The sequence below is a fragment of the Paenibacillus sp. FSL H7-0326 genome (assembly GCF_001955535.1).
GTDB classification, from domain to species: Bacteria; Bacillota; Bacilli; order Paenibacillales; family Paenibacillaceae; genus Paenibacillus; species Paenibacillus shunpengii.
This window is the reverse complement of sequence record NZ_MPVN01000003.1, coordinates 576,528-634,198: the sequence shown is the minus strand read 5'-3', so window position 1 is coordinate 634,198 and position 57,671 is coordinate 576,528. Positions and strand designations below refer to the sequence as shown.

Genomic DNA, 57,671 nt, shown 5'->3' with positions numbered 1-57,671 from the left:
TGAACCCCAGTGAAACCAGCTTTTTTAGCAATTCTTGCTGTATTAACAAAACGTTGAATCAAACCTTTAACTTCTTCTGTAGTCAGTGTTCTGGGTGGATAAAATGCACTACCATAACTGCCTCCTACGGGTATAGCGCTAGGTGCTACGGGATGCTTGGAAATTGATTTTGGGGATTGCTTCCCTGGATGATTAATCTGCATCCACAAATGTGTATTATTAGCTGTTCCCGCCTTCGCCCATTGCTTTAACATATCCATGTCACGTTCATCTTCAACTACAACATTACCAGGTTCACCAAGAGCTGTCCGGTCTACCATCACGTTTCCAGTCAGAACGATTCCTGCACCGCCTTTTGCCCACTGACTGTATAAGTTAACATGCATTATGTTGGGGCTGTTATCGCGCTTAGCCATGGTTTCGCTCATCGCTGATTTAAAGAAGCGATTTTTAATTATTTTGCCATTGGGCAGGACAAGTTTTTCTGATACGAATAAATTACTCATTTATTTTTTTATTTAATCTCCTTCTATAACCTGTTGTTAGTTGAGTAGTGCAAATGCAAAATATTAGACACTTATAAATCTATGTTTAGTACGATAAACTACAATCCAATCTCCATCAAGAATCAAAACCTGTGATTCGTCTAGGTTTAGACATAAATTGAAATGTGTCAAAGGAGGCATATCTGTTATGAAGTATGACCTTACTAAAAAGGTGACTAAAGGTGCACAACGCACGTTAGATGCATTTACCTCTACAACGCTTGAACTTCTCACTGAGAAACCTTTTCATGAAATAACGGTGAATGAATTATGCGAACGAAGTAATTATCCTCGAGCAACATTCTATAATTATTTTGATGACAAGTTTGATTTGCTGAGTTACATTTGGCTCTGTCTGTATAACATGATACAACTTGATGATTATGGTAACTTGGATTCAGAAGAACGTTTGTATATCCTATTTGACCGCGCTTTTGATTTGGCTTCAGCCAATCAGAACATATTAAAAAGCATACTGCGACACCACAGCGAGAGAGATTTCTTATACCATCATTTTAAGATGCATTTGAACGCTAAAATTCGTGATTTCTTTGTTATGGAGAGCTGCAGATATCAATACGATATTCCCTATGAAATTGTAGTTGATCACTACTGCAATACAGCACTTCTTATATTGGAATGGTATTTTTTTAAGCAAAAGGGGGGCACCAAAGTCCAAGCACTTCAATATTTAAAATTCCTTCTAGGGTCGATTAAAACAGAAGCTTAGACGTTTGCGTCTCTTTCTTTAAGCTAAATACTTATCTTTTCCGTGACATTTTTATTATGTATTTTGATACTATAATGCCTTGCGCCTGCAATCCGAACTGAGTCCAGCTTTTTAGGATTGGCTCCACCTCGCGGCTTCGCTTCCCGTTGTACTGGCCATTGTAACGTTTTATCAATTTTTAATAAAAGGATTTTTCTTATCAGATAAACATTGTTTCAATGAGTTATTCTAAGGAAACTCTCCAAAAGATTCTGCAGCTATAATGCATCAAGTGAATCCTGCCCGTTAGCTTAATGAAATAATGCCGTAAAACTCCAGTTAGATGTCTATCTAATTCGACTTCGGTTGTACACTTGCTTTGGAATACGATCTTTAATCGTTCATCAAATCCTAGTGTTTAATTCGGAGAAACGTGGACTTATTAGGGCACTTATCATCTGCATTACTGCACAGAGAGACTATAAATTTAGTTATTCCAACGCGGTTTTTTCTACTTTTAATTTGGAATCCGCACGCATCGCCTTGACGTAAATCATCGTTGTGTTTAGATTGTCGTGTCCCATAATTTGTGCCAAACGGTGCAACGGTGTATTTTCTACCATCACATAACCAAACCGGTGCCTTAAATCATGGGCGCTTATTCCTTCAAGCAACGATGCTTTTACATATTTCTGAATTAAATGCCTTAAAGCGCGTTCAGTCAAGCGGTCACCGGTTTTCTCTGAAGGAAACAAATATTGACTGTCTGGAGGGAGTGACTCTAAATATTTTTCTAAAGCAAATCTACACGTATCGTTCAAAGGTACTTCACGCTGTTTATTCCGTTTTCCCGATCTAACGATAAGCTGAGCGCTATGTGTTCCGATTTGTATATCTCCGGGGGCCAAATTGCATAACTCCATTGTTCGTAGGCCGGTGTTAAGCATCACGATTAGAATAGTATGATCTCGATAAGAACCTCCGCTCTTAGCTGCAGAGAGTAATGCAGCTTCTTCTTTATCTGTCATCTGCCGTGGGCTTACCCTTTCTTCAGGAATCAATTTGATGGGCTTGGAAGGGTCATGGAGAATCCTGGACTCCGACATGGCCCATTCAAAAAAACGTTTCAGGGTTATAAGCCTTCGGTTAATGGTTGCTGGTTTCAATTTCATCACTTTTTGCGCGTAATCTCGATATCGTATGAGTGTTGAAACAGCAACTTCTTCTACTCGGAATATAACCTCTACCTCTTCCTCTGGATGGTCGGCTTTCTCAAACCAACTGATAAAATGTTTCAAGTCGCTTGCGTATTCTTTTAATGTTTTGGGATTCAAATTCCCAAGGGTGTTGAGGACATAAATAAAATCCTGAATCGTCTGCTCTCCCTGTTCTGAAATCCCCGTCGACTCTCTCATTAGCAAAGCCTCCAAATCTTGACTTACATTAGCGGACATGGTATTATTATTTTAACCTAAACATTAGCGGACATCAACTTGTATGCATTGATAACACCTAATGACCGCTAATATATATTAGCAGTCAAAACAAATGGTTATGGTTAAATTTATTTTAGGAGGAATTCTATGCAAACAGGTACAGTTAAATGGTTTAATGCTGATAAAGGCTTTGGCTTTATCGAAATCGAAGACGGAAATGATGTATTCGTTCATTTCAGTGCGATTGTTGGTGATGGTTTCAAATCATTAGATGAAGGTCAACGCGTTCAGTTCAATGTGGGTCAAGGCAATCGCGGACCTCAGGCTGAGAACGTTTCTAAAATAGATTGAAATTTTTCAAGCTTTCCTAATCGTGGGAGAGCTTTTTGTTTATTTTTACTAGCATCCATACATGAGTCCTTTCATTTTCATAATCTATAATCATAGAAGTGAGGTAGTGTGAATGAATAAAGAACAATTAATAGAAGAAGTGTATAAGTCTAGTGGTTTTTCAAAAAAGAACTCCGAAAAAGCTGTTACACAAGTGCTGGACTCCATATTTGAAGCCTTAAAGCAAGGAAAAGAAGTTGAACTAGTCGGCTTTGGAAAATTTAATGTACGCTATCGTAAAGCACGCACGGGAAAAAGCAGCAAAACCGGCGAAAAGGTGTCACTTCCGGCAGGTAACATTCCAGTATTCACGGCAGGAATTGCTTTAAAAGAAGCATTAAACTAAAAAGTCACCCCATGCTAAAATTAAAGATGTAAATACATCAGAAAAGTGGTTTTATATCAAGATAATTACAAGTGATTCAAATATAAATGTCCCATTTGCTACTATTGATGACATTATTAATTATTATTCGAAACAGGACTTGCAGCCAAAAGCAGCCGATCCGAGTAATTTAAGGAATGACACAAGTAAGTAAGTTACCTAATAGGATCCCGCCATAGAATACGGGTATGGTGTTGAACTATAACTTGCAGCAGATACTTTAAGAGCAACGCCCCCATGGATGATGCTCTTGCCATCGAAATTTTATTAGATCTACGGGTGCTTCAATAGCGACTGTGGGATGATAGCAGCAAACGATTGGTCGAGTTTCGGGACTAAAAGAATAAACAAGTAGCAGATCGTAAGTTTTTGCGATCTGCCTTATTTTATTTGGTCACTCTTCAAGGGGAAACTTGGTGATTATCCCTCCCAAGCTCCTAAACGGTGAATTCCACCAAAAAACTCCCCCCTCTAGCTCACGACGTCGGTAATCGCCAACTATTTATCCTTTCTAACCTGATTGCTGCAGCAATTAAGGAATTTTGGGTATGTTAAATTTTATTAATGACTTTAACACGCTTAATTGACCATACTGATATATCAATCATGTTGGCATCTTCTGTTTCTATTACTATTACATTAGGATCGGGTGTCCAATTGGGTTTACCCGTATAAAATTCCCCGCTAACTAGATGTATATTTAATAACAAGTGAAGTTCAATTGCATTTTCTAAAAGGGATATGACCACCCATTTGTCCCCCTTCTCTAGGCTTTATGTTATCCTGAAAAGTAAAGAACCTTTCCGCACTGCCTAACCACTTATGTTGGTATAATTTTCCAAAACTAGGAAATTGGAGGGTGATTTGTCATGCTTATTTTTACTATTCCACATGACTTAAGTTCATTTTGCTGGTAATCTTGACAAGCTATTAGCTGGTATAGCTTAATGAAATAGCCGTAAATTCCAGTTAGATATTTATCTAATCGGTTATAGGCCCATGTTCTTGTCCCTCGACAACTAACCTGCCCGTTACCTCAAGGAGCAGCTGCTATCCAGCCAACTGCTCCTTGCTGTTATCAATTAACATTTCTTAAGATACTGTTTGTTCTGTTTCTCTCTTTCACATAAGACTACTTAATTATTTTAACCTCTGCGTATGATGATGTAGATGACTCTAGCAAGGGCTGCGAGATAGACTTTAAGTGATAATCAAAAAACGCGGATACATATTCCCTCTGGGCATCAAGTGCTCGCTGAGGATCAACGGGGCCTATGCTTTGATGGATCACCTGCCTGGAGAGACTCAGCTTCATCGCAATCTGAGGTAACAGGTACTGATAATCAGTGAAGGTAAAATGCGCTCCGTTCGGTATACTTAAATCGAATTTCCATCCGCTTGTTCGGCTCCAGAACATACCCCGGTCCTCAGCAGTCAAATGCGAGTCCACTTTCCCCTCATCATTGATACCGGAGTTAAGCAGCATAAAGGGACGATCTAGACCATGTTGAGCCACGGGAAGTGGATGGTTAGGCATATGCCCTAAAGTTCCGTCCATATCAATTCCCGCATCGAACCGATCATCTTCATACATCGTTTGAGCTGCTGTCGCACCTCCTGCGGAGTGCCCATAGATGCCTACCTTTGACAAATCAAGCGTTTCAGGCAACCCTTGAGGCAATCCCTTCTGCTCTGCATCGATATTACTCCCGGTCCTCATCTCCTCCAATTGATCCAATGCAAATCGCACATCATCAACTCGTACATCTATCATCTTTAGCACCGTTTCAGCATTAATCTCCGGTAATGTTCCCTTTACGATCCGCCCGTCGGGAAATTCGACTACAGAAGATTCATGTGTGTGATCTATTGTGATAACAACATACCCCTGGCTAGCCAGCTCCTGAACTAGAATAGTGCCAAAACTTCGTGGTACAGTGCCTCCTGGTGAGAAGAAAATCACTGGCCATCCTCCTTTTTTAGCAACGGCAGGTGCATCCAGCCATGCATGCGTATCGATGCCCGATAAATCAATCGTCCCAGGATCCAGACCAATCGATGGGATTTCTTCTTCATCGTAATGCATAGCCGCACCCTCATGCATATATGCTGCCCGCTGTCCGCTTTCTTTTTCAGCCGGATACCAAATACTGATCATAAGTTCCCTCTGGAGTTGGTTCACCCATGGATCTATTCTTTCCGTGTCCACCAAGTGAAGCTCTGTAACGCCGATTACGTAATCCCCTTTCGGTTTAGGTAAATCAAAGTGAACATCGCTTATACCTCGATCATCAGCTTCTTTCAGTGGTTCCGGAGCCAACCAGACGAGGAACCCAACGAGTATTAGGATACCTGCTACTATACCAAGTAAAGCGAGACGGCTGGAATGTAATGCTTCCCCGATGAGGAGTTTGCTGACCGAACCTATGGTCAATATAAAATAGAACATATAAATCACCAAAAAGATGCTTATACAGATCAGTATCGGCTCCAAAAGGCTGATGCCTCCCAATCCTCCGAACAACCTTCTCATCCAGGTGAAAATGACAACATAGTGGACTATTCCAACAAGCAGCGGGAGCATAAAAACTACAGCGTTTTGCTTGATGATGGACGTTCTGATTTCCTTTTTACTCACACCAATCTTCTTGAGAATATCATAGCGGGAAATATCACCTGTAGCTTCAGTCAATTGCTTAAAATAAAGGACACTACCCAATGCAAGGAGGAACACAAGCCCAAGAAAACCAAGAATAAATACATTCAACCCCGCATTTTCAATTCCTACACGATACTCGGCATAGTACGAGGACATCTTGGATTCCGGTGTTGCTATGTCGGCAAGCGTATCGGAGGTTTTTTTCGTCGTTTTTTGTTCTTCTACCGCATATCCAATATAATTTACAGGCGTACTTTGCCGTTCTACGGATTTGTATAATTCGTCAGCTACTACGATCATGTTATCCGGATAGCTCCAGTTCACGATTCGCTCAATCGTCATATCTGTATAAGCCAAGGTTAACTGCTGAGAGGACAGCTGCAGAGAGATGGTTTCACCATCATAATCTGCCCACTCATGTTCGGTAAACATCGGGCGAATTGCAATCGCTTGATCGCTTTCCGTTACATTAACTTGGGGAATGCCTAGTGCTTCTGCAGCTTGGTTATATCCGCTCATCGATATCACTTTGATGGGCTGCTCGTTATTGGCTAGCTGTTTGTTTGATATAATTTCGTTATTGGAAGAATAACCGTTAAGTTGAACGACTGAAATCTCCACCTGCGCAGTGACAGGATGTTCGGCATCTCTTTTAATGATATCGTCCACTTGCTTATTGAAAGCTTCGTCTTGACTGACAAACATGTAGCTGAATGGAGCAGCCAAACGCGCAGAATGTTCGTAGGTGTGGTAGGTGCTCAATCCAAAACTAAATGCACATAAAGCCAATGCCGACAAGATGGAAATGATGGTGAACGTACGGGCATTGCCCCTCATCCGGTATACAAGATTTGAGGTAATAACCAAATTCATACCTTTAAAGTAATGCTGCTTACGGCTTTTCATCAATCTCAGCATAAAAATGACAAATGATGAAAACATAAGTCCAGTGCCCAAAATGATTCCAACCGTCATCATTCCTAGGTTGGTTAGTATCTGTTCAGTATTTGTGAACTCCCTTAAACCAATCGCATAACTGATTGACAAGATAAGGACCGCAGCACACGCAGAAATGATGGAAGCTCGCGATTCACTCTCACCTTCCTGTTCTGCCCTAAACAACTCGATCAACCGGAATCGGTAAATCAGTCTGTAAGCTTGCAGTGACGTAATCAGAATAATGATCATGAACACAATGACTGTACTTGCTACTGCTGGAAATGAAATTGAAATGCTAATGTCGACATTAACGCCGAGCAACCTCGCCAACATCATGGAGAACAGCTTTGATAATAGGGTTCCAACCATAACTGCTAAGACCAGCACAATCGTACCAATCAATAGGTTTTCATAAAACAGTAGTTTCCCAATCGTTTGTTTAGGTAACCCCAGTAGCGCGTAAAGCCCCACCTCCTGCTTCCGTTTCCGGGTAAAGAATTGATTCGAATACAAGATAAACACTGAAACGAACAAGATCAGGACTATGGAGGCGATAAAAAAAATAGATTTCATACTTTCCGATGATTCAATTGATCTGATGATTTCTGTACTATTCTGAAGAGAAACGAAAATATAAAAAATGACCGTACTTACAAACATGGAAAAAAAATAAACGAAGTAACTTCGGAAATTACCCTGAATATTTTTCCTTGCCAGATCAAACAGCGTCATTTGCATCCCCTCCGAGCACGTTCAGCACATCAAGTATCTTTTTAAAAAACTCTTTTCTGGTCATGTTGCCTTTGACTAGCTCTGCGAAAATACCGCCATCTTTAATAAAGAGCACTCGGGTGCAATAGCTTGCTGCGTAAGCATCATGTGTAACCATAAGAATCGTGGCAAACTCCTGCCTGTTCAGATCATTCATGGTTTCCAGCAAATCTGTTGCTGCACGTGAATCTAGGGCTCCTGTCGGTTCATCCGCCAGGATTAGTCTCGGATTGGAAACGATTGCCCGTGATGCTGCGGTACGCTGCTTTTGCCCGCCAGAGATTTGATAAGGGTATTTATCCATCAATTTTTCTATGCCAAACCGATTCCCGATTGCCTCAACTCGGTGCTCTATTTCTTTCACGTCCATCTTGGCCAGAGCAAGAGGAAGCACTATATTTTCCTTGACAGTTAGCGTATCTAATAGATGATAGTCTTGAAAAATAAATCCTAGCTTCGATCGGCGAAACTCGGATAACTGAGCTTCATTCATTTGCAGCACACTTTCCCCATCTATTACAACGTCTCCTGAGGTCGGCTCGTCAATTGTGGAAACGATATTGAGCAGTGTCGTTTTCCCGGAACCGGAAGGCCCCATAATACCTACAAATTCCCCCTCATAAACGTTCATATCAATCCCATGCAGTACAGGCATGACATTTCCTTTGACGGCGAATGACTTTTGTAATTGATTAATTCTAACGATCTCTTTCATTTCTTGCATAGCACCTCCTTTGTTAATTACTTTGTAGCATAACACCTTCACTTACAAGGAACATTGGTTCTGACTTACGTTTTCCGTAAGCAGACTTACACTTTTGTCACCTTGTATAATAGAGATGTTTCCTTTATATAACAAAGGTATAATGAGATGGACTTAACCTAATTGGAGGTAACAAGTGTGAAGATTATGGTTATAGAAGACGATGTGACGATAAGAGAAATGCTTGGAGCGACCGTTCAGAGATGGGGATTCGAAGCTGTTCTTTGTAACGATTTTGATCAGGTCCAGCAGCAATATGTGAAAGAACAACCTCATCTGGTGCTTCTAGATATCAATCTGCCAGTATATGATGGATTCTATTGGTGCAGTAGGATCAGAGAAGTCTCCAAAGTCCCAATTATCTTCCTCTCTTCCCGAAACACTCCCATGGATATGGTAATGGCGATCAATATGGGTGGAGACGACTACATCACGAAGCCATTCTATGACGAGATCCTTATTTCTAAAATCAAAGCGCTGCTGCGTAGAACATACTCTTATACAGATTCTGTCCTAAATGTAATTGAGCATAACGGTGTGATATTGAACCTGAATGACGGAAAGCTGTTATGCGGGGAACAAACAGCCGAACTTACGAAAAATGAGTTTCGAATTTTAAATCTTTTGATGCAAAACAAAGGAAGAATTGTCAGTCGAGAGAAAATGATGCGACGTCTGTGGGAAGATGAAAGTTTTGTAGATGACAATACATTAACCGTGAATATGACCCGTATCAGAAAAAAACTAATGGAGTTGGGACAGAATCAATTCATAACGACGATCAAAGGTGAGGGGTATATAATTAAATGAGTCTTTTACAATACTTAGAAGATAAGCTTTCTGTTATTATACTGGCTGTTTCAATGATGCTTTTTACCAGCTTAATGATGTTTATCAGTCCAGGTGGCAGGTATGACACTGGGGATATTCTGTACAACTTGTTAGGTTGCTTTACTTTGATAGGAGTATATCTGGTCGTCGGATTCACTCGCCGCTACGGACATTATAAAGTACTGAGTGAAATAATCAAAAATAGCGGAAACGATTTCTTTGCTGCAATCCCTAAGTCTGTAAGTCATGAACAGAGACTGTATATGTCTCTGGCCAGAAAGCTCCATAAAGCCAAATTGGAAGCAGACCAGACTTTCCATGAGGAGCGAACGGACTTTCATGACTTCATCATATCTTGGATACATGAAGTGAAGCTACCTATAACAGCATGCCATCTACTGTTAAGAAATAATACAATCAGTTCTTTAGAGGAGCTCGTGAACAAGCTGGAGGATGAAGTAAACAAAATTGATCATTATGTAGAACAAACACTCTATTATTCCCGGATCGATTCATTCTCAAGAGATTATCTGATTGCAGAGGTTTCATTGAATCAAATCATGCGGGCCAGTGTCCGGAAGTATGCTAAGATGTTCGTCGCCAAGCGAATCCGATTCACCATGTGGGAAGAAGAAACAACGGTTTACAGTGACACTAAATGGCTTGGATTCATTATAGACCAGATCGTCACCAATGCTTTGAAATATACAGAGCGTGGAGGTTCCGTTATCTGTTCTCTTGAGGAAAATACGAGAGAGAAGCGCCTATTGATCGAGGATACCGGCATTGGTATTCCTCCGGAAGAGCTGGTCAGAATTTTTGACAAAGGATATACTGGTTCTAATGGTAGAAAAAACACTAGCTCTACTGGCATGGGATTATACCTGGCCAATCAGATGGCAATCAAACTTGGCCACTCGCTAACTGTGAAATCAGAAGAGGGTCAATATACGGAACTTGCAATAATCTTCCCTAAATCGCGTAGCATCTATCACTATATTTAATTTCACACATACACTTAATTAGCGACTTTCAATGGGACTTTGTTCTTGTCCCCCGACAGTTCTTGTTGTCGGATGACAAGAACTTGATAACATAAATGACAAGAACCTGGTAACATCCCCCCGCGCATTTACTCATAAATAAAAGCACCATTCATTTTTGAATGGTGCTTTATCGCGTGCTGCTTCCTGCATTCAACTAATGTCTCTCGTTAGCGTAACAAAACTCACTAAAGCCCATAGACAACGGTGCTCGGGGCGACAATACGGTTTGAAACGAGACAAGTTATTCACCTGTGGCTAAGACGCCGAACACATGACCGAGAGGAACACAAGGTCCCACAAAATCCTTTTCATTCATCATATTCCTCAGGAAAGGGTCAATGGATAAATACAACGTTTTTACAAGTACCTCGTTGGTTGCCTGGAGTAGGAAGATCGTTTTCGACAATAGCAAAATCAGTTTCTCGGGTTTTTGGCTAATTCGCTGGCCATAATCGAATCGGAAGTCGACCTAAAAAGCTTTTTCATATCCATCATATTCTACTGTATCTGCTGTCATGAGGGCCACTTCTTCACCCAATAGTCTTTTGACAAGATGAAAAGCTAAGTGAAGCCCCGCATCTGGTCCTTGTGCAGTAATAATGCTCCCCTCATCTACGAACTTTTGATCTTGAATTACCGTGATTTCAGGAAAATACTTCCGGAAAGAGTCCAGTCCTTTTCGGTTGGTAGTTGCTTTCTTCCCATTTAACAGCCCCGCTTGAGCTAAAGCGAATGCACCCGTACAGACAGATGTCATCAATTCTACAGTTTTCATTTGATCGGTGATCCACTGGATCAACCTTGTATTAGCGATCAGTTTGCGGATTATCGGCTGGAAACCGCCTGGAATCAAAACGATATCAAATTGGGGGGCATTCTCAATGCTGTAGTCGGCCATAATGCGGAGGCCATTGCTGGCCGTAACCATTCCCCCTGTTTCTGATACCGTATGGACTAAAAATGGCTTAGGCTGCTCATCCGCTGAGCCAAAGATCATATTCTGAACATCTTGAGCACTGTATCGGGTAACTGATAGAATCTCAGACGGACCAACATAGTCAAAAGCGTCAACCTGATCAAATACGAGCATACCTACTGACCATTGTTTTTTCATAAGTATCAATCACTCCTCTTTGAATTAAAATGTTTGCACACCATAAAAAAACCGAACGTTCGTTATATAAATTACCATAAATTTTATTATCCGTCTATATACATTTTCGACTCTTTACAGAGGCATCATTTGATATATAATCAAAATAACGAACGATTGTTTTTTTTTGAGGGGGATGGCGTTGAAAAAAGGAGAAAAGACCAAGGATTTTATCATCCGACAAGCTGCCGTTTTATTCAATCAGAAAGGGTACTTTGGCTCCTCTATCTCGGATTTGACCCGTGTCACAGGTATGCAAAAGGGCGGAATCTATAATCATTTCGAGAATAAGGATCAGCTTGCCCTAGAAGCGTTTGAACATGCTGCAACGGTATTGAGAGCATCTTTCGTGGATGCGATGGCGAACAAAAAGACGGCTTTTGAAAAGCTGTCTGCCGTTATTTCAGTCTATCAGGATGCTTATGATAATCCCCCGCTTGCAGGCGGCTGTCCCGTTCTAAACACAGCCATCGAGAGTGATGACACTCATCCTGCATTAAAGGAAAAGGCGCAAATAGCGATGGGTAGTTTTTTGGAATTAATCCGTTCTCTTCTTCGGTTGGGGATCGAACAAGGGGAGTTTAAAGAAGAGATAGAGGTAGAAGAATTTTCCATCTATATAACCTCAGTAATTGAGGGCGGAGTCATGTTGAGTAGACTGTACGAAGACAATTCACATATCCGTTCTAACATTAATCGGTTGCTGAGTGAGATTGATAAATATCGAACGAGAAATTGAATTCTCTCGCCGCAGGATGGCCGCCGAATCGCATCTGCGGCCTTTTCCTTTTGATCATTAAATTCCAGTTAGATATTTATCTAATCGGTAATCGGCTCATGTTCTTGTCCTTGACTCGGGACACGAACTTGTACCGATAACATAAAAAAGCCGCTAAAATAGCGACTTCAATGGGAGACATACGTTGAGTTCGCACTTTCCTGCCCTTAGTGCGTTGCCAGAGAAACTCGACTACCTTCAATGATATCTGCTGCTGACAGTCGTGTTGCATCGTAAATTGTTGCCCCTGTATTTTTTAAAAATTCTTGAACAACATGATAGCCCACAGCATAACCAGCAGCAAAAGACAGCCCGACTGGTTGATAACCCTTTTCCTTAGCGATATCATCACCGAACATGTAACTGCTAACTTCTGCAAATCCTTTCACATCTAAAGCTTGACGAATGACCTCAATTGAATAGTGTAAATCTTCCTCATCAAAAGAGGATACCCACGGTCCCATCATGTTCTCACCGTAAATCGCACTTGCAAAGGATTCAGCCAGTCCTTCAATAATGATGTAGTCACCTACTGTTATATTTCCGTTATCCCAATCAAAATATGAAAAACGAATATTGTGATGAAACTCATGCGCCAGAATAGCTGGAATTCTAGGGATGTTATAATCGTTTGGATATATCATTAGCTGAATATATCCAGGTATGCCCCCAAAACCTGAGTATCCCTTTGTGTATGCTAGTTTTTGAGGATCAGCTAAATATGCGCCGAAGTGCAGCGATGGAGCATTTACAGATAGGCCGGCTTGTCCCATTTGATCTATACAATGTAAAAGCGTTTGCTCAGCTACATTATTTATACTAATTTTTTTGAGTTCCCTTGTACCTGTTTGTCCGATCTCTGTTTCCTTAACATCTAAATATCCAAGCATTTTTGTAGCCATAATAACATCATATCCACCTGATTGTTTTGCCTTCATAGGAACATTGATTGTGTTCCACATCCTCTCAAATGGGCCCATCATAGTATGCCTGAAATAACTCTCACGTTTTTCTTCAGGCATAGTAAATAAGTTTTCATACTGATTCATTGTGTCTTCAATAAATAGTTCCACTATTTTTCACCTCCTAACACATATAATAAGGGATCACGCTACGTTAGGTTCAAGCAAGAAATTTCAGGTCACGTATATTGAGGAGCACTTGACAGAGGACTTTGATCTTAACAATGTTGCGGAGCTCACAGGCTGTAGTGCGCACCAGTTCGGGCGGGTTTTTGCTTAGTCGTTGGTATTCCATTAACGGAATATATTCGAAACCCTCGTCTATCACTAGCCGTGTTAGATCTTCAGAGTGGAAAGGTCAAAGGCATCGAGATTGGCTAATGTATGGATATGATTCACCTGAGTCATTTGCCCGTTCTTTTCGCATAAGGCATGGCCTCTCTCCTCGTGAAGCTGCCACCAGTTGCGCAAGATTAACTATGTATCCCCGTCTCTCCTTTCAAATCTCAATTCAAGAAGCGATGAATATGAAGTATCGAATTGATGTATCCCCCGTTAGATATTTAACTAATCGGCAATAGGAACTTGTACCAATAAAATAAAAAAGCCGCTAAAATAGCGACTTCAATAGAAATATGTTCTTGTCCCCCGACACATAAGCTAAACCAAAATTCCAAACTTAATGTAACCACTCAATGATTCTTCAGTTCCTCTGTAAATATTAGCTTAAGGCTACGTTATTAATATAGTATCCTTGTGTTTCCCACGAGAACTCTTTTTGTATATACATATCCTTTATCTTTTGCACTGGCTCACCAAACTTACATCTTAATGATGACAGCAGTTCATTGTAACTCTTACCATCATATATATATCCTGAGTAACCATATGAATCTGATAAGTATATAGGGTTTCCCTAGAATTTTGAGAATTCTCTTCAATCTCGTCTTATTTCTACTTGAATGTCAGGATTTCTTAAAAATTCTACCCATTCTTTCATTTCTTTGAATCTCACAAAGATATGGACTTATAAGAATAACAATATCATTTAATCCAATTAATCCTACAAAACCATATTCTTTATAATGTACCTCTGGCTCATCACAATAAATTGAGACTCAATCTAGAGCTGAATGGCTCAATGTATACTCGTTCCAGTCTTTTAACATTTTATCCTTAAAAGAATTTACATGATCAAAACTTATCATATTATTTTTGAATATAGCAGTGAAGTTTGCTCCCATATTTATTTCCCCTTATTTACCAGCGGGCAAGCAGCGAGCTGAGCCCGGCTCATGCGCCGGACTATCCGCATCCGCCCTGGCACGCGCAAGCGGCCAACGCTTATATGTCCTCCAATCCGTCTGTCACGCGCGATGTCTCCGCAGGATGCTACGATGCAGGCGATTTCGGCAAATATGTCAATGACGGCGCTACGGATATCTGCTGTGGGCCTACGAGACGTTTCCCGATTCCTTCTCGGATAACCAGATGAACATTCCCGAGAGCGGCAACGGCATTCCGGATATTCTGGACGAGATGAAGCAGGAGCTGGACTTCCTGCTACAGATGCAGGATACCGCGTCGGGCGGCTTCATTGCCGGAGGGCCAGCAGACGAACAGCCTCATCTTCGTCAAGGACGGCGACGGCACGTCGTCCAACGTCAAGCCGACTGCGCCGAAGGCCGATGCGGCGGCAGCGTTTGCCGACCGTGTCGGGAAGCTCCATCCATCGTACTTCAATCAGCTGTTCAAGAAGCATAAAGGGATCACGCCGGTCGGCTATCGCAAGGCGCTCCAATAGCGGGAGCCGGCCGGCTATCGCGCGAACGACTAGAGTAACGGCAAGCCCCGGCAGCGATGACCGCTGCCGGGGCTTTGTACGCAAGTTAAGATTTCGAAACCATTTTCTTCGCTTGGCAATGCTCGAGGACCCGTTCCGACATCCAACGGTTGACCTCCCACAAATCCGCGACCGGCACGTTCGTGAACGGCAGCGTAGGCATGTACCCCGGAGGGCCGAATTCCGCGGTGAACGTGGCCTGCGCAGCGCCTTCCGCTGCCTGGCGGTTCAGAATGGTGCGCCACCATCCCAAGTGCAGTTCCAGTTCTTTGCTATACTCAGGGGCACCGGGATGAGGCACCTGCGGCCCTTCGGGAAAGCCGACCCTGGCATGAATGTGAATGGTTCGTTCCATCGCTAGCGAAAGCTGCTCTTCCTGGTCTTCCAGATAAGATTCGCAGACGTTCATCCAATGGCTGAAATCGGCCGTGATCCTAAGCTCCGGAAACTTCCGCAGAATCCGGGCCGTCGTCCATGGCGTAAACATCGCCCGCTGCCGGTGCGTCTCATGGCCGACCGCAATCCCGAACTTTGTCTCCGTCTCCAGCGCCGATGCGAAGAACCGGTCCTGTTCGTCTTCGCTCATGCAGTCGCGCGCGCTGTGGGACACGATCTTAACTGGTCCGAACCGGGCAGCCTGCTCCACCTGCCTGTAGAACGAATTGGCATGATCTTCGCCCGTGAAGACTTGCGCGATGTAGGCGAGACCGTAACGGTCGAGCAGCTCTTGGAACTTCTCTTCCATGCCGGCAGGAGGCAAGGCCGCCTCCACGCCGACGTAGCCCACCGCGGCAACCCGCGCGAACTGCTCCTCGTAAGTGCCCTCCATCCCCCACAAGGCTTTGATGCTTAACAATTTCATGCACGATCTCTCCTTGGGCCCAATTAGTATAGCGGGTATTTCTGCCGCAAATCCTCGCGGTGAAGCACGTTGCTATCCTCGCGGATATAGTGGCACACGTACGAGCGGCGCCAGCGATCGAGGCTTCTGTTCTTGTTCGAGGAATGAATGAGCAACTCGCTGAAGAACAGAATGTCGCCCTTCTCCATGACGACCGGAATTTGCCTGCTCGTATCGACGCCCTCGGTCTCCTCCGTCCACGATTCGTGTTCTTCGAGGTTTCTGACTGCGCCATGGGGCAGCAGGCCGAGCTTGTGCGTTCCGGGCATGACCCACAGACAGCCGTTCTCCTCGTCGACCGATTCTTCCATCGCCGTCCACGCCGCGATCATCGTCATCGGATCGTTCTTGATGTAATAGTAATCCTGGTGCGACGCTTGCCCCGGGGAACCCGGCTCCTTGTAGAAGTACATGCTCTGCACGCATACCGCTTCCTTCCCCATCAGCTGCTCCAGCGCCCCCCTGACGACGGCATGCTTCATCAGCTGCCGGGAGAAGCTGTCATGCTTGTGCGGATTGAACAGGCGAAGCGAATATTTCTTGCTCTCTACCACGGCAGCCCATTCCGGCATCGGGGATTGGTTGCGAATATCGTAGATGTGTCCGTTAAAGGCATCAATCAGATCAGCGCCCATGCCGTTCTTGAACAGAAAATAGCCCTGCTCCCTAAAAAATTCGACATCTTCCTGGCTTAACGGTTGAAGCGGCGGCGCATAGGTCTTATTCATCGCGATTCCCTCCATGAGCAATAGGTTTTCTTGCTAGGAACAGCTTACCGCAGCCATGCCGTCGCAACAATGACTGCAATTATCAATTATGTGTCTGATATTGACATCGATCGATGCGAGGCCCTAGAATAAAGCCAACATGCACCCCATTTACGACATTTCAACCGAACGGAGCGTCGATGATGCCTGAAGAGCTTCCCCTTCAACTGGACCATATTTGTTCGGTCATTGCCGGGACGGTCGTCTATCCGCCCGGCGGCCGCTTCGGTCCGCGCATGCAACAGGACATTCAACTGGTCATGCTGTACACCGGTACGATGGAGGTCGTCGTCGACGATCGGACGCTGCACATTCAGCCCGGTCACGTCGTCAAATTAATGCCCGGACACCACGAAACGTTTAAGTTCGCGGAGGAGGAGGAAACGTGGCATCGGTGGATTGCCGTCCATGTGCACCATTTATCGGAGGAAGCGCTGGCGTTCGTGACCCAATTGCCCGTCATCCTTCCCTTATCCGAGGAGATGAACCGGCTGACCGATCTTCTGCTGTCACTTCAGCACAGCGCGTTGCCGGACGATCCGTTGCTTCGCACCTTAGGCTTGGCGGCGCTGCAGCTATATCCGACGGAACGCAGGCTCCTGTCCGACCGCGAGAAGCATGCCTCCGTCTACAGAGCCATTGCATGGATGAAAGAACGCTATGCCGACGAGATCGCCTTGTCCGATCTGGCGGAACAAGCCGGCGTCTCTTCTGAGCATCTCGTCCGCTTGTTTCGGCAATACGAGAACGACACCCCCATGCGCTACCTGTGGAACTTGCGGGTGAAACGGGCGCTGGACCTCCTTGTCCACACAGGTTTGACCGTCACCGAAATCGCAGAGCGCTGCGGCTTCAAGACAAGCCATCATTTCTCCAGACATATGAAGCAAGCGACCGGCCTGACCGCTACCCAAATCCGCCACAACTCCTGGCAGGGACTGCGCACGAGCAAGCTTCGGCATCCGGACATATCCATGAAGAAGGAAGCCCCGCGCGAATGAGCAGGGCTTCCTTCTTATGAATCGGACCGAAGCAGGCGAACTTAATCTGCGCGCTTGCCGGACCGGATTCGCTCCCGGTATTCCATTTGGTAGCAAAGATGAACTTGTCCGAATGACTCTTATCGATCTCATGAATAAAACCATGAACAAGTACATATCGAGGTGTCGAGGAGTTTTACAAGGAGAGGACGATTCCTTTTTTTATTAATTTGATCGAATTAGGTAAACAAGAAGGTTGTATCGACCCGAATCTTTCAATGGAAGCGGTATTGTTTTATATTCAAATGTTTAAAGAAGTGCTGGCTCGACCAGGATTTATAGCACAATCTAGCACGTCGATGCTTCAAGATATGGATCGCCTTTTTTACTACGGATTGATTGGAAAACCGCGGATTACCGGAATCGAAGAGGACGTGGACAATTTAGTGTGAATGGTGAAACTTCACCCGAATCTCCACACATAACCAGTCGTTTTTGGGACAACAAATCTCAAATGAATCATTCGTCTATATCGAGTCAGGGATTCGCCAGTAGAATCGTCGCATGGTCAATAGAAACATCTTTTTATTCGATCGCATTCAAACGAAACTAAATAACCAGTCGCCGATTCATTATCGACGACTGGCTGCATAACTTGAAAGGAGCTTTGATCCCTGTCTCAAACGAGGGTCAGTCCGGTTAGATACGGATTCTTTTTATCTTGTGTTTTAACTTATGTCTATTAAGCTCCCTTACAACTCCAGATCTGCCGCCCGGGCGTTCGCTTCAACCTGCTCCGGACTTTTGCATCCCGGAATGACGCAGCTAACGGCTGGATGCTTCAAACACCAGGCAAGAGCCCACGATGCCATGTCGACACCTTCTGGTACTTCGTTCTTCTGGATTTCACTCACCAACTTCAGCTTCTCGTCTATCTCTTCACGCTCGTGGCCCTTCCTGACATTGTCTTTGAACACGATGCCCGGCTTGTATTTGCCGCTCAGGTAGCCGCTGGCCAGCGGGACTCTCGCCAACACACCAAGATCCTGCTCCTGACATGATGGGAATACCCTCTCTTCCGGCTTCATGTCCAGACGGTTATACACAACATGAATAGCCTTCGCATTCAACTCGGTAGCCTTGCTTGTCTGATGCAGATTATCGTTACTTCCGATTGAGATACCGAGATTGCGAATTTTACCAGCCTGCACCTGCTTGTCCAGCATAGTCCACAGCTCATCGTTATCGAACGCCTCATCCGACCCGGAATGGAACTGATACAAATCGATGTAATCCGTTCTAAGGGCTTTCAGGGATTCTTCCAGCTGAACACGAATCTGATCCACGCTCCAGGCATTTGTCCATTGCGCATGCCACTGGTGACCGAACTTGGTTGCAATCACCCAATCCTCACGCCGGTCCCGGGACATAAAATCGCCGATAAATTTCTCTGACATATGGTGAGGTCCGTAGCATTCGGCTGTATCAATCAAATTAATGCCCAGTTCTTTGGCCCGGTAGAGAATGTCATCGACTTCTTTCTGGGTATAATCCTTGCCCCAGTCACCGCCAAACTGCCACGTGCCCACGCCTACAACGGATACATCCAGTTCGGTCTTACCCAATCTTCTGTACTTCATTCTTCTCACCTCATGATTTGATATGTTGGTCAAGTGACCGGATTGTACAATCGGTATAGCACCTAACAGATAACGCTTTCATGATAAAGGATATCGGAAAATCTATCAATCTAAAGCATTTCCATTTTCTAATCCAAGAAGAGGTTCAGCTGGTCAGAGGTGACTTTCGATCGCATCGGTAGTCGCCTTTTTGGCATGGCTCCAATCGTCGTCGCCAGTTTAGCTCACGGGTTCTGAGCCCCAAGGGCTGAGACGTTCTACCCCAGCTCCCCGTAACATCCCCCTTAAAGAAAAAAGAGGTCAACCAGTAAAAACTAGCTGACCTCATAATACGAACGAGCAGATTTTCTTTTATGATTATGGCTGTGTTGCATGAATATTAAAGATTTTCTTTGAAGAAAGCACCTAATTTTTCAACGGCTTTACTTACTGGCTCTGGTCTGTCGTACAGGTCATAATGGCCTGCCCCTTCTATAACGAACAAATCTTTTTTCTCAGAAGCTGCTCGGTTATAAAGGTCATGACCGTCCTTGTATGAACCAAACGCTCCTTGTACGCCACCGACAATGATTTGCAAAGGCTGAGTCAGTAAAGTGTCTGCCAAGTGGAAGGCATCAAAGGCGATGATTGAGTCTACGCTTGTGAATTTCAATTTGTTCGGAGAGTTAGGGTGCTGACCCCTTGGTGTTCTGTAGTAATCAACAGCTTCTACTATGTCGAATTCAATTATGCCGGCCGCTTCTCTTTCTCTGTGACTGCTAGGCACCCATTGTGTAATAAGAGGATCGGCTCCGCGTGCTTCAGCAGTGCGTTGTTGGGCAACTTGCTCCAACATTTTGATGGGATCGAGTTCACGATATCCACGACCTATATTCGCGACGGAAACCGCACCTACTGCTTTGATGCGCCGTTCTGTCATTGCAGTATTTACAGCATATCCGCCTCCTGCACAAACACCTAACACGCCAATACGATTTTCGTCGACATAATCTAGTGTAGTTAGGTAATCAACCGCAGACCGAATATCCTCAACACGGGCAGCCGGGTATTCGGCATAACGAGGCTCGCCTTCGCTTTCTCCTTGATAGGATGCATCGAATACAATGGTTACGTACCCTAGCTCAGCAAGTTTCTGCGCATAAATTCCTACCGTTTGATCTTTACAACTGCTACCCGGATGAACACAGACAATAGCTGGGTTTTGTTTCTTTTCTTCAGCATGCTTTGGTATATTTAAAATCGCTGCTACTTTTAGTCCATGCGCCGGGAATGAAACTCTCTTTTTAATAACTGTCATATGTTTCATACCACCTTCATTTTTTATTACACTTGTGCGTGTTAAGCGCCTTGTGTTTATTTATAATATTGTAAATAAAGAGTTGATCCAATAACCACATTGTGAGTTATGGGTGTTAATTTACATTATGTTTTATGTGTGTACAAACTGAAGGAGGCTTTCAGTGTGGAGAAAATAGATCGAAGAATTGTAAAGTCTCGACAGGCGATTCAAACGACCTTTTTGCAAATGTTAGTTAAGGAAGGGTTCGACGAGATTACGGTCAAAAGTATTACGGAACAAGCCAATTTGGGTCGAAAGACATTCTATCTTCATTATGTTGATAAGTATGATCTGTTAGATAAGATTGTAGATGACCATATTGTTCAATTGCGAGAAATATGTGACCAAAAAAAAGATATGGGGATTATAGAGGGTTCGATAATATGGTTCTCTTATTTTGAGCAGCATAAATTGTTCTTTGCTTCTTTGTTTAAAAGTAAATACGCTTCTTCAATTCGCAGTAAGCTGTTATCGTTTACTACAGGTGAGATAGACAACAAGCTTCATAAGGATTCGCGTCCCCTTATTGATAGGAATGTTTTCTTGAAGTTTTTAGGAACAGCAACCATGGGAGTACTGGAGGCTTATGTACTGGAAGAAATAGATAGTGATATTGAAGGTTTAGCAACGCAAGTGGTGCAATTATATGAGAAACTTATGAACTAAAATGACCTGTTCCAACCTTCTCACGGAATTCTTCGAACATCTCTTTGAGTTCACATTTGTCGTCCGGCATTGAATACCACTTAATTCACGTAACTTGAGCGAATCTTTTAAGTTGACGAGTAACGGTTTCGAAAATTTCACTCTTGATCTGGAGTGTACTCCAAGTTGTATCATTATCAGTATGCAAGTAAATTCCACTTCTTGGAGGCGCGAAATAATGGGAGTTCAAAAACTGGAGCATGTAGGCGTAGTCGTGAGAAGCATCGACGAAAGCTCAGCATTTTACGAGAAAGTGCTTGGCATGGAGCTTAAAGAAATCCGTCAGCCTAACCCTAACGTACGTCTTGGATTTTTAGGTTTTCCCGGGGAAGCGAATCTCATCATCGAGCTGGTAGAAAGAACAAATTCAGAGCTGCCAAACGAAGGAACCGTGAACCATATTGCCTTTACGGTAGAGGATGTCGAACAGGAAGCAGCTCGGATTGCAGAGCTTGGCGTAGCTTTTATTAACGAAAAAATAGTAACGTTGGCGGACGGAACCAGATTCATATTCTTCCAAGGGCCGGACGGAGAACGCTTAGAATTGTATCAACCGGCCTCTGCTTGAGTTAGAATGGGAAGATAAGGAGGTGCGGCAAAGTGATCGAAATTCCTGAATCTGTAAGTTCCATTAAACAGGCATCCGAATTAACGGGGCTCTCCGAGGATACGATCCGCTATTACGAGAAGATTGGCTTGCTTCCGCATGCCGACCGCAAAGCAAACGGACACCGAACGTACAGCAAAAGCCAATTGGCGGGCATGGTTTTCTTAACGAGGCTCAAGGCAACAGGCATGACTCTGGAGGAAATGAAGCATTTCCGTAATCTTTACGAAGCAGGGGCTGCCTCTATCCCTCAGAGAGTCTCCATACTAATGGAACACAAGAAAAGAATTCAGAAAGAGATTGAACGATTGATAGAGACGCAAAGAATTATTGATTACAAGCTCGACAATTATCATGAGATCGTTGTAAATCCCGACTTAAACAATACCGCCTGCAATCCCGCCGAATAGCAAGGATGAATAAGCTCCGAATCGACAAGAATGGATTTTGCAATCCCAGATCGTTCATAACATAAGGTCGAACCATCTCTATTAGCTTTTCGGTTCGACCTTTATCCCCGACTCCTACTGGACACTGAACAAAATGATTGACCATCACCCATTTTTCTCCAGACTCAATCATATCACTTGGATTGTTCATGATTAGCATTGCAACTTTTTGTGGTGTGAGTGTACGATATCATCGATTGAATTTCTCCTTAAGCACTCTTGTCCAATACGGTAATCGGTACAAGTTCTTGCACTCATCTCCCACCACCAACGGTAATGGTTTCTCCCAAAATATAATTTGATACATCTGATGCGAGGAAGCAGATGACTTCTGCTATTTCCAGTGGAGTTGCAGCACGTTTCATTGGGACGGAAGCTACTAATCGTTCGAGGCGGTTATCTTTAGGGGCAAACTTATCATGAAATGGTGTTTCAACCATTCCGGGGGCGACTCCATTTACAATAATCCCATATTCAATAAGCTCCCTAGACATTCCAACTGTCATCGTGTTTACTGCACCTTTTGTTGAGGCGTAGTGGATACTTTCGCCCGAACCTCCAATACGAGCCGCTGCCGAAGAAAGATTAATAATTTTACCATTTTTTCGTGGAAGCATGTCTTTTAATACCGCCTGTGAACATAAGAGGATACTTTTTACATTCAACGCATAGGTATCGTCCCAAAGTTCCTCGGTCATATCCATAAATGTGCTCTGCTTAATGCCTCCACCAGCGTTATTTACCAATACATGAACGGCTCCATAAATCGAAACAACCTCTTGAACCATTGCCTCAACTTGGTCTTTCTTAGTAACATCTGCTTGGACAGCTATACATTCACCACCCAATTCTCGAATCGCAGTAACTGTTTCTGTTGCTCCCTTTTCGTTTGTATTGTAGTTGATGACAACGTTTGCCCCTCTAGAAGCCATTAATTGCGCCGTCGCCTGACCAATTCCAGAACTGGCTCCCGTAATGAGAACAATTTTCCCTTGTAAATCCTGCACAATCTCTACCTCCTGACTGTATTCTTTTTAATATTTGGATATTATTATGTATCAAGCGTGGGATGGAACATTTACCTTGCCTTTATTTCAAGATTACTGCCCTTTTAGTTTAACAATTAGTAAAAAATCAGTACATAATTTTTTACTCTTGTTTATCTAACCATAGGAGATGCAATGGGAATATAAAATTTTCTATCCATACTTGATGAAGCTTTCTTCCCACATAACCATAGCTAGCGAGCCCCACCTAGTCGAGTATATTGAGGTTTTTTTCTTCATGCAGTGATCACTTCATTTCCTTGTTTTTCTGCCCGTCCGTTAGGCCGCCTAAACAGAAAGCCCGCTCAGGGAGCGGGCTCTTAAAATAGATCTTCTATACTTATTTGTACTCCTGCTCATCCAATTCACTGGCTGCTTGCTCAAATGCTTTTTGATGGGGAAGCGAAAGCTTTTCCATCGGTGGAAAAGTTGCTTCAAAAGCTTCCAGCCCGTTTTCATCTGGATACAAACCATCGCTGAATTTAATTGTGCCGGTCACGTCGTCCAGCGCACCATCATAAAGGGGCAGGGCCATGACCCCCGTATAAAATTTTCCATCCGGCATCGAGATATTATATTTTTTTGTGCCAACAAACCCGTACGGTTTGTAATGATAGGGAAATCCACCAAGCACGATGGCCCGATGTCCTTGTTTTCTTGCGCTTTCTATAGCATGTGTTATCAATATGCGACCAAGTCCTTGCCGATGCCGCTCCGGTGTGATGGAGACGGGCCCAAAGGAAAGAACAGGGATTTCTTCACCACCAGGGGTTATCACCTTTGCTTGAGTAAAATGAATGCTGCCAATGATTTCGTTATTCTCTTCAATGACAAAAGACAATTCGGGCATATAGTCCTCGTGGCTGCGCATGGAATGTACAAGATAATGCTCAGTTGCACCGGGGAAGTACAAGTTCCAGAATGCTTTGCGGGTGATTTCCTCGACCCGCCGATAATCCTTAGGTTGTTCGTTACGTATGTTAATCATAGTTGTTCCTCCTTCTGTAAGACAGTTCAGTTGATCCATCTTATTCTTTCGCTATCTCATCTTTTTTTTACATTTTTGATGAATCGTTTCATTTCATCCTTGCCACCGAACATTCTGTTGATTTTCTCGTTTTCAAGCTGTCGGGCACTTAATCCACTATAGGACATTTCTCGTTGTAACTTTTTATAGCTCGCAAACCGTTTTTCGGATAGGGTCTCATTTTTAAGAGCTTCTCTGATCGCACAACCCGGCTCTGTTTCGTGAGAGCAATCGCCAAATTTGCATCGGGCAGCAATTTCCTCAATGTCTTCAAAGGTTTTTGACAGGTTCCCCGTATAGATCTGTAGCTCCCGCATACCCGGCGTATCTATGACTATGCCGCCGTTCGGCAATAGCAGCAGTTGTCGATGCGTTGTGGTGTGTCTGCCCTTTGCGTCATCTTCCCGTATCGCTTTTGTTCTCAGCACATCCTGCCCCATAAGGCGGTTAATGAGCGTAGATTTGCCGACGCCTGATGAACCGATAAACGCGATTGTCTTTCCTTGCCCTACATAAGTGCTAATTTCATCCAGCCCATCCCCGTTTTCTGACGAACAGGTAATTACATCCACGCCCATGCTCACGGAAGCAATATCCGCCAATTTCTGTGGCAAATCATCGCACAAATCCGACTTCGTCAGGACGATAACCGGAGTTGCCATACTATCCCAAGCAATCGTTAAATATCGCTCAATTCGCCTGATATTAAAATCTGCATTGAGCGACATGCAAATGAAAATGGTATCGATATTGGCTGCAATAATCTGTCCGGCGTTCTCGGTACCGGCAGCTTGCCGTGACAAAACGCTTTTGCGGCGCAGGATGTGATGAATGATTGTTTTGCCGCCCTTTGCATCTACTCGGTCAATCATCACCCAATCCCCAACGGCGGGAAAGCTAGTTTGGTCATCTGCGTTGTAAGCGAATTTTCCTGATACACTGGCATCGATCTCGCCGCACTCACTGATAACTTTGTATAACTCCCGGTGTTGTTCAGCCACTCTGGCAATAAATAAATCGATGTACGTAGCACCTTCCTGTTCAAAGCGTTCATTTAGTCCGTAGTTTTTCAAATTTATATTCACTGGGTTCAAATCCTGTCTTATATATTCGTCGAGTAGCATACCTAACCCCATTTATAGCGGCTTAGTTTTATCCTGCTACGTAACGTTTCTTTTCAAAAACTTATCCACATGCTCCAAAAAGAGAACCGTTACTTCATCTTTATTAGTGAGTTCATCTGAAATGCTTATTAGTAGATAAAACGGAGCATAAAACTCAATTGCAAGTTGCTTTGGGTTACTGATATTTAAAATACTTTGATCCATCATTTCTTGAAACAAGTCTTCAATATAGCTGACTGGGCCACTCGTTAAGATCTTTTGATATAAATCAGTCATCTCAGGGCTTCGATATCGCTCAAGTGTCAGCATTCTCCGAAAATCACTTGCAAATTCATCCTCTGTCCAAAAGTGAAATTGAGATTCAATGAATCCCTTTATATTATCGATAGAAGCGTTGCGATAAGTCATCGGGGCTTTATCAAAGGTTTCATCTGGTAATTCATATTTTTGTGCACGCTCTATGTCTTTTTGGTACATACGATCCACAATACACTCAAATATATCTCGCTTGTTTTTATAATGCTTATATAATGCACCTTTTGACATTCCTAGTTCTCCTGCTATGGTACTGACAGAAACAGCCTCATAGCCATCTTTTGCAAATAGGTGCAATGATGTAATCAGTATTTTTTCCTTTGTATCAATCATTAATGCAACCTCCATTGTAGTAAACGATCGTTTACTAATTGTAATTATAGTGAACGATCGTTTACTTGTCAATGAAACTCTCAATATGAATAACATCGATTACTATCTGATTCGAAAAACTTTGATCATTTTCATCGTGCCCTAATTGACCTTGGGTTAATGTTTGTTCGATAAAAAGTACTGGTTGTTTACAACTTACTAGATTTTATGCCTCTTATGAGTTCTCTACAGTTATTATATTTTGCCTCTAAAGATGAATACAGGTGCTGAATTGCTAACTTTGGTTGAACATACCTCCCACATGTGTATATATCAATACTTGCATAACCGTTCGCGTGGCTGGAACCCTTTTCCGCAAAGCTTTCACTTTCCCTATCGCTTGAACGGTAGGGATGCCTAGCTTCCTTACGCCGCTCCCATCGGGTTTGGAAATCTCTCTTTACGCCGCACTGGACTTGGATTGAATTGCCTTCCCGGATGCTTCGCAAGAGCTCGTCTCTATTCTCTCGCAGCCACGGCAGTGCCGCTTCGACGGTCATCCCGTCAATTTCCGGCACCCCATGATTGCTTCTGACCTGCTTGTAGGCTTTATTCAGATTGTCTCTGCTTAGTATCTTTTCAAGCAGGTCGTCTGCAACGTCCCTTTCTCCGAAGATGCGTGCTTAGCTGGGCACGCTCTTAAAAAAAGGAGCAGCTGCCCGGCGGCAAACTGCTCTACACTGTTTTCAACTAACGTGTCCCGTTAGTTTAATAACACCTTATAAAATTTAATTAATGTATTATTGATTCAAAAATTCTCTATCTTACTAAATGCCTTTTATGATGAAATCTTATCATATTGTAAGGAATTTGTGCTCATTGATAAAGGCAAATATTTGTTTAGTTGCGATTGATGAAGGAACAACTTCATTGAGAAATTTGAGGAATATATATTAAGCATTATAAATTAAAATAAGTATTGTATTTGCTAAATTATGAAACTACACATGAGGTCACGGTGCTAGTCTTCGATGATTGCCTGATAGACCATGGTCCAGAAGTCGTGGATAAGATGCGCCGAATCCGGGGTGGACATACCGACCTGGGTAAGCAGGATTCCTGTGAGTTGTTTATCCGGGTCGGCATAAGCCGAGGTGCCGGTTCCGCCGTCCCAGCCAAACTGACCGATGGATGCATAGTCGCCGCGGTAGGTGCGTACCGCCATCCCGAAGCCCCAGCCGCCGTGCTGCCCTTGGCCATGTGACAAATGGACATTGTTTTTTGCTAAGTCGTCTCGGAATGCTTGTTGCTCGGGCGTAAGGCGGTTAGTGGTCATCAGCTGGACAGCAGGCCGGGACAGGATCCGTTCGGTCCCGTGCATCCCTTGGTTTAGCAGCATCTGTAAATACGCATGATAGTCGTCGACGGTTGACAACAACCCACCTCCACCTGCTTGGAATGCCGGAGGCTTACTGTAGCGTCCGCCTGCACCCTCGTCCCATACTATGAACTCACCGGTCTGCGGATCAGGGACGTAGGCGGGCGGCAGCCGGTCAATCTTGCTTTCGGGAACGTAGAAGCCGGTATCCTTCATCCCCAGCGGTTCAAAGATGCGTTTGCGCAGGAACCCTTCGAATGTCTGACCCGTGACCCTGGCAACGAGTACGCCGAGCACTTCGTTGCTCATGTGATACTGCCACCGCTCTCCGGGCTGGTAGCATAGCGGAAGAGTACCCAAGCGACGCATCCACTCATCTGACTCAGGCATCTCCTGCCCTGGCGTGTCAAATAATCCATTTTCGAAGATCGCGTTTTGGATCGGAGAGCCCATTAACGTCATATCCACTCCGAGCCCGAACGTAGAGGTCAACAAGTCCCGAACGGTGATTGGCCGCCGCGCCGGCACCGTGTCGTCTAGCGGACCGTTGGGTTGTTTCAGCACCTGCCGGTTAGCAAGTTCGGGCAACCATGGGTCTACTGGGTCATCGAGATGCAACTTACACTCGTCAAGCAGGATCATTATTGGCGCGGCCCCAACCATCTTGGAAGTGGATGCCATCCGGAAGATCGTGTCCCGGCGCATTGGAGCGCCACCGTCATGGCACATCGTGCCTATTGCTTCGACGTGCGTCTCACCGTTCCGGCTGATTAAGGCGACAAACCCAGGAATCTTCCCGGACTCGACATGTCGTGATAGCACGTCTCGCATTCTTTGCAGCCCTGTTTTGGAGAAGCCTACGTTGCTTTGTCCCATCAACGTTTTCATTTAATTTCCCTCACTTTACTTTTTATGAATCCTATTGTTTCAAACTACAATTGCTCTCCCGGCTTGGCGTTTTCCTTTATAAAGAATTCTGCTTCTGTTCTTTCACTGTGGATTCATTTTTTCAATACAACCAAGCACCTCACTTTGGAATAATTTATTGATTGACAAGATCAATCAATAAATATAGTAGATTTTGTACCAATTTTTGTCAATAAGAAAATTGCCATTAGCTATTTTATGATCTGTGAAAGTGATGCTTTTTTAATAACTAGGAGCTTCCCTTCAGCTTTCCTCTCCTTTAGAAAGCAAAAGGGCTTAGTTTTTACAAACAGGATATGTAGTTTGGTGGGGAAGCATCCCAGGAGTTTTGTTAAAGAAAGTAGATTGACTTCACATTACTAGCGGATTCTTTTATTTTGAATAACTATGAGCAGCATACGTATATTCCAATCCAAATTTTGATGGTTCGAATTTTGGGCTATGCCACTTTCTGAATTGGGAAATGTGGATTATAAGGAATAAATAAAGGATAACTTCTTGAACCACGGAGTAAACATTTACAAAAATAGCATAGCTAACAACATTAGTGCTATATGGAAACCGATTCTAATTATTCATCTAATATTAGAGATAATAGAGACTATATTTCCAAAAAAGAAAAAAGCAGGTGCAGAATCTAAAAAAGAGTCAGTAACCGAAGAGATATCGGTTGTGCTAATTATTAGTTTTGATTTGCTCATTAAATCCGTAAAGGAATTAGGTGTTGGTACCTCCTATGCAGTATTTTCGGGTATTGGTGTAGTTGGGATGGTAGTTGTTGATTTCGCATTGTTTCAAGAAACAATCAGCCTTTTGAAAGAAATAATTGAGTTGGGTATATTTGATTCTAGCAGGCTTAATTGAAATTGTTAGAGTTGTTGGATTAAGGAAGGTATCAGAAAAGGGTAGCTGGTTTACCTACATCATTCTCATTGGAGGATTTATCATCAGTTTGTCGCTTTTACGTATGTCCCTAGAACAAATCCCACTGTCTGTTGCTTACGCAGTATGGACTGGAATTGGGACAGTAGGTGCTACAGTAATCGGCATTTTATTTTATAAGGAATCAAAAAGTCCCTTATAGATACTTACTGATTAAATATTTTATTTTGTAAATATTAGCACTTGAAATAATTATTGGTTAATGGAGAATGCGTGCAGTATAGATGGATATGGGATGGTAACTTCCCCTTCTATTTCGCCATGCCTTCATGTTTTCCTGGTCTACGGGGTCTCTTACTGTCTTTCTGCATTTTCAGAATCAAGCATCCATTTTTCTCCCCACTCCCGCATTTGAAGCAGTACTTTTCTATATTCCTTACCTTTTTCCGTTAAGGAATATTCCACGCTTACGGGTATTGTAGGGTACACTTCGCGATTAACGATTTGCAATTGTTCCAAATGCCGCAAAGTATCGATTAAAGATTTAACACTTAGATCTCCGACATTTCGTCTCAGTTGATTGAATCGTTGGCGGCTATAATATAGTTGAGTAATAACCTGAAATGCCCATTTATTATGAATCACCTGTAATGCCTCATTAACCGCGACAAAACATTTTTGCTCTTCATTTCTCCTCAAGCAATCACACTCTTTCATAATAAAGCTAATTACATTTTGTTAGTAGAACTAAAAAAAGTGCCTCCTTATAAAATTATAATTCATGAATTACAATTTCACCAGGGCTTATTAGATGCTATATTGCTTTACTCACACCCAAACCAATTCATTTAGGAGGAAGTTTATGTCTGGTTATAATAGGAGTATTTTAGTGATTGGAGCTACTGGTCAACAAGGTGGTGCAGCTACGAGACAATTACTTGAAGACGGTTGGCAAGTACGAGCATTAACCCGGGACCCCTCAAGTTTAACAGCCAAAATCATAGCTCAGGCTGGAGCACAACTTTTCCAGGGGGACATGGAGAATCGCAATTCTTTAGATGAAGCTATGCGAGGAGTGTACGGAGTTTTCAGTGTGCAGCCTCCTGAATGGAATCCGAGCGATGCAGCTACCGAAAAAGAATTACGAATGGGTAAAAACGTTGCCGATGCGGCGAAAGCTGCACAAGTTCGCCACTTTGTCTATTCATCGGTTAGCGGTGCAGACAAACAGGCTCGCTTTCGTTATCTCGCCAAGTGGGAAATCGAAAAATATATAAAAAAACTGGGTCTTCCTGCAACAATATTGAGACCTTCAAGTTTTATGGAAAATTATGCAAATTCATTGTTTGGGATTCAGAATGGTACGTTAACAGAAGCGATTAAACCAGATATTCCTGTCAAACTTATTGCTGTCGAAGACATTGGCGTTTTCGTAAAAATTTCCTTCAGGCATCCGGATGTATTTTTGGGAAAGACTATCGAAATTGCCGGTGATGCTCTAACTCCACCCAATATCGCCGCAGCAATTGCTAAGGCAACCGGTCGTTCTATTAGCTATGTTCATCTTTCTATTGAGACAGTTCGGAAAAATAATGAAACATTAGCCGATTTATACGAATGGTTAAATGGTGAAGGATATGAAGTGGATATTAAACTACTGCGTAATTTGCACCCAAAGCTTATGAATTTTGAGGATTGGGTAGAAAGGCAAGGAAAAGCATTATTCCAGCAGGAGTGATCGCCCCGCTATCCTCCCTTTACCTCAAACCTCCTTAATCAGCTGACCCTTTGTTGTTCTGAACTATCGTCTCTCGATTGCATAGCGAAGGGCTGCCATGTGGCGGGCCTTCGAGAGCTTCCCTTTTTGCCCTTGTTTAATCTTAAAAGGACCATTCGGAACAACAGTTGCGGCCTTCGAAGCCCCATCTTTTTTCGCCTTCACTACAAACGCAGGCAATGGCATGTGCACAACCCGTAATAGCATCACAATCGATTTTTGAGTAGTAGCATTAACAAATTGCAATGCTCCAAGTCGCTTATCCACAACGCTGCACCCGTCCCGCCGGTTTTCACCTATATCTGTTTCACCAACTGACCAGGAGACGAGGCATGGCTGTAAATTTACTAGCGATTCCTTTACACAGGAAACCACTCTATCACATAGGAGCGAATAATATTTTTGTCCATTAAGCGGCGAAAAAGGATCTGGTGCCGAGTGGGTATGGGAAAAATTGAGCATAACATTAACGGCAGTAGTGTCCAATGCTTCCGCAACCCTTTCACGTAATTCATTTGATAGAGCTGTGGTAAGGCCTAAGCTATCTATGGCAATCAAGCAATAGCGGTCATTTTGATGTTCAAACAATACTACTTGAGCACTCAATGGATAATGAATACCATTTAATTTACTTTATTCTTCTCAGGCGAATGGCCAATCATTTCTACAGGAAAATCGGGAGTAATATCCGTCTGCGAAAAAGCAGCTTTATAGTCATAGTTCATTTAGCTTTTCTCCTTAATTTTTAATTTTAAAGTTCGTTGAAATTGTATTCCTAAGTTAATTATATACTAGTCTGTTAGGGGATGAGTGGCTCGATGCCGTGATAGTCGAGAAAATGAGCTCCGAAAATCTAATCTAATGAACATCAGAAAGGCCCGTCATCCGGCGGGCCCATCTAAATTATCTTATATATTTGAGTTTCACTAGCTTAGCTACAGCATGAAGACACTTTAGCAGCAGGTGTTGTAGAACAGCAGCTCTCCTCAGCTTGATCGGATACATTATTTATACTGCATACGCCAGTCTCTGGTAATTCCAACTCTACTTTTTCGGCGCCTTCGTAATCTCCTGCCAGGTATGCAGCAATGGATCTCACCTGCTCGTAGCCTGTCGCCATTAGAAAGGTTGGGGCTCGGCCGTAGCTCTTCATGCCTGCCATATAAAAGTTCTTTTCCAGATGCCGAAGTTCTTTTTCACCGTGTGGACGAACCGTTCCACAGCTGTGTACATTAGGATCAATAAGTGGAGCTAGCGTTTCTACACTCTCCGTAGTTGGATCGATATTCAGTCGCAGCTCGCTTAAGAACGAGAAATCCGGACGACTTCCTGTGTTCACAACAATTTCATCTATGCCCTCAACTTGCTTTACTCCACCAAGGCTCATGCCGATAATATTGATTTTACCATCCACTTGTTTCAACTGATGAATACGGAATGGTGTAAAGACCTGTATTCTACCTTGATCTACAAGTCGATGAATTCGACTTCCGAGTGCACCTCTAGCCTTCAATTGGTCATTGTCTTCCCCGCCATACGCATTTCCTACTTTACTCTTCCGCATGATCCAGAAAATTTTCGTATTTGGATCTTCAGACAGTTCCAGCATTGAATTGATTGCCGAATGCCCTCCTCCAATTACAGCCACTTTTTTACCATTAAATCGTTCTCCATCTCTGTTTGTAATATCAGGAATTCCGTAAAAAATATGTTCTTTAAGGTCTCCTTCTTCTTTCGTCCATATCCCGCTGCTATGGATCGGATTCGCTTTCCCCCACGTGCCTGTCGCATCAATAACTGCTTTTGCCTCATACAGGGTTGTTAATTGGTTTTCCTCCACGAATACAATGAATGGCTGGCTTTCACGCCCTAAGGTTTTCATTTTATCCATATCTTTTTTGCTGACTGCTGTTACTTTTGCATTTAGCTTTAGGTTGGACTCTATTTCAGGCAATCGGGACAGTGGATATAGATACTGCTCCAAAAGCTCTTTACCTGTAGGTAAATCATCATCATTTGGTCTTTCCCAATCCGTTTTCTCGAGTAATCTAGCCGCTGCTTTGTCGATGTTATATTGCCAAGGGGAAAATAATTGTACATGCCCCCACTCCTTAATATGACTTCCAACCTCAGATCCCGACTCAAAGATGATAATACGTTCTCCTCTTTCAATAAGGTGTGCAGCTGCAGCAAGTCCGATCGGACCGGCTCCAATGATGGCAACAGGAAGATTGGTGAACAGGTTACTGTCCGGCTTCACTAAATCTTGCTTGGTTTCAGGAGCACAACAACTGTTCTGAACCTGTTTGAATTGGATTTCCTTCATTTCACATACCTCACTTATTTTTTATTTGTAATATGCAAGTATATATTTTATATATGGGGTGATCTTCAAGATCACCCCATAGGAGTACAGCATTTGTCTGATTTAAGCATACTTTCATTTAATAATTTAATCGATCGCAGAACAGTTTCACGCTCAAATTCATTCATAAAAGAGAAAACCTCATTTAAGTAACTGTTCATATTCTCATCAATCGTTGTAGCCACGAATTTCCCTTCGGTCGTAAGATGTAGAATATATACTCTACGATCCTCGGGATGTGTTGTTTTCTTGACTAAATTCTTTTTAATCAACGTTTGCACCTGACGGCTAAATGTAGTGATATCCATACCGAGTGAATCTGCGATCTGCTGCATAGATGGCTCATGCTGTCGATCAATTTCATAAAGAATATGGCTTTGGATCATTGATATTTCATTAGTCCCTACACTACAACAATTCTTATTCAGAAGGCCGAATCGGCGTGCAGTCACTTGTAGTAGTTCTCTCGGACTTTCTTCCATCTAAGCTCACCTCTTGCTTCAGTTATACAATATATATTTGCATTTTACAAGTATATTATTCGAATTTCTCCATTTTTATGTAAGTATCCGATTACCATCCTCCTTCATAAAAGGGTTGAATATCGGTCTTTGTTGTGGTGGTTTTCCTTCCTTTAATCGCTGCCGATCATGATCTAGATCCAAACAATGATTCTTTAGTGCGTGTAGAAAAAAACCCTCGGAAACGAGTTCCAAGGGTATAGTTTGATTTTTGGGTATACGTGACTCTAATTCTCCTCTTACCAACCGCGATCAGACATGCGTTCTGCTGCAGTCAGTTTAGAAATTTCAATCCCTTTCATAGGGGTGCCCAAGTTCTTAGATACTTCGGCAATCAGTTTATAATCCGTATAATGTGTTGTGGCTTCAACGATGGCACGAGCAAACTTCTCAGGATTGTCAGATTTGAAAATACCAGATCCTACAAAGACTCCGTCTGCTCCCAAATGCATCATTAGTGCAGCATCTGCCGGAGTAGCAACACCGCCGGCTGCAAAGTTAACGACAGGAAGCTTACCATTCTCGTGAACTTCAAACAGAAGCTCGTAAGGCACACCCAGAACTTTAGCTTCAGCGTAGAGCTCATCCTTGGACATGTTTTGCACTTTACGAATCTGACCATTGATCAGACGCATATGGCGGACTGCTTCCACAATGTTACCCGTTCCTGGTTCACCTTTTGTACGAATCATGGATGCCCCTTCACCAATACGGCGAAGAGCCTCTCCCAAATCTTTGGCCCCACATACGAACGGTACGGTGAACTCCTGTTTATCAATATGGAACACTTCATCCGCAGGTGTAAGGACTTCACTTTCATCCAGATAGTCTACGCCAAGGGATTCCAGTACTTTTGCTTCTATGTAATGACCGATACGCGCCTTAGCCATCACTGGGATAGAGACCACCTTCATAACCTCTTCAACGATCGTTGGATCTGCCATGCGAGCGACACCGCCGGCTGCGCGAATATCGGAAGGGACGCGCTCAAGAGCCATAACGGCAGTTGCCCCTGCCGCTTCTGCGATTTTTGCTTGCTCTGCATTCATAACGTCCATGATGACGCCGCCTTTTTGCATTTCAGCCATCCCTCTTTTGACACGATCTGTACCTGTTCTCATAACTTCTATTCCCCCTATACCATGTTTAACAATCTAATCACAGCTCTTTTCAGTTCTTGATTGACTTGAATCTATGGATTAATATAAAGGGGAAACTGACAATTAAAAAGATCCAATAATTTATAATTTCATTGTACCACTTTCTTAATTACGGAGGTCATATGCAATTTCATGCCGCTTATAGCTCATATTTAAACCGCCATTATACCAAGATGAAGGCTCTGTATCATGCCATTCGCGAAGCTATTCATGAGGGGAATCTCTTGCACGGTGAGAAGATGCCATCTACACGAGAATTAGCTGCAACGTATCAAATTTCTCGAGGAACCGTGAATCAGGTCTATGATATGTTAACTTCTCAAGGTTATCTTCATTCACAGCATGGAAGAGGTACCTTTGTTGCTTATCAAAGTGAGTTTAACAAGGAGGAGAATACAACCCAATATAGCCCGCAGCACTTATCCGCTTGGGGAAATCGTATAGAGCAGCTTGTGCAAACAACACCTCAAAGACATACACAATCAACAGTTGCCCGCTTAACAAGTGAAGCATTAATTGACTTTAGCAAATATCAACCCGATTTAACCAAATTTCCTTACGATGAATGGAACAATCGACTGTATGCGGAGGTACGGCATCGAGAACATTACTCCAATACAACTTACGCAACTGTGGACTCATTGGGAGAGCCAAAATTGAGAGAAGCTATTGCTGCCTACCTAAGAAGGATGAGGGGAATCCAGGTCGATTCGAATCAGATCGCTGTGACTGCAGGCTCCATGCAAGCTATAGCACTTCTTACGCAATTAATTGCAGATCCTGGTGATCATGTGGTGACAGAAAGCCCTTGTTACGTCGGAATTTCTCAGGCTGTATTGGCTACGGGTGCGAAGTTGATTGAAGCCAATCTTGATGGTCAAGGAATTGTTCCTCAAGATTGGGATGCTCGTATGTTATTTGTCACGCCATCCAGGCAATTTCCTACTGGTGAAATGCTTAGCCTTGAACGCAGACGAACCTTGCTTGACTGGGCACATCGTCATGATGCTTTGATTGTGGAGGATGATTACGATAGTGAATTCAGATATCGCGGAATGCATGTAGAACCTCTGAAAACACTGGATAAAGATGGACGCGTAATCTACATTGGCAGCTTTACCAAAACATTGCCATTTGAAGTGCGACTTGGTTATGTCGTTCTTCCTCCATCATTGTCTGATACATTTAGAAAAGCTCAAGCATTATATGAACCTAGACCAGTAAATTTATTAGAGCAGCGAGCTTTAGCAGCATTTATGACAAGTGGTCAATATGAGCGGCATCTGCGTAGGATGAATCGCTTGTATAGTCGCAAATTTCATCTGTTACTTAAATTATTAAAACAGGAGCTCTCGACTTGGTTTGATTGGGTGGAAAACGAAGCGGGACTTCATGTTTTTGGTTGGTGGAAAGGGGATTCCTCGAGTTATGATACCTTCCGGACTTTAGCAAGAACACAAGGGGTTATATACTCGGAAGTCAGTACTTCCACAGCTCTAAGCACGAAACATGGTATTTATTTATCTTTTGCACATTTATCTGATTCGGAATTAAAGGAAGGTGTATTAAGATTAAGAAATGCCATACGATCTCATGTATGAGGTAATGTGGCATCGTATCGCATAATTGTTTTTGCTGTGTTTGTGTCTCGATATGAGATTGTAGAGGGGGATATAAAACTAAAAAGCCGCAAAATTTGCGACTCTCAATAGGAATATGTTCTTATCCCCCGACATAGTAGTTTTAGCTATCCAAAATATCCATTCATCGTATCCCACATCCTATCAAACTCGCTTTGCTCCATAGAACGACCAACTGAAAGTAGCTCTGGTTTTTCATTCGTTACTGGATCAAAATTTAGAAACTCTACTTTTGTTGCGCAAGCATAATTCTTTGTGTTTAACATCATTTCTACCTTATCTTTAAAAGGCCGATCCAACAGTTTAACTACAGCGATATCCCCTTCTCTATATTTAGTCGCTGAGTAATGAATAAGAAAGTATCCTTTTTCAAATCGGTATTCAATAGGATAGCCTGACATTATACACCTCTTCAGAATCTTCTTCTCTGATCTCAATCTATTCAATATGGATAAACTAAATTATTGTTCTAATGAACGACTATAATACCCCGCTCGGGAAAGGATCGGATCAGCGCGTGAAGTTCCTGCATTCCCCGTAGGACAAAACTCTGCAGGCTCTATCCTGATCCTCCGATCGTCCGTTTCGGGAGCAAATGAGGGGCTAGTAGCTCAATATCGACTATTCATCCAATTTCTTTTTTAATCTGCTTAGCTCCTCTAACGCACCAGAAGCAGAATAATAAATCATTTTTTTCTCTAAGATTTCTATTTCCTCTTCTTTTGTCAGCTCATCAACAGTCTTGGTTACATTTTTTAACCAATTGAATGTTTCACTCTTTAATTTTTCAATTTCTACTAATCTCTCGTCAACGTACTCTGTCACTTTAAAACTCATCATTTCATCTCCCTTGTTTACGTATCATTACTTACTTCATGTCATCCCAAAGAACAAGAATATCTTCTGGATTCGCGAACTTATATTTTGCCGGAATTGCATCAGGTTGTTTGCATCCCCACAATGCTAATCCAAAGTCTACTCCGGCGTCTCTGGCACATTCGTAATCATAGATCGTATCACCGATGTAAATGGAGGTTTCTGCCTTTGCATCAGATATATCTAGAAATTTAACTAATGGCTCAGGATGAGGCTTGTGCCGATCTGTATCATCTGCACATACCACATAAGGCAAATAAGAAGCGAGACCAAAAGGAACGAAGTCATCTTGATACTCTCGTTTAGTCTTGGACGTCACGACACCCGTTGCAACGGATTGTTTCTTCAGGCTAGCAAGCAGTTGTTGAAAACCCTCAAATACGTGAATGGTATGCCGGAAATCATTCATCAGATCATTCCAGCATTTATTCGCATATTCAATATCTTCGATACCGAGTTGCCCCAAAGATACGGCTCCCGGTATCCCAAGCGCAAATGCGAGATCTTCCTTTTTCATTATCCGATTATAGTTCTTCTCCAGCAGCTTCTGTAATGAGCCTAACACCGCTTGTTCTGTGTTGATTAATGTTCCGTCAATATCAAAAATAACGGTTTTGTACATCATTTCATCCTCCTTAGCATGATAAGTAATGAACCCCTATTCGTATGCTAAAGTATGAAATCCTTTTCAGGTCAATAGCTAAGTAGACTGACGTATAATGATTTGGTAGGGAATCTTTACCTTATTGTTGGTTCTATCCATTGTAAGATCAAAGGCTTGTTCACCAACTTTTACTAACTGATGATCAACTGTAGACAGGCTCAGTCCAATACCAACCGGTTGATTTTCTTGGCCAATAATCGCCAGATCCACCGGTACGCTTAAATTCATGTTTTTTGCACACTGATACATCCCTGCCGCGACCTCATCACCGTTGGCATATATAGCTGTGGGTCTACTTTCCATAATAAGCAGTCGCTGTGCTGCTATAAACCCGTCATCCATCGTTTGACAATCATTCAAATGATACATTGGTGACAATTCTCCAAATATTTGCTTATATGCTTTTATTGTCAGCTGTGTGCTGCTACTCTCTTCGCCTCTTGCTGTTGTAAACGCGACGCGTGAATGACCTTTGTCCTTCAACAACTGGAACGCGTCCACGAAAGATGCATAACGATCAATATAGGCGCACCCAATTTGGGGATGATCAGTGAACTCGCATGCAACGATCGTTCCATACTTACTATACGGAAGGATCGAATTCCAATCATTGGAACGAGAAGTAATAATGACTCCGTCCAATTGTTTATTTTTTAGCATGTTTAAGCAGCGAAGCTCTTTTGCAGGATCGTATTTCGTAGGAAGCACCATTATAGAATAATCATGCTCAACCGATCGATTGAGTACGCCATGGAGCAGTTGATCAAAGGCTTGATTGTTGTTGTATGGTATGATCACACCGATGCATTTTGTTTCCTTACGGATTAAATCAACAGCTAACCGGTTTGGAGTGAAGTCAAGCTCATCAATTACTCGCTGTACCATTTCCCTCTTCGACTCCGAGACATAAGGATGATTGTTTATTACCCTTGATACGGTGGATACGGATACTCCTGCTAGCTTTGCAATATCAATAATATTTGCCACGCATACACACTCCTGCACTTTTTACTAAACCAACTTGAATATTTCCATCAACGTCATCTGTCCGTCTCATAATGAACGTTATAACAACTTCTCATTTGTGCCCTTTAATCCGCTTATTCTTTCATTCGTTTATTGAATATCACAGCCGACACAACAAACTGCCGTGCTGCGAACTTTCACTACTAAAATATGAGAATATTTTACATGTAAGGAATTTAACAGAAGCTACTTGAACATATTTGTCTTTTTCCTGCCCGGGTACTAATCCGTTTTCGATTGTTTCCATATAGCCGACAAAAGCATCAGAACAGGAACATTGCTGGTTTCTCTAATTTTTTGAAGCACTTGAAAACCATCCAAGCCGGACATCAGCCAACCTCAGCCCGGCTGCACCACCGGTAGCAGTCACAGCAGTTAGATTTTCCTGCTCTACACATTTTTTTATAAGAACGCAAAGCTCTTTGTCATCTTCTGTAATCAAACACTAATCATGTTTTTGTTCCATGCTCTAAAATAGAGATTGTACAACGTATTCTCCTATTATTCAATTTGGTGAACCGTCAATATAACAATTGACTTTCATGCCTTCGTTTGCTCTTCTACATATAGAAGCTCTTCGTTTAACTTGATATATTAAAAGTATAAACAAGCCTGTCTATTTATAAAGACAGGCTTGTTTAAGTGTTTATAAGTTATTCAGTTTTAGTGCAGATTGCCGTCCGTCCCACAGTGAATGGGAAAGATTAATGTAGAGGCTCATTTAAGTCCATAATGCCGATGCAGACAAGCCCTTAACAAAGGAATACAGCCTCTCATTGTGATGACCTTTGAGAAGCCCTATTCTTAGCCTTAATAAGTTAACTTTCAACCAATCGTCTCTACCACATTGTCTTGCTGGTCTTTAATATACGTTTTGGCTACCTGAACGGTTAGACCCTTAAAGGAGGATAGCTTAATCAGCTCCTCCTTCGGCCGCAGCTTGCTTGACAGCTCGGCAACGGTTGCCGCATCCAGCACGATACGAATGTGCTCCGGACCTTCTTCAATCACCGGATTATCTCCCGGCTCCAGCGCTACCCGAACGTTCGGACCTGAGAGATACAGAGGGTTTTGCTTCAAAATGCGGCCCGAAAGCATCTTGCCGATAATCTCTGCCTGCTTGGCGCCAAGCGTAAGCACCGCCGGCGATTTTCTTAACAGCCGTTTCACGGGCGGCTCCCAGCCTAATTGGCTGACATACAGGAAGCCCGTATTCGACCCGTCACGCTTCAAGCCTTCCTCCACCGCTGTGGCAACCGCAGGCAGCATCAGCAAAGATGACCGCTCGAGATCCGTTATATAGTAAGGCATATATGGCTCGCAGATTTTCAGCATGGCATGCGAATTCCACGTCTGCATTGCATCTCGTTCATCCCCTGTAATGCCAATCATTTGGATAAACTCCATACGCCCATTTGGCGTTTCTATCGAAGGCAGCTCCGGATCCTCCGTATAGCATAGCGCTGTAAGCTTCGTATCCGAACCCAAGCAGATTGGACCATTGGTATCCAAGTAATCACCCGACCGGAATCGGTTTCCGCTTTTGTATATATACCTTCCCATATTTTGCAGTAGGTCAAGCGCCCATGCCGGAGGCTGCTCCTCCGTCTCGCTGCGCTTCAGCCTGAAGGTCAGCTCAAAGCCGAAACCGCTATGCTCCTTATCCTCCTTCTCCTTGCCGTACAGCTCCGTAAATCCAAAAGTCACCATATGCCAATGCGGCGCAGGATGCTCCGCTTTATATACACTGATGCCGTCCAGCGGATCACCTCCGAACATAGCAGGCAGCGACGAGCCGTAGTGCATAGGCTTCTGATCTCCGTATAGCTTGGTCATCGCATCTTCAATGGCATCCCATCCTGGGGCCATATCTTCTTCCTCTTTCATCCGTATTCCTCCTCAAATTCGCCCTCATTCAAATTAATATAACATGCAGAAACCGATTAGTTATATACCTTATCGCTGATCGGAACATTTTTTTGTCCCTCCATACCTTTTTCCAGTACCCAAATTCCGTTTTTTAAGCTTTTATTTGACCATTGTGCCAAACAAGCGATTTGAATTCGGCCTCCTACTGAGCTTGAAGAGTATGATATAATTCAGTCGATTCCGTGAATGAAAACAGGGGGCAGTTACCATGCGGCAATCTGCTCCCTGTATATTAGGCTAAAGTTTCCCGTTAACTGTGACATAGCGGTCAAATTAATGTGGAATTCTCGTGGTGCATCAATCTTCCCCAAGCTAAAGCAGTAGTTTACTCGGTGTTAATCGTTCACCAAGTGTTCCGGCCGTTGTCCAAGTAATCCGCGAATTAAATTATCCGCAGCTAACTCAGCCATTAACGTCCTGGTGCGAATGGAAGCACTGCCAATATGGGGCAGTGTGACTACGTTCGGCAGCTTGAGCAGCGGATGATCCATCCGGATGGGCTCTTGCTCGAATACATCTAAACCGGCAGCCCAGATCTCGCCCTGCGTCAACGCATCATACAGGGCCTCCTCGTCCACGATTCCTCCACGCGCGGTGTTGATCAAGACAGCCGTGGACTTCATCAGCTCCAGTTCTCGCTTCCCAATAAGATGATACGTCTCATCGCTCAACGGAGTCATCAAGCATACGAAATCGGACTGGGTTAGAAGAGCATCCAACTCTGCGTATTCTATGCCGTTCTCCTGCTCTGCATCAAGCTTGCGACTCCGATTAAAGTAGAGCACCCGCATATCGAATCCCTTCGCCCGTTTCGCCAACGCTTGGCCAATCCTTCCCATCCCGATGATTCCCATGGTCGCTCCATATATATCTTGTCCCGTCAGCTGCATGGGAGACCAGGTTTTCCATTCGCCTTTCCGTAGATATTGGGAAGCCTCCACAACCCTTCGCGAGGTCGCCATCAATAAAGCAAAGGTTAAGTCCGCCGTAGTCTCCGTAAGCACACCCGGGGTATTCGTGACCATAATGGCTCTGCTGCTGGCTTCGGCCACATCAATGTTGTTGTAGCCGACGGCCATGTTACTAACCACCTTCAAACGGTGCGCTTTCTCTAACAAGGGCTGATCTATTGCTTCGGTAAGCAAGCACAGCAAGCCTTCGACATCCTTAACCTTTTGTTCTAACACATCTCTGGGAACAGGGATCTCTTCTTCGTCCCACAGGTCCACTTCACATATCAATGCAAGCTTGTCCAGTGCACTGGATGGAATTTTCCTTGTAATAAAGATTTTAGGCTTCATTTTAATCAACCCCTTTATCCCTTGCGATAATCCCTCGGTGATAAGCCCACTTCCCGCGTAAAGAGCTTGGAGAAATATAGCGGATCTTCATAGCCAATATCACGCGCAATCTCCGAAACAGGAGCGAATCCATTGCGCAGAAGCATCTTGGCCTTCTCCAGGCGCACTTTATGTAGGTATTGAACATAGCTGTATCCTGTATATTTCTTAAATAATAGAGAAAAATAACTGACCGACAAGGAGCAATATTGTGCCATTTCTTCTCTGTTTAATGGTTCTCTGAAGTGTTCATGTACATGCTCCATAGCACGGTGAATCGAGTGCTCTGCCCTTAATTCAGATAATGGCTTAGACGCCTGCATACCTTCCAGTTGATCCAATAAACGAATAAGAAAATTACGGGAGCGCCACTCATACCCCGGCCCCTTATCCTTCCACAGCTGAAGCAGCTGCCGAAACTGCTCTTCTGCCCGCGTCACACTCTCTAACTCAAGCACATGCGGAAGCCGCAAAGAAGTACGAGATACCTTGGAAATTAACTCTCGTCCTTCCCACTCCATTAATCGATAATCGAAATGCACAGCAATATATAATAGCGGATTACTTGACTCCGTAGTAAACTTCAATCGGACACCAGGCGGAGAGACGTGATAAAAACACCCTTTGCGCAGCTTATAGCTCTCATCATTAATCTCCAGTTTCCCTTCGCCGTTGAAGACATACCCCATATTACACATTCGTGTCAAAGGGATTTCCACCTCATATTGGTGATTGCTCCAGTGCTCCTTATCCCGAATCAAAACATCGATAACTCTCGGCATAAACCGATTCATGAAATCCTGATCCATCCCTGCACCTCCAACCCTGATTTAATAGGAAAAATGGCCTTTCCCTATTATAAGAGATAAAGCCATTTGATTCCTATTAAATCCAATGCTGGACTCGCTTTTCGTAAATGTAATTAACCCGGTCATTCATATTTTTCTTCAAAAATCCATTCGCTTCTTTAATATGAGTTTTTAGAGTAATGACTAATTCTAATTCAGGGTCGGCGAGCCGCTTAGTTAACAACTCAGTCACTTGACTTCTCCATTCGGGGAAAGCATCCGCGATTCGAATGGCAGCTATCATGGAGAAAGAGAAGAACTGGAAATATAACTCCTTGAGATCAAAAATGAATTCATCATTGCTTCGATCTACATCCATTTTATCAATGAAAGCCTCACTTCGTATGAAAGAGAGCAGCTCTGGCATGATGTCCTGATCCTCTAGCCGGCCCAACAAATAAATGGCTGCAAATACATGAGGTTGATTGAACTTACGGCTAGACTTTGGCACATAGAGATCTCGGCTATATACCATCTCCCGCAGCACAGGCAAACAAACAGAATCTCCGATCAAACCAAGTGCCAACGCACAGTTTTTACGAAGCAAGCCGTAATCCTGCTCACCCATCCACTCCTGTAAGGTTCCCCTCATCTGATCTCCCAACCGCTTAGCCGACCAGATAGCAAAGCCCGATTTATCCGAACTTAAGGCAACCTTTATCTCTTGCGGATCGTTCAGCCACTTCATAGCGGGGACAGCTAGCTCTTCATTCGATTCTTGCGGTGTCATCTCCTTGAATTCAGGTCGGTCTCCTGCTCTCATGCACCCGGTCTCGAGCTGCAGCTCTACCAGCTGTTCATAGGAAATCTCTCTGATTGGAACTTCCTCCGAAATGGACAGATAGGCCATATTCGCAGCGGTCTCCCCGCATTTCTCCATATCCCGCTTCTGCCTTATGGCAGAGGCGATGTCATGATCAAGCGAAATACAGCGGCCAGCGGCCAGCAACCCGTCAAATCCTCTTGGGATCAAGGCCTCTCTAGGGATTGGAACGTTGAAGCAAGGACCGAACAAGCTTGCTGCGACAAGCCAATCCTGCTGGGTATTGCTTTCGAACGCCATATCCTTCCCATGGTTATCCAAGTTGGAGAAGCCTTGAAATACAGGTTCCCTTGTCACCCGGCCTTCAAGAAAATCTGAGAAGGTAACTCTCTCCTCCCCCACGATATTGCGACTTTCACGTATACCTAGCAGCTGACAGATCTTCAGCAGCATTGATTCTGCATCATAACGCTCTTGCAAATGGGTACCTAACAGATTCGATTCGAAGATCGCACGGGTCACATCCTCCGCCTTACTGATATCCATGTAGCCTGAATCCGTATAGAAGTTGCCTACTTTATGATTAGGGTACAATCTCATCTGCACATTGGAGAAAGGCTGGCAGGTCCCATCCATTTCCCTGCCCATATCGAAGGAGCAGCCAGCCAGCTCACAAACCTCCGCATTTCCGGTACTATCGATAATGAACTTAGCTGAAGTCTGATGAACACCCTTCGGTGATACCCAACGTAAACCCTTCACCGCCTGGCCCTCCAGGTACACTCCTATAACATAAGATTCGTATTCGACATCGACGCCTGCCTTCATCGCTTCGGAATCCATTACCCAGTTTTTAATCTCGGAATGCACACCTAGGAAAGGTACGAAATCATCTTGCCTCTGGTAAGCAGCCACTTGACTGTCTATGGATTCAAAAACCCCGCCTCGATTGCCATAGTAATAGCCTACAACACCACCTGTCGTCCCTGTCCCTCCCATGCAAGAGAGCTTCTCAAGCCCTAGCACCTTCAATCCTCTTTGGGCTGCACGAATAGCGGCCATGGATCCCGCCGTACCGAGGCCTACTACGATAACGTCATAGTGATCCTCGAATACGCCCTTACTAGCAGATGGCGTAATCACCCCAGCATGTTTCTCCATTAAACGCATCATCGTCTACCCCCAATCTCAAAGTTGTATCCCTGATCATAGGCTTCCAGCGGATTCGCATAATAGGCGGAAGGCAGCCAGTCCCATCCTGGTTGAATCGATGCTTGCATCGTATCAAGCTCTATATCGAACTCATCTGCGTGCGTCACGAATGAGCAGTGACGCAATGGCTCCGGACGATTAAGCCAAAAATCGAACAATTTGCTTCTTGCCATTATCCAGTCATCCATTGGATCTACAGCGAATTTCAACACCGTTTCGTTCGGGAAGTGCCCTTGGTATATCGTGTACGCTGAAGATTCCTCTGAGTGATGAGTGCCGAAGGTACCGAGCAGCATCATATTCAGGCTCTTGGTCTTTACACAGCCCTGACCATTCCTAGTGACACACTGCGAAGTCGTGTCCACCAGACGGTCAGCAACGAAATAACGAAATCCCGAGGCATCATAGCACACGACTTTGAATTTTCCGTCACGAAGGTGCACCTCCACAACTTGCGTCTGCATTCTCACATGCAGCTTCTGTCCGGTGATATGCTGGATCATCACCGGCATCATCCCCGGCAAATGAAGCCTTCCCTCCTCATCCGTTACATTCCTGAGGATAAGCTCCCTAAGCAGTTCAACACCGCTTGCAGTCACAGGCGTATACTTGCGGTCCGACAGCCGGAAGCTGCGAATGAATTCGTTCCCCACACCATTAGAAGGCTCGATAACCAAAACATCTGGGCCAAGACGAGAGGCAAGCCCCAAACCTAGGAATGAAGCGCCTATGATCACCGTTGATACCTGTTCGATCTGATGCAACCTTATCACACCCTTCTTCCCATACAAACATATGGATGATTTACTTTCGCTCACCTATGATTATACTCTCTTGTGGCATGGCCTCAATGGAGAAACCTCTATAAAACATGGTCAATTATCTTCTCGTTCCAGACCCTATCTTTTCTAACATGAAACTATCCAAGTAGTCCTACTTCATCCGGTAAATATTTTTAATATAATCGGTCGGCGACTCGCCCATCACCTTCTTGAACACCCGACTGAAATAATAAGGACTATTGAATTGAAGAGCATAGCTCACCTCGGTAATATTCATTGATGTGTTCTTCAACAATTCGGCCGCCTTCATGATACGCTGCCGTTCATGAAAGCAGAAGATGCTCGTCCCGAGCTTGGCTTTGAACAAAGTGCTGAGGTAGTTGTAGTTACGTTGAAATGTTGATTTTATTCGCTCTATATCCAGTTCTTCCTCACAGTGCTCCTCCAAATATCTAGCCAATTTCTGAACGAGCGCATCAGACTTGCCGGGAATGTGACGCATGAGTGAGATCCGGTAGATCTCCAGGAACAGAGACATCGTCTCCAGGGATACATAGAGATGACGAAATGGCCGTGATGACGAATATAGCTCATAAAGCTCTCGGGCTTTTCTGTTCATGTGCGGGAATCCTTTGACATTCATCAACTTCGGCAGAACGACTGTACACTCGTACTGACTTTTTGAGAATAGTTGATCAGTAGGAGCGAACAGCATTTGATGAAGAGATGTTTGTTCCGTTGCCGGCAATTCAACCTGGTTATTCGGTGAATCGTAGAAGTGGATCCATAAGGTCGAAGTACCGGGAAGCGTTCCTTCGCCACCCCAATGATGAACACCTTTCTTCAAAAACATAATATCTCCGTCTCGCAGAATGTACTCCTTCCCATCCTCAACAACCTGCATTTGGCCTTGTATGCAATAAATACATACATGGTAGTCCGCAACACGTTCCGGATGTATCCATCGGCCTTGGGTATACGTCGTACCTATGTCGCGAACAAGCGGGTACTCGCTTCCCAGAAGTATAACCTCGTGCAAGACTCCACCCCCAATCTATGAGTCTGTTTTTTTTACTTACTTTCGACTTCATTAAAAACCTGAACAAAGTATATTTATTCTGCGAATCGGTTCATTCTCAACGGTTAAACGTTTCGTAATAATAGAATTATTCATAACATCAATAAAGGAGAGATCACCTATATGAACAACCAACAAGGCAGAAAATTACGGGTCGCGCTTGCAGGCCTTAGGTTTGGAGGTGCGTTTGCCCCGATCTATCATGCACATCCCGATGTAGAGCATGTAGCCATATGCGATCCGGACGAAACGCTGCTGCAACAGTACGGGGATAAGTTCGGCTTCGAGCGCCGTTACACGGATCTGCAAGAAATACTTCGTTCCGATGAATATGACGCCGTCCATTTAGTTACTCCGATTCCCATGCATGCGCAGCAATCCATAGCTGTATTGAATGCGGGCAAGCATTGCGCCTGCACTGTTCCTATGGCCACAACCATTGATGAACTGAAGGCTATCGTTGCGGCCCAGAAGCTCAACAACCGAAATTATATGATGATGGAGACTGCGGTCTATACTTATCAATTTTTGTATGCACAGGAGATGATGGATCGCGGCGAGTTTGGTCCGATACAATTCCTTCGCGGCGCCCATTATCAGGACATGGAGAATTGGCCTGCCTACTGGATGGGTCTTCCCCCGATGCACTATGCAACACACGCCGTTTCTCCTCTTCTGGCCATAACCGGTGCGCGTGCGACCAAAGTGCACTGCTTTGGCTCCGGTACGATGCGTGAGGAGCTTGTACAGCGATATGGCAACCCCTATCCGGTGGAGACGGCGATTTTCCAACTGGATAAGGAGCCGATCAGTGCAGAGGTCACACGTACTTTGTTCCACACGGCAAGAGCGTATATGGAGAGCTTCAATATCTATGGGGAGAAAGCTTCAATGGAATGGCATATGGAAGATGAAGCGCCTATCCTGTTCAAGATGGGCGATCTGGAGGAAGGCAGGGGCCGTAACATTCATACGGAACGTGTTGCTCCGCCTGCCCGTCCCGATTTGCTGCCTCCTGAGCTAGCTTATTACATTACGAATCAAGATGAGCTGGATCCGAACAACCCGCATCAATCCGTACTCCAGGGAAATGGCCATCATGGTTCCCATCCGCATTTGGTGCATGAGTTTATACGGAGTATCGTCGAGGATCGCAAGCCTCGTATCGACGCCGTGACTGCAGCCAACTGGACAGCTGCCGGCATTTGCGCGCACGAATCCGCCATGAAAGGCGGAAAGGAAGTACTGATTCCTTCGTTTGAGGAGTAACAGCAGAATATTTGGCACAAAAAGACGGCCTTAGCCCCGATACCAATGGACTAAGGCCGTCGATTTCGCCGCCTCCTAATAAAGCGGATACTTCTGACGCAAATCTTCACGATGAAGCACGCTGGAATCTTCGCGAATGTAATGACACACGTATGACCTCCGCCAACGATTTAAGCTCCTATTTTTGTTCGAGGAATGAATGAGCAGCTCGCTGAAGAACAGGATATCGCCTTTCTCCATCAGAACCGGTACCTGTTTTGTTGTATCTACCCCTTCGGTCTCCTCCGTCCAATGCTCGTGCTCCTCGATATTTTTTACAGCACCATGCGGAAGCAGGCCAAGCTTGTGCGTGCCGGGCATAACCCACAGACAACCATTCTCGACATCCACCGACTCCTCCATCGCGATCCATGCCGCAATCATCGTCATCGGATCATTCTTAATGTAATAGTAATCTTGATGAGCAGCTTGCCCCGGGGAACCCGGCTCTTTGTAGAAATACATGCTCTGCACGCATACGGCTTCCTTGCCCATCAACTGCTCCAGCGCTCCGCGAACGATAGCGTTTTTCATCAATTGCCTCGAGAAGCTGTCGTGTTTATGCGGGTTAAATAGACGAAGGGAATACTTCTTGCTCTCTTCGCAAGCTGCCCACTCCGGCATAGGCGATTGGTTCCGAATATCGTAGACGTGTCCGTTAAAGGCCTCGATTAAATCCTCCGACATGCCTTTCTTAAACAGAATAAATCCTTGCTCCCGGAACTGCTCGATTTGCTCATCCGTCAAAGGCTTGAGCGGCGGAATAAATGTCGTGTTCATCTCATTGTCTCCTTTGTTCGCTTGGTGTCTTTCATGCCTTAAGCATACGTCGACGCCTACTTCCGAACAATGGCTGCAATTCACCTTATTGTGTCTGTCCTTGATATTCGAGTATAAACCACGTTATAGGAATCGCCTTCCACTGTAACGGTCATCGATCCTGTGTGAAGCATCACGAAGCTGTTCATCTAATAAGCAACTGCAAACAGACTAAAGTGAGAAGTTGTAAACGTAACTTTCCCGGATGCGGTATCATATTTTCCAGATGGTAATTTGACAACCTTACCCTTGGCGTCAATATACCACACGAAGATATTCTCCGGTTTTTCCAATTCCTCAGCTGTTGGCTCGTAATCGACGGATACGGTTACGGGTGACTTGTTGTTTTTCCATGCGATTAATTGACCATCAACCCGTACGGAGAGATCCAGAACGGGCTTGCTGCCGATTCTTTCCTTCAATTCCTGCTTCAGGCCGGATGTATCTGCAGCTGTTATAACAATCTGTACGCTTGAAGCGTCTGCTAAATCATTCGCCTTCAGCATATCGTTAGATAATGTAATCGTACCAAGCTCCGACTGTACCGTCAGTGAGATCTTGCCATCGCCTTCCTTGAACATTTGTGCCGGCAGGCTTTGACTATACGATTTGGCGTTAGCGATCGGGTTGAGCTTAATTCTTACGTTTTTCTCGCCTCTTGCATCGCTTTCCGCTTGCTTGAGCAAGTCGTCGAGCAGTTCCTGTGAGAGCTCCGCCTTGGCCGTATTACCTGTGAGGGTTGGTGTCAACTGAATCATAGAACCCTCCACAACCGGCGTCGGTGCTGGCCCCGGCGTTGTCGGAAGATCCCCCGCTTCAACAAAGGTTACATCCCCATACCACTCCGTGGATTCATGGGAATTAAAGCGTTGGTTGCTCCACATGGTTGCATTATCGCGGATGCCATCATCATTGTTGTCATCGCTTGCTCCAGCATCGAAACCAATAACTTTCCCGACGGAGCCTGTTATGGTTGTAAGCGGCAGCTTAGCTTCAATAATGTATCCGCCATCTACTACTTTCGCTGCTGAGGAGAAACTGCTCGCGTTAATGCCCTTACCGCGGGATCCCCCCGTTCTCAGATTCTCGTAATTCACTCGATAGTGACCGTCATCTAATTGAAATGCTGTCGAATTTCCATTGTTCTCATCCATGAAGAACTCCATGGAATCGTGTTCCCACAAATTCGCACCTCTGACACTTAGGTTGTCATCCTCAACCTCGGCCAGGACATAAAGATTATGTTCATCCCATAGCAAACGCATAGTTGCCATAGGCGCTGCCTTGGTAGGGTCACTGATCTTCATCGCCTGGAAGCTTTCTGTTGTTGACCAGATCTCGTCAATCTCGCCATCTAATTCCGGTGTTCCTTTCGATGCCTTTGCTTTCAGAATTTCATCCGGAATCGGCGTCTTAAACTCAATAGAGTCATCTACCAAGTATTCTGGATTATTATATTCAGTTTCATAGGCTCCGATATCAATTCTATTATTGGATCCGACTCCGGCATAAGGACGATCATTGCCTAAAAAGTCCTTTGAGAATGGAGAATCGATACCTACTTCATCTCCAAAACCTTCAGCAATCCGCGGCAATTTAGAGAATATCTCGCGTGTACCGGTATCGATTGCTGGTGAATCTGCTTGCAATGTGAAATCAAAACTGCCATTTGCCTGAGAAACATTTACGAATTTGGGATTGATAACCTGTTCATTCTGATCCAAGAACCGAACATTGCCGCCGTAAATGTTGTTGGCAAACATATTATTCCAGCCACTGTTTAGATTGGCATATTCACCCTCTTCATCCCTAGCAATCGAGATATTGTTTATCAAGATGGAATTGTCACTAGATTGAGCATCCATATTGGGATATTTCAGATGCGGGCTTCTACTGTTATGATATATCGTGTTGTTGATGACATGAACATTATTGCTTCTATAAATGTGGATACCACCGCCGCCATTGTTATAGACAATATTATTGAAAGCTAATTTCTTTCCGTAATAGCCGTCATCAACATCAAAGATAATGCCGTTGCCATCCGAATAGCCTTTGGTTTTTTCCCACTTCACTTTAGCTTCATTATCATAAATAATGTTATTGCTCATGATAATTTTGTAATCCGCCGTATTATCATCGAAAGACACATTGTTTATCGAACCCATGCCACTGGTTGCATGCATCGAGTACCAGCTGTTGCTGTGACTGATATTATGATCAAACCACATATAGTCGCCTGCTCCGCCAATGCCGCCGCCAGCCATATGATGGACATACGAGTTTTTGACAATGATGTGATGTCCTTTAACATTAATCCCATTGGTGTTGGTCTTTGCATATTCGGCCCAGTTCGAGCCGCCCGCTATTTTGTGCTCATAGTTTGCCTCTGCTTGCTCCAACGAAATGTTCATATTGTTGCCTTCGACTTCAAGTCCATCAATAATAATGTAATTCGCTTGAATATCGACCATATTCCATATGCCCGGAACGTTATCGGCCAGCTTAAGCTTGGGCTTGTTGTTAAAATCATAGGCTTTGTACGTAATATAAGCTGTTTCGCCCGTATTTTTATTTTTGGCGCCTGAGCGTGTAATCTTTAACCATTCACTTCCGTAGCTCGTGTTACTCGCTGTATAGGTACCCGGCATAATATATACGGTATCTCCCGGGTTTGTTAATGCTGCGGCCGTTTGAATGTTTTTGAATGCGGTTTCTGGCGTCAAACCATCATTGGTATCCAAACCCGAGGGACTAACATAATAATCCACAGGTTCTCCAATATAAGGAAAGTCAATATAATACTCTCCAGGATTCGGTTTTACTACCGGCGCAGATCCAGCCACATTGGAACCAGAAAGCTTAATGTTATCGACGATTACGGCTGTCTCCTCATGCGGCCCGTCCTTTACTTGCAGATAAAAGGCTTTCAGGCCGCTAGAGTAATTTTCATTTTTCATAGGTTCATTATTTACAATTTGGGTGTCATTAAGGTAGAGATCATAGCTTTTTGTATCGACATGAGCTATCATCTTTATCTTATAGGAAGTATTAATTTCCCAGTCCGTCCTAGCTGCCAACGCACCATTTGCGCTGTTGTCTGAACGAGCGTACATCTTTCCGTCCATACCAAATACGAGCATTGGATTATGAAGCGAACCGGAACCATTTACGAGATTAAACAAATAATTAGCCTTTTGATCTTTAAACATCAGGTTAGCTTCGATGGTGTAGCTATTCATGGAAACAGGGGTTGTCCAGCTGCTATGGAACGGAAATCCAATGGTTCCCGTACTTCGTGCAGGGATTGTAACCTGCGCCATCCGGTTGCCATTCTCTTCAGTTAAAGTAACAGCGGTATTAGAAGAAGGATCCACCGGTTTGCCATCTAATAATGGAGTAACCAGATTTGCTCCAACAGGAGTCGCTGCAATGACAGGATCTACATCATCTGCCTCGAAGGTTGTTGTTCGAAAGATTTGATCACCTATGACCGGAATGGACTCCGGATGGATTTCAATTCGATCAATATTGGGCATAGCTGCCGTTAGACCTGCTGCTGTTAATTTAGGCTCTATTTTTATCGAATTCGTTCCGGCATTTAAGGTAACATTCTTGATTTCTTGAAGCTGCCAATTACTCCAAGAGCCTGTACTTGCTCCCGTAAAACCTGGAACCTCTACATCATTTACTTTAAGATTTACGGGTCTGGCTCCGTTATCGGCATTATTATATCTGAATTTAAGTGTATAGCTTCCTGTTTCTGCAATAGAAATGTTATCCCATAGTAAGTATGCGGGCGGTGTTCTGCCGCCTGGAATAATGACATAGCCTGTACCGGAAAAGCCTGGCGCAGCAGCTGTGTTGGCTCCAAAAGTATGATTCACATGCGTTGTGCCATGACCCGATTCACCTTCAATAAATTTCGTGAATGGTGTGACATCCAGATAATCGACCAGAGGACCGCCTTTCCCCTCCGATGTCAGTAGAATGACATTAGTGCCGGGATGAAGCGTAACAATGGCGTTCAGATCGCTCCATACCGAGTTTTCTTGTGTTCCCTCTTGTCCCGTTGTAAATGAGGCAACTTCTTGACCGTTGACATGGAGCTTTACAATACCACTTGCACTGCTGCTGTATTTAATGTTCAAATTATAATTCGCATACACGGAAGCACTCACTGTATCCCAAGTGATGCTGGATGCTTCATTGGACATGTCCACGTAAACAGCATCTGTTACAGAAGCATTCTCTAGTATTGCAGCCTCCGCTTCGTATCGTTTGGACCCGCTGTCGGCGAACACCTTCTCCGCAGGCACAGCCGAATAAAATGAACTAATAAACAACGCGAATATCAAGATCTGTCCTACTATCCTCTTCACTTCGTCAACCTCCTGTTGTATTGAAATGATCTTATAGAAGTTCGGCACTATTATTCTACTGAGATATTGTCAATTCCGACCCAACCGCCTGAAGTCTGTGGTGCGGTAATGGATACTTTTATCGTGTCATTCGCATTCGCTGAGAAGGTAACCGTCGCCTTCTTGTACCCGCCGCCTGCAGCAACTGTCTGCGTACCTTTGGCTACACCGTTGACCTCGATGTTCAATTTGATGTTATCTGCAATATTCGTGGTTATATAAGCGGTTGCGGTATATGTTTTAGTTGCTGGTGCGGTTCTGGATTGCGATAATTTTGTGGCTGCAGTCGTGTCGAACGCCACTTTATGGGTTCCGCTATAAGTCCCATTTGAGACGACCGTTATCCCTGCTGCATTCTGCTCCTTGTCCCAGCCCGTCAAGCTGCCCCACTCGAAGCTGGGATTCCCGATTATATTTTGGCTTTCGTAGGCGCCACGGTCCGGCGCAAATCCTCTTGGACGCGAATTGTCGCTAAAGTCATGGTTCGGTGCTAGACTAGAAGTCCCGTTGTCGATCGCTTTCGAACCGATATGGACACGGAAATCTCCGGCTTCCGCATTATAGAATAACGGATCAGAGGTAATATCGTTCGGCCCGCTTACGGCAGGGGTTCCATTGTAATAAATATTGTAGTTATAATTCACATTGCTGTTATTGGAGTTCGACGTTATATGTCGCCCAGTGCGTGCATACATGATATTGTTGAACAAGTTAACATTTGTGCTGTCATGCGCGTATATTTCACCGTAGTTAAGCTGGGAAGCATTCTGGTAGGACGTATTATTCATAATATCGACCCTTGCGCTGGAGTAGGAGTGAATGCCCGAGCCCCCGTTGTTGTACGTAATATTGTTGGTTACCAGCGTCTTCCCGGTATACGGCGCCAATCTGCCATCCAGCTGCGTGTTTTTGTTGTCATCGATAATAATGCCATTGCCATCCGAATAATCTTCCGTCTTCACCCACTTAACAAGCCCTTTGTTGTTATACACCTCGTTGTTGCGTACGATGTTTTTATAATTACTGGTATTGTTATCCGAATTATAAGAGTGAAAGACGCTGATACCGCTATTTGCATAAACCGCGTACCACGCGTTGTTATAGACGTTATTGTTCTGGATGGTAATATAGTCGGATTCCTCTGTGAGGATGCCTCCGCCGGGCACATCGTGAACACTATTATTTTCGATAATGATATGACTGGGTTTTGCGCTTGTCGTACTGGCAGGCTTGACATTAATACCGTTCGTATTCGTTACAGCCATGTAATCCCAGTCAACCGTGCCGGATGGATAGTTCTGCAGATAATGATTATAACGCGCTTCCCCTTGACTCAGGGTAAGGTTGGCATTGTTTCCGGCAATTTCAAAGCCTTCTATGCGGATGTAGGAGGCGCTTGCTACGAGGATGTGATTCCAAGCAGAATCCGTTGTCAGTTTCGGGCTGTGTCCGGGATAATTTTTGTACGTTATGTAGGCATTTTCATTCCCGGATCGAGTGACTTTTAATACGGCTTCATTGTTTGTTTCGGAATAGGTTCCATTCATGACGTAGACGGTATCACCCGGATTAGTCCGGTCAGCCGCATATTGGATCGTCCGGAAAGGAGTCGAGGGATTCGTACCATACCCGCTGCTATTCTGGCCTGTCGGACTCACATAATACGCCGTATCCGCATGCGCTTTGTCTAGCGACGCCCCTAATAGGCTGGCGCTTATCAAACACATGGCTGCCGTGAATAGCTTAGCCAAACTTTTTTTCATCATCATGAATTCCTCCTTTTTGATTGAGCCTGCTGCGCCATCAAATGATGCCGCTTACAATTTTGTGCTTCTCATGACTCTTCTCACCTCCCGGATAGATTTCTGACGAGACTCTTTCATCATACTTCGTGTGCTCGAATAATCACATATTATAATCTTAAGATTGACTATGTTTGTTTAAGCAGTTTCATTAAAAAATGATGCTATACAACAATAGCCTGCTCCCGAGTCTTTAAGTACGGGAAACAGGCTATTGCCCTTTAGAAGGTTATTTCTCAGTTCGTAGAGAGCCTCCATTTGTTTCTAAAAAGATTACTGTCACATATATGAGAATCGTATTATCGTATTAGCAGATTCTTCATGATATCACTGTTTATTCAGTAAGTTTTTATGGCTAAAGTAATCTCTGGCGTGCTGTTCATCTAATTTCATTTGTATGATTAACTCGTCAAGATTGGCAAACGTAATTTCTTCCCTCACATATTTTAAAAATTGAAGTGATACATTCCGACCGTACATATCGCCAGAATAATCTAATAAAAAGGCTTCAATAAAATAAGATTCTCCACCTACTGTAGGACGGTAACCAGCGCTTATTATGGCGTTATATTGCTCAGTCTCCCGATCTCCTTCAAATATTACTGAAGTCCCGAAATAGATTCCAGGCTTTGGAGATACATAGAGGTCAGCTTCCCCTCCAAGATTTATGGTTGGATAGCCTAACGTTCTTCCCAGTGCTTGACCATGTACCACGGTCCCTTTAATCGTATATGGGTGTCCATACAGTTGTATAATTCTCTCCATATCCCCCTGTATCACAAGCTCACCAAGGGATCGATTCTCAGGCGTCAATGGTTTCTTAATCGTAATCTCCTTATTAGTCATCATCATTGGCTCCTTTAAAATCCATATTTCGCTTCTTCAGCCTCTAGGATCTTAGTGTAAGTCTCCGCTAATACGAAGGTATCTTCCACTAAGCGGTCTATACGAAATAAGACATCATCATTCACAATCTCTTTGCGAAGGAAATCCTTTTCTTCAATAAAAACATAGGTTGATACCATTTGAGCTTTCATGAAAGTCAAAATGGGCTTTAATTGTTGTTCTGCAACGAGGAAGTGCCGCTGAGAGCCTGCCGTAATGATCATGCTTACTACCTTCCCTTGGAAGGCTTTTTCAGGTGCCAAATCAAATATATTTTTCAGTGTCGCTGGAATGGAGGCTTGGAAAATAGGAGTTCCAATCACAATCACATCTGCCTCCATAACGGTTTGAATGACGAATTTCGTGTCTCCTTCATGCTCCATATAATTCCGTCCATCACTGAATTGAACATCAAAGAGAGCCAGATCTAATAATGTAACATCAGCATCCGGATACTTATTGTGAATCGAGTTTACGGTGTAATTCATAGCGATTCTGGTTTTGGAGCCGATCTTCGAACCGGACAATACGACAACTTTCATACTACTGACCTCCAATGTCTTATTTTTTAGCTGTATGCTTCTTTATCGCTGGTAAAATTTCATTGCCAATGATATCGATGTTCTTCATTAAGTTCTTAAAAGGAACTCCACCAAAATCCATTTGCGCAATATATCTCTGATGCCCAAAGAGTTCGTGCTGGTATAGGATCTTCTCTATGATTTCTTGTGGGCTGCCAATATTCATAACATCACGGGAGTCAGCTCCTTGTGCAAATGCCTGTTTTGGAAACCCACGTCCATTGGTTAATTTCATTCCCTCATTAATATAAGGATAATAGGCTCT

General features: G+C 43.8%; 53 protein-coding genes (2 of these 53 cut by a window edge). 16 read left to right on the top strand and 37 right to left on the bottom strand.

Going from position 1 to position 57,671, the window contains the following annotated elements:
• Positions 1 to 506, bottom strand: the 5' end (the start) of a protein-coding gene (locus tag BK126_RS18845) for an NADH:flavin oxidoreductase/NADH oxidase family protein (RefSeq protein ID WP_076314064.1). The gene continues 724 nt to the left of window position 1, outside the view; the window shows 506 of its 1,230 coding nt (coding positions 1-506); it begins with the start codon at positions 504 to 506; the stop codon falls past the left edge of the window.
• Positions 507 to 693: 187 nt separating this feature from the next.
• Here BK126_RS18845 and BK126_RS18840 point away from each other — a divergent pair, with 187 nt between their 5' ends.
• The gene (locus BK126_RS18840) at positions 694 to 1,275 is read left to right on the top strand and encodes a TetR/AcrR family transcriptional regulator (RefSeq protein WP_076314063.1); all 582 of its coding nucleotides are present in this window, start codon (positions 694 to 696) and stop codon (positions 1,273 to 1,275) included.
• A gap of 470 nt (positions 1,276 to 1,745) precedes the next feature.
• Here BK126_RS18840 and BK126_RS18835 read toward each other — a convergent pair whose 3' ends face one another.
• Positions 1,746 to 2,669: a tyrosine-type recombinase/integrase gene (locus BK126_RS18835; protein ID WP_076314062.1), complete on the bottom strand. Its 924-nt coding sequence runs from the start codon at positions 2,667 to 2,669 to the stop codon at positions 1,746 to 1,748.
• 168 nt (positions 2,670 to 2,837) lie between these two features.
• Here BK126_RS18835 and BK126_RS18830 point away from each other — a divergent pair, with 168 nt between their 5' ends.
• Positions 2,838 to 3,041 carry a cold-shock protein gene (locus BK126_RS18830; RefSeq protein ID WP_076314061.1) on the top strand — a complete coding sequence of 68 codons (204 nt, stop codon included), beginning with the start codon at positions 2,838 to 2,840 and terminating at the stop codon, positions 3,039 to 3,041.
• 112 nt (positions 3,042 to 3,153) lie between these two features.
• Positions 3,154 to 3,426, top strand: coding sequence for an HU family DNA-binding protein (locus BK126_RS18825; RefSeq protein WP_076314060.1), 273 nt, complete (start codon positions 3,154 to 3,156; stop codon positions 3,424 to 3,426).
• Between the two features lie 1,171 nt (positions 3,427 to 4,597).
• On the opposite strand, the gene BK126_RS18815 is transcribed toward BK126_RS18825, so the two are convergent.
• Positions 4,598 to 7,795: an alpha/beta hydrolase gene (locus tag BK126_RS18815; protein ID WP_076314058.1), complete on the bottom strand. Its 3,198-nt coding sequence runs from the start codon at positions 7,793 to 7,795 to the stop codon at positions 4,598 to 4,600.
• Complete coding sequence (locus BK126_RS18810) at positions 7,782 to 8,549, bottom strand: ABC transporter ATP-binding protein (protein WP_076314126.1); 768 nt, start codon at positions 8,547 to 8,549, stop codon at positions 7,782 to 7,784. The genes BK126_RS18815 and BK126_RS18810 overlap by 14 nt, the downstream gene beginning before the upstream one ends.
• A 186-nt stretch (positions 8,550 to 8,735) precedes the next feature.
• On the opposite strand from BK126_RS18810, the gene BK126_RS18805 reads away from it, so the two are divergent.
• On the top strand, positions 8,736 to 9,407 hold the full coding sequence (locus BK126_RS18805) for a response regulator transcription factor (RefSeq protein WP_076314057.1): 672 nt from the start codon (positions 8,736 to 8,738) through the stop codon (positions 9,405 to 9,407).
• Positions 9,404 to 10,432 carry a sensor histidine kinase gene (locus tag BK126_RS18800; protein ID WP_076314056.1) on the top strand — a complete coding sequence of 343 codons (1,029 nt, stop codon included), beginning with the start codon at positions 9,404 to 9,406 and terminating at the stop codon, positions 10,430 to 10,432. Before BK126_RS18805 ends, BK126_RS18800 begins: the two co-directional genes overlap by 4 nt.
• 511 nt (positions 10,433 to 10,943) lie before the next feature.
• Here BK126_RS18800 and BK126_RS18795 read toward each other — a convergent pair.
• Positions 10,944 to 11,588 carry a DJ-1/PfpI family protein gene (locus tag BK126_RS18795; RefSeq protein ID WP_076314055.1) on the bottom strand — a complete coding sequence of 215 codons (645 nt, stop codon included), beginning with the start codon at positions 11,586 to 11,588 and terminating at the stop codon, positions 10,944 to 10,946.
• Between the two features lie 181 nt (positions 11,589 to 11,769).
• Here BK126_RS18795 and BK126_RS18790 point away from each other — a divergent pair, with 181 nt between their 5' ends.
• A complete protein-coding gene (locus BK126_RS18790) occupies positions 11,770 to 12,366 on the top strand; it encodes a TetR/AcrR family transcriptional regulator (protein ID WP_076314054.1) in 597 nt (198 codons plus the stop codon).
• 206 nt (positions 12,367 to 12,572) lie between these two features.
• On the opposite strand, the gene BK126_RS18785 is transcribed toward BK126_RS18790, so the two are convergent.
• Positions 12,573 to 13,478: a DUF2268 domain-containing putative Zn-dependent protease gene (locus BK126_RS18785; RefSeq protein ID WP_179085568.1), complete on the bottom strand. Its 906-nt coding sequence runs from the start codon at positions 13,476 to 13,478 to the stop codon at positions 12,573 to 12,575.
• 1,486 nt (positions 13,479 to 14,964) lie between these two features.
• Between BK126_RS18785 and BK126_RS29925 the strand changes: the two genes are divergently transcribed.
• Positions 14,965 to 15,171: an AraC family transcriptional regulator gene (locus BK126_RS29925; protein ID WP_076314053.1), complete on the top strand. Its 207-nt coding sequence runs from the start codon at positions 14,965 to 14,967 to the stop codon at positions 15,169 to 15,171.
• A gap of 85 nt (positions 15,172 to 15,256) precedes the next feature.
• On the opposite strand, the gene BK126_RS18775 is transcribed toward BK126_RS29925, so the two are convergent.
• Positions 15,257 to 16,072, bottom strand: a complete 816-nt coding sequence (locus BK126_RS18775; protein WP_076314052.1) for a sugar phosphate isomerase/epimerase family protein — start codon at positions 16,070 to 16,072, stop codon at positions 15,257 to 15,259.
• A 23-nt stretch (positions 16,073 to 16,095) separates the two neighbouring features.
• On the bottom strand, positions 16,096 to 16,839 hold the full coding sequence (locus BK126_RS18770) for a phytanoyl-CoA dioxygenase family protein (RefSeq protein WP_076314051.1): 744 nt from the start codon (positions 16,837 to 16,839) through the stop codon (positions 16,096 to 16,098).
• A 179-nt stretch (positions 16,840 to 17,018) separates the two neighbouring features.
• Here BK126_RS18770 and BK126_RS18765 point away from each other — a divergent pair, with 179 nt between their 5' ends.
• A complete protein-coding gene (locus BK126_RS18765; RefSeq protein ID WP_076314050.1) occupies positions 17,019 to 17,879 on the top strand; it encodes an AraC family transcriptional regulator in 861 nt (286 codons plus the stop codon).
• Between the two features lie 731 nt (positions 17,880 to 18,610).
• Here the strand turns inward: BK126_RS18765 and BK126_RS18750 are convergent.
• On the bottom strand, positions 18,611 to 19,498 hold the full coding sequence (locus BK126_RS18750; RefSeq protein WP_076314047.1) for an aldo/keto reductase: 888 nt from the start codon (positions 19,496 to 19,498) through the stop codon (positions 18,611 to 18,613).
• A gap of 379 nt (positions 19,499 to 19,877) precedes the next feature.
• Positions 19,878 to 20,795: an alpha/beta hydrolase gene (locus BK126_RS18745; protein WP_076314046.1), complete on the bottom strand. Its 918-nt coding sequence runs from the start codon at positions 20,793 to 20,795 to the stop codon at positions 19,878 to 19,880.
• Between the two features lie 165 nt (positions 20,796 to 20,960).
• Here BK126_RS18745 and BK126_RS18740 point away from each other — a divergent pair, with 165 nt between their 5' ends.
• The 3 genes from BK126_RS18740 (at position 20,961) to BK126_RS18730 (ending at position 22,559) form a co-directional block, all read left to right on the top strand.
• Entirely contained in the window at positions 20,961 to 21,503 is a 543-nt protein-coding gene (locus tag BK126_RS18740; RefSeq protein WP_076314045.1) for a TetR/AcrR family transcriptional regulator, read from the top strand.
• Between the two features lie 217 nt (positions 21,504 to 21,720).
• Positions 21,721 to 22,110 carry a VOC family protein gene (locus BK126_RS18735; protein ID WP_076314044.1) on the top strand — a complete coding sequence of 130 codons (390 nt, stop codon included), beginning with the start codon at positions 21,721 to 21,723 and terminating at the stop codon, positions 22,108 to 22,110.
• Between the two features lie 32 nt (positions 22,111 to 22,142).
• Positions 22,143 to 22,559, top strand: coding sequence for a MerR family transcriptional regulator (locus BK126_RS18730; protein WP_076314043.1), 417 nt, complete (start codon positions 22,143 to 22,145; stop codon positions 22,557 to 22,559).
• 293 nt (positions 22,560 to 22,852) lie between these two features.
• Here BK126_RS18730 and BK126_RS18725 read toward each other — a convergent pair whose 3' ends face one another.
• The 6 genes from BK126_RS18725 to BK126_RS18700 all read right to left on the bottom strand — a co-directional run bounded on the left by BK126_RS18725 (position 22,853) and on the right by BK126_RS18700 (position 28,676).
• The gene (locus BK126_RS18725) at positions 22,853 to 23,605 is read right to left on the bottom strand and encodes an SDR family NAD(P)-dependent oxidoreductase (RefSeq protein WP_076314042.1); all 753 of its coding nucleotides are present in this window, start codon (positions 23,603 to 23,605) and stop codon (positions 22,853 to 22,855) included.
• A 379-nt stretch (positions 23,606 to 23,984) separates the two neighbouring features.
• The gene (locus BK126_RS18720) at positions 23,985 to 24,632 is read right to left on the bottom strand and encodes a GNAT family N-acetyltransferase (RefSeq protein ID WP_076314041.1); all 648 of its coding nucleotides are present in this window, start codon (positions 24,630 to 24,632) and stop codon (positions 23,985 to 23,987) included.
• 56 nt (positions 24,633 to 24,688) lie between these two features.
• Complete coding sequence (gene rsgA, locus BK126_RS18715; protein WP_256702924.1) at positions 24,689 to 25,795, bottom strand: ribosome small subunit-dependent GTPase A; 1,107 nt, start codon at positions 25,793 to 25,795, stop codon at positions 24,689 to 24,691.
• 36 nt (positions 25,796 to 25,831) lie between these two features.
• A complete protein-coding gene (locus BK126_RS18710) occupies positions 25,832 to 26,443 on the bottom strand; it encodes a TetR/AcrR family transcriptional regulator (RefSeq protein WP_076314040.1) in 612 nt (203 codons plus the stop codon).
• Positions 26,444 to 26,631: 188 nt separating this feature from the next.
• On the bottom strand, positions 26,632 to 26,982 hold the full coding sequence (locus BK126_RS30270; protein ID WP_368665075.1) for an S-adenosylmethionine decarboxylase: 351 nt from the start codon (positions 26,980 to 26,982) through the stop codon (positions 26,632 to 26,634).
• A 461-nt stretch (positions 26,983 to 27,443) separates the two neighbouring features.
• Positions 27,444 to 28,676 carry a serine hydrolase domain-containing protein gene (locus tag BK126_RS18700; protein WP_076314123.1) on the bottom strand — a complete coding sequence of 411 codons (1,233 nt, stop codon included), beginning with the start codon at positions 28,674 to 28,676 and terminating at the stop codon, positions 27,444 to 27,446.
• 549 nt (positions 28,677 to 29,225) lie between these two features.
• Between BK126_RS18700 and BK126_RS18695 the strand changes: the two genes are divergently transcribed.
• Together BK126_RS18695 and BK126_RS18690 are read left to right on the top strand one after the other, a co-directional pair.
• Complete coding sequence (locus BK126_RS18695) at positions 29,226 to 29,591, top strand: SMR family transporter (protein ID WP_076314038.1); 366 nt, start codon at positions 29,226 to 29,228, stop codon at positions 29,589 to 29,591.
• Positions 29,554 to 29,811 carry a DMT family transporter gene (locus tag BK126_RS18690; RefSeq protein ID WP_445321886.1) on the top strand — a complete coding sequence of 86 codons (258 nt, stop codon included), beginning with the start codon at positions 29,554 to 29,556 and terminating at the stop codon, positions 29,809 to 29,811. The genes BK126_RS18695 and BK126_RS18690 overlap by 38 nt, the downstream gene beginning before the upstream one ends.
• Before the next feature lie 152 nt (positions 29,812 to 29,963).
• Here the strand turns inward: BK126_RS18690 and BK126_RS18685 are convergent, their stop codons facing one another.
• Positions 29,964 to 30,308, bottom strand: coding sequence for a winged helix-turn-helix transcriptional regulator (locus BK126_RS18685; protein ID WP_256702922.1), 345 nt, complete (start codon positions 30,306 to 30,308; stop codon positions 29,964 to 29,966).
• Between the two features lie 163 nt (positions 30,309 to 30,471).
• Here BK126_RS18685 and BK126_RS18680 point away from each other — a divergent pair, with 163 nt between their 5' ends.
• The gene (locus BK126_RS18680) at positions 30,472 to 31,347 is read left to right on the top strand and encodes an NmrA/HSCARG family protein (protein ID WP_076314036.1); all 876 of its coding nucleotides are present in this window, start codon (positions 30,472 to 30,474) and stop codon (positions 31,345 to 31,347) included.
• Between the two features lie 63 nt (positions 31,348 to 31,410).
• Here the strand turns inward: BK126_RS18680 and BK126_RS18675 are convergent, their stop codons facing one another.
• The 4 genes from BK126_RS18675 to pdxS all read right to left on the bottom strand — a co-directional run bounded on the left by BK126_RS18675 (position 31,411) and on the right by pdxS (position 35,393).
• Positions 31,411 to 31,992, bottom strand: coding sequence for a hypothetical protein (locus BK126_RS18675; protein WP_076314035.1), 582 nt, complete (start codon positions 31,990 to 31,992; stop codon positions 31,411 to 31,413).
• 325 nt (positions 31,993 to 32,317) lie between these two features.
• Complete coding sequence (locus BK126_RS18670; RefSeq protein ID WP_076314034.1) at positions 32,318 to 33,712, bottom strand: NAD(P)-binding domain-containing protein; 1,395 nt, start codon at positions 33,710 to 33,712, stop codon at positions 32,318 to 32,320.
• A gap of 71 nt (positions 33,713 to 33,783) precedes the next feature.
• A complete protein-coding gene (locus BK126_RS18665; RefSeq protein ID WP_076314033.1) occupies positions 33,784 to 34,233 on the bottom strand; it encodes a MarR family winged helix-turn-helix transcriptional regulator in 450 nt (149 codons plus the stop codon).
• 278 nt (positions 34,234 to 34,511) lie between these two features.
• Positions 34,512 to 35,393, bottom strand: coding sequence for a pyridoxal 5'-phosphate synthase lyase subunit PdxS (gene pdxS / locus BK126_RS18660; RefSeq protein ID WP_076314032.1), 882 nt, complete (start codon positions 35,391 to 35,393; stop codon positions 34,512 to 34,514).
• 161 nt (positions 35,394 to 35,554) lie between these two features.
• Here pdxS and pdxR point away from each other — a divergent pair, with 161 nt between their 5' ends.
• Positions 35,555 to 37,033, top strand: a complete 1,479-nt coding sequence (gene pdxR / locus BK126_RS18655) for a MocR-like pyridoxine biosynthesis transcription factor PdxR (protein WP_076314031.1) — start codon at positions 35,555 to 35,557, stop codon at positions 37,031 to 37,033.
• Between the two features lie 146 nt (positions 37,034 to 37,179).
• Here the strand turns inward: pdxR and BK126_RS18650 are convergent, their stop codons facing one another.
• The 10 genes from BK126_RS18650 to BK126_RS18605 all read right to left on the bottom strand — a co-directional run bounded on the left by BK126_RS18650 (position 37,180) and on the right by BK126_RS18605 (position 47,551).
• Positions 37,180 to 37,473: a hypothetical protein gene (locus BK126_RS18650; RefSeq protein ID WP_076314030.1), complete on the bottom strand. Its 294-nt coding sequence runs from the start codon at positions 37,471 to 37,473 to the stop codon at positions 37,180 to 37,182.
• Positions 37,474 to 37,693: 220 nt separating this feature from the next.
• A complete protein-coding gene (locus BK126_RS18645; protein WP_143757755.1) occupies positions 37,694 to 37,912 on the bottom strand; it encodes a hypothetical protein in 219 nt (72 codons plus the stop codon).
• Positions 37,913 to 37,940: 28 nt separating this feature from the next.
• Positions 37,941 to 38,573 (bottom strand): HAD family hydrolase, encoded by a 633-nt coding sequence (locus BK126_RS18640; protein WP_256702920.1) that lies wholly within the window; start codon positions 38,571 to 38,573, stop codon positions 37,941 to 37,943.
• A 75-nt stretch (positions 38,574 to 38,648) separates the two neighbouring features.
• On the bottom strand, positions 38,649 to 39,599 hold the full coding sequence (locus BK126_RS18635; protein WP_076314027.1) for a LacI family DNA-binding transcriptional regulator: 951 nt from the start codon (positions 39,597 to 39,599) through the stop codon (positions 38,649 to 38,651).
• 864 nt (positions 39,600 to 40,463) lie between these two features.
• Complete coding sequence (locus tag BK126_RS18630) at positions 40,464 to 41,525, bottom strand: suppressor of fused domain protein (protein WP_076314026.1); 1,062 nt, start codon at positions 41,523 to 41,525, stop codon at positions 40,464 to 40,466.
• Between the two features lie 377 nt (positions 41,526 to 41,902).
• Positions 41,903 to 42,868: a 2-hydroxyacid dehydrogenase gene (locus BK126_RS18625; protein ID WP_076314025.1), complete on the bottom strand. Its 966-nt coding sequence runs from the start codon at positions 42,866 to 42,868 to the stop codon at positions 41,903 to 41,905.
• A gap of 14 nt (positions 42,869 to 42,882) precedes the next feature.
• Positions 42,883 to 43,716 (bottom strand): AraC family transcriptional regulator, encoded by an 834-nt coding sequence (locus BK126_RS18620; protein WP_076314024.1) that lies wholly within the window; start codon positions 43,714 to 43,716, stop codon positions 42,883 to 42,885.
• 76 nt (positions 43,717 to 43,792) lie between these two features.
• A complete protein-coding gene (locus BK126_RS30135; RefSeq protein WP_305954046.1) occupies positions 43,793 to 45,691 on the bottom strand; it encodes an FAD-dependent oxidoreductase in 1,899 nt (632 codons plus the stop codon).
• Complete coding sequence (locus BK126_RS18610; RefSeq protein WP_076314022.1) at positions 45,688 to 46,494, bottom strand: hypothetical protein; 807 nt, start codon at positions 46,492 to 46,494, stop codon at positions 45,688 to 45,690. The genes BK126_RS30135 and BK126_RS18610 overlap by 4 nt, the downstream gene beginning before the upstream one ends.
• Positions 46,495 to 46,663: 169 nt before the next feature.
• Positions 46,664 to 47,551, bottom strand: a complete 888-nt coding sequence (locus BK126_RS18605) for a helix-turn-helix domain-containing protein (protein WP_076314021.1) — start codon at positions 47,549 to 47,551, stop codon at positions 46,664 to 46,666.
• Positions 47,552 to 47,713: 162 nt separating this feature from the next.
• Between BK126_RS18605 and BK126_RS18600 the strand changes: the two genes are divergently transcribed.
• On the top strand, positions 47,714 to 48,859 hold the full coding sequence (locus BK126_RS18600; RefSeq protein ID WP_076314020.1) for a Gfo/Idh/MocA family protein: 1,146 nt from the start codon (positions 47,714 to 47,716) through the stop codon (positions 48,857 to 48,859).
• Between the two features lie 75 nt (positions 48,860 to 48,934).
• Here the strand turns inward: BK126_RS18600 and BK126_RS18595 are convergent, their stop codons facing one another.
• From BK126_RS18595 to BK126_RS18570, 6 genes are all read right to left on the bottom strand, one after another.
• Positions 48,935 to 49,678: a phytanoyl-CoA dioxygenase family protein gene (locus BK126_RS18595; protein WP_076314019.1), complete on the bottom strand. Its 744-nt coding sequence runs from the start codon at positions 49,676 to 49,678 to the stop codon at positions 48,935 to 48,937.
• A gap of 188 nt (positions 49,679 to 49,866) precedes the next feature.
• Positions 49,867 to 54,099, bottom strand: a complete 4,233-nt coding sequence (locus BK126_RS18590; protein ID WP_076314018.1) for a sugar-binding protein — start codon at positions 54,097 to 54,099, stop codon at positions 49,867 to 49,869.
• 50 nt (positions 54,100 to 54,149) lie between these two features.
• The gene (locus BK126_RS18585; protein ID WP_076314017.1) at positions 54,150 to 55,907 is read right to left on the bottom strand and encodes a right-handed parallel beta-helix repeat-containing protein; all 1,758 of its coding nucleotides are present in this window, start codon (positions 55,905 to 55,907) and stop codon (positions 54,150 to 54,152) included.
• 360 nt (positions 55,908 to 56,267) lie between these two features.
• Entirely contained in the window at positions 56,268 to 56,792 is a 525-nt protein-coding gene (locus BK126_RS18580) for a riboflavin kinase (protein WP_083655964.1), read from the bottom strand.
• Positions 56,793 to 56,800: 8 nt separating this feature from the next.
• Positions 56,801 to 57,367, bottom strand: a complete 567-nt coding sequence (locus BK126_RS18575; RefSeq protein ID WP_076314015.1) for an NADPH-dependent FMN reductase — start codon at positions 57,365 to 57,367, stop codon at positions 56,801 to 56,803.
• 19 nt (positions 57,368 to 57,386) lie between these two features.
• Positions 57,387 to 57,671 carry the final stretch of an LLM class flavin-dependent oxidoreductase gene (locus BK126_RS18570; RefSeq protein WP_076314014.1) on the bottom strand. 774 nt of this gene lie beyond the right edge of the window, so 285 of the gene's 1,059 nt are visible here — the last part of the coding sequence; its start codon lies off the right edge, out of view; it ends in the stop codon at positions 57,387 to 57,389.

Bases quoted from the DNA above. Each gene is read 5' to 3' on its own strand.
- BK126_RS18830 (WP_076314061.1), top strand. From the start codon at position 2,838: ATGCAAACAGGTACAGTTAAATGGTTTAATGCTGATAAAGGCTTTGGC.
- BK126_RS18580 (WP_083655964.1), bottom strand. From the start codon at position 56,792: ATGATGATGACTAATAAGGAGATTACGATTAAGAAACCATTGACGCCT.
- BK126_RS18665 (WP_076314033.1), bottom strand. From the start codon at position 34,233: ATGGAAGAAAGTCCGAGAGAACTACTACAAGTGACTGCACGCCGATTC.
- BK126_RS18720 (WP_076314041.1), bottom strand. From the start codon at position 24,632: ATGATTAACATACGTAACGAACAACCTAAGGATTATCGGCGGGTCGAG.
- BK126_RS18750 (WP_076314047.1), bottom strand. From the start codon at position 19,498: ATGAAGTACAGAAGATTGGGTAAGACCGAACTGGATGTATCCGTTGTA.
- BK126_RS18595 (WP_076314019.1), bottom strand. From the start codon at position 49,678: ATGAACACGACATTTATTCCGCCGCTCAAGCCTTTGACGGATGAGCAA.
- BK126_RS18775 (WP_076314052.1), bottom strand. From the start codon at position 16,072: ATGAAATTGTTAAGCATCAAAGCCTTGTGGGGGATGGAGGGCACTTAC.
- BK126_RS18735 (WP_076314044.1), top strand. From the start codon at position 21,721: ATGGGAGTTCAAAAACTGGAGCATGTAGGCGTAGTCGTGAGAAGCATC.
- BK126_RS18810 (WP_076314126.1), bottom strand. From the start codon at position 8,549: ATGAAAGAGATCGTTAGAATTAATCAATTACAAAAGTCATTCGCCGTC.
- pdxR (WP_076314031.1), top strand. From the start codon at position 35,555: ATGCAATTTCATGCCGCTTATAGCTCATATTTAAACCGCCATTATACC.
- BK126_RS18650 (WP_076314030.1), bottom strand. From the start codon at position 37,473: ATGTCAGGCTATCCTATTGAATACCGATTTGAAAAAGGATACTTTCTT.
- BK126_RS18700 (WP_076314123.1), bottom strand. From the start codon at position 28,676: ATGGGACAAAGCAACGTAGGCTTCTCCAAAACAGGGCTGCAAAGAATG.
- BK126_RS18710 (WP_076314040.1), bottom strand. From the start codon at position 26,443: ATGATTGATACAAAGGAAAAAATACTGATTACATCATTGCACCTATTT.
- BK126_RS18680 (WP_076314036.1), top strand. From the start codon at position 30,472: ATGTCTGGTTATAATAGGAGTATTTTAGTGATTGGAGCTACTGGTCAA.
- BK126_RS18625 (WP_076314025.1), bottom strand. From the start codon at position 42,868: ATGAAGCCTAAAATCTTTATTACAAGGAAAATTCCATCCAGTGCACTG.
- BK126_RS18765 (WP_076314050.1), top strand. From the start codon at position 17,019: ATGATGCCTGAAGAGCTTCCCCTTCAACTGGACCATATTTGTTCGGTC.
- BK126_RS18620 (WP_076314024.1), bottom strand. From the start codon at position 43,716: ATGGATCAGGATTTCATGAATCGGTTTATGCCGAGAGTTATCGATGTT.
- pdxS (WP_076314032.1), bottom strand. From the start codon at position 35,393: ATGAGAACAGGTACAGATCGTGTCAAAAGAGGGATGGCTGAAATGCAA.
- BK126_RS30270 (WP_368665075.1), bottom strand. From the start codon at position 26,982: ATGACCGTCGAAGCGGCACTGCCGTGGCTGCGAGAGAATAGAGACGAG.
- BK126_RS18670 (WP_076314034.1), bottom strand. From the start codon at position 33,712: ATGAAGGAAATCCAATTCAAACAGGTTCAGAACAGTTGTTGTGCTCCT.
- BK126_RS30135 (WP_305954046.1), bottom strand. From the start codon at position 45,691: ATGATGCGTTTAATGGAGAAACATGCTGGGGTGATTACGCCATCTGCT.
- BK126_RS18770 (WP_076314051.1), bottom strand. From the start codon at position 16,839: ATGAATAAGACCTATGCGCCGCCGCTTCAACCGTTAAGCCAGGAAGAT.
- BK126_RS18630 (WP_076314026.1), bottom strand. From the start codon at position 41,525: ATGAAAGAGGAAGAAGATATGGCCCCAGGATGGGATGCCATTGAAGAT.
- BK126_RS18575 (WP_076314015.1), bottom strand. From the start codon at position 57,367: ATGAAAGTTGTCGTATTGTCCGGTTCGAAGATCGGCTCCAAAACCAGA.
- BK126_RS18745 (WP_076314046.1), bottom strand. From the start codon at position 20,795: ATGACAGTTATTAAAAAGAGAGTTTCATTCCCGGCGCATGGACTAAAA.
- BK126_RS18645 (WP_143757755.1), bottom strand. From the start codon at position 37,912: ATGATGAGTTTTAAAGTGACAGAGTACGTTGACGAGAGATTAGTAGAA.
- BK126_RS18600 (WP_076314020.1), top strand. From the start codon at position 47,714: ATGAACAACCAACAAGGCAGAAAATTACGGGTCGCGCTTGCAGGCCTT.
- BK126_RS18640 (WP_256702920.1), bottom strand. From the start codon at position 38,573: ATGATGTACAAAACCGTTATTTTTGATATTGACGGAACATTAATCAAC.
- BK126_RS18835 (WP_076314062.1), bottom strand. From the start codon at position 2,669: ATGAGAGAGTCGACGGGGATTTCAGAACAGGGAGAGCAGACGATTCAG.
- BK126_RS18800 (WP_076314056.1), top strand. From the start codon at position 9,404: ATGAGTCTTTTACAATACTTAGAAGATAAGCTTTCTGTTATTATACTG.
- BK126_RS18840 (WP_076314063.1), top strand. From the start codon at position 694: ATGAAGTATGACCTTACTAAAAAGGTGACTAAAGGTGCACAACGCACG.
- BK126_RS18815 (WP_076314058.1), bottom strand. From the start codon at position 7,795: ATGACGCTGTTTGATCTGGCAAGGAAAAATATTCAGGGTAATTTCCGA.
- BK126_RS18795 (WP_076314055.1), bottom strand. From the start codon at position 11,588: ATGAAAAAACAATGGTCAGTAGGTATGCTCGTATTTGATCAGGTTGAC.
- BK126_RS18585 (WP_076314017.1), bottom strand. From the start codon at position 55,907: ATGATGATGAAAAAAAGTTTGGCTAAGCTATTCACGGCAGCCATGTGT.
- rsgA (WP_256702924.1), bottom strand. From the start codon at position 25,795: ATGCTACTCGACGAATATATAAGACAGGATTTGAACCCAGTGAATATA.
- BK126_RS18825 (WP_076314060.1), top strand. From the start codon at position 3,154: ATGAATAAAGAACAATTAATAGAAGAAGTGTATAAGTCTAGTGGTTTT.